Genomic DNA, 49,843 nt, shown 5'->3' with positions numbered 1-49,843 from the left:
GGCATTTAAACGGAACAAAAACAGTTGGTTATGTTTCGTGCCTCAACAGTATAACCAACTATTTTTGTCCGCTTAATACGGCGTTAAGAGTTAAGATGAATCGTTTACTATATCTACTATTATTTGCTTCCATTAGCGCTACTGCAGGTGACTTTAGCAGCCCGGAAAGTGCAATTAAGTCACTGGAGGCAGCATACGCCAATCAGGATATGCAGAAAGCGATGGAAGCCCGAGATTTTCACGCTGAAGCCTATTTAATGATCGCTGATGTTAACAAGGAATATTTGAGCGACCCGGAAATAATGCTTGAAACAGAGAAAGTGTTAAAGCTCGGCTTTCAAACTGAAATGAAAAATGGCTTGCCTGATTTCTCTGGCGTTGAATGTGTTCTTAAAGACAAAGAAACACTAAAGAATAACGTCGTTCGCTTTGTTGAGATATGTAAATTTCCCGGTGGTGGTCAATCTAAGCAGTATGTGCATGCTTATAAAGGAAAAAATGGCTGGAGGTTTGTAGCATATGTTGGCAATAACCCTTAACAATTCCAGGCAGCAACGTTCGCTGCGCTCACTGGACCTCGCAAGCTCGGCCGCTGCTGGCGGGCGTTAGAAGGTAGTCGCATGGATGAAGTTTTACTCAAGGGGGAGAAAGGAATTTCAGTGTCTTTTCACTCGCCTGAGGTAAATTTGCAAGGCTGGCTTGAGAAGTATTCTGTTACTATTTCTGCTAGATCAATGACTGCGACCGTACAGGTGGAAAATGCACTATATGGTACTAATCCTGATGATTTCTTTGAGCGTGTTTCAAATGAGTGGCAGGGTTGGAATGGAAAGAAGGATTGGGCTTCAATAGAGGGTGAGTTTAGCCTCGCTGCAAAATCAGACTCTACCGGCCATATTGAGGTAACAACACGTTTAGAGCCCAGCTTTTATGTACCGTGCTGGTCTTCTGAAGTAACACTAATAGTTGAAGCTGGGCAACTAGAGCCGCTGTATCGTAAATTTAAGGCGTTCTTTTATCCCTCTTCTAACAAGGGGAGTCACGCAGACTAGTTTTAAGCTGCTTTCGCTACTCGCTCAATCAACTTAAAACTAGCTGGTGCTACCGGCGTTAGCATTCAGGTGAACTTATGAGTATTCGAGTCGCAAATGAAAATGATGTTCCCAAAATATGCACTCTAGTAAAGTCACTTTCATATTTTTATTTGGAAAGTGATAAAGCAGAGTTGCCGAATTGGTTTGCTGAGACACTCACCACCGAAGCTTTTCAAAATAGAGTTCAGAGTAATGAATATCATAATTTTGTTTACGAAGCGGATGATGAAATTGTGGGTTATTTAGCGTTAAAAAATAATAGCCATTTGTATCACCTATTTGTTTCTGAGTCATATCAAGGCAAAGGGATTTCTAGGTGTTTGTGGAGTCATGCGTTAGAAAAGTGTGTATCTGATATTTATACTCTTAGATCTTCGTTGTTTGCCGTTCCAATCTATAAAAAGTTTGGTTTTAAGGTAATCGGTGACGCTGGTGAAAAAGATGGAATTGGGTATCAAACCATGGAACTACGGCTGTAAAATGCTAGTTAGGAGTCTAAATCTAGCAAAAACAGTTTGTTACGTTTCGATTCGCTACACATTATAACCCACGATTTTTGTCCGATTAACGCGGCGTTAGTGCGTCAAGCGAAGCTTGATGCATCTTGCAGGGTGCAAGTCCCTGTCGGGTAAGGTTTAACTCAGAATACTACGGGACAACCACCACTTTTTGCACTAATTTGCGTCCCCCTGTTTCAAGCACGAAGCGCACCAGTATCTAATTTAAGACAGTAAAAGAGGTGATGGTCTGGAAGCTTGGTTCAAAATGAAAGTTCAGTTTGTGCTGCAAGGGAAAAGTTGTTCGAGGAATAAAAAAAATCCTTTCCCGGTGAATGGGCCTACACCGGGAAAGGGCTCCTGGGATCAATAAGGGAGCAAAGTATAGCGGTGAGGCTAGTGCCTCACAGAAAGCTATTTGGTTTTGTGGCCTAGGCCTTTGTTCATGGCGCGCAGTAGGGTGCCGTCGTCTTGAGTGATTTCCCAAGAGAAGATGCCGCCGTAGCCTTGGTCAACAACGAATTTACCTTTGGCTTCGATTGAGCGTGGGTCATCAAAGCTGATAAATGCGCCGGTATTCTTGTTATAAACGTAAGCCGCTTCCGCTTCTTCGTCATAACCGTATTGGTAACCGTTTTGGTCAACAAATTTGTTCATGATATCTTTGTAAGAGAAGTAACCCGCTTCACCTGTGTCACTGGCGTGAGCCTTACCTTCGGTACCACTTTCTGGGAATTTGGCTGGGTCTTCCCATTTAGCGCCTTCCCAACCACGGCCGTAGAAGGCTGCGCCCACGACTAGTTTGTTCTTCGGTACGCCCGCGTTTTCTAGGGTTTTCAGCATGGTATCCACACCCATACCCCAGAGAGTGTCTTTCGTGGTGTGCAGGTTAGTTAAATGACCTACCTGAGGGCCCCAGCCGCCAAAGAAGTCATAAGTCATGGCATAGATGTGATCCATGTATTTTTGCGCTTCAGCAAAGTCGATATTCGCTACTTTGCTTGGGGTGCCGTTTACTGCGGCAGAAAGCTCGTATTTGCGGCCAGTTTTTTCGCTTAGCTTATCTAGCTCGGCGCGTAGTTCTTTCATCAATAGGGTAAATACTTCACGCTCGTGGGCTTTCTCTTCCTCAGTAAGTGAGTTGCCACGCCAGCTAACGTGAGAGTTATCTTCACCGCCTGGGTATTCCCAGTCGATGTCGATACCGCCAAAGAAATCGTACTTAGCAATCAGTTCTACGGCCGTTTTTACAAACGTTTTGCGACCTTCTTCTGATTTGGCCATGGCGCGAAATGGTTCAGACATGGTCCAGCCACCAAATGAAGGCAAGATGACAAGGTCTGGGTTTTGCGCATGGATTTTTTTCAGCTCACCAAAGTGGCCATAGTATTCTTGTGGCTCAGGATTTTTATCAAAGCGTACATCTAATGCGGCTTCGGTATCGACCACGGTCGCTGTGAAAGGCTCTTTACCTTTACAGTTTTCCTCGAGCATTTTCTTGAGGCCGTCATTCACATAATTGTGCGGGGCACACATAGAAAGGAAAGCGTAAATAACGTGAGTAAGGTTTTTAACTGGGATATTACGAACGGTGTAAACATCACCTTGTAAACGCCAATCTGGGAAATAGCTGGCAACTACTTTACCTGAGGTATTTGGGGTTACTTTATAAGGCTTAGCTTTTGGTGCTTGTACGTAGCGATGGTTTTCTGAACTTTCAGCTAGTGCCGGAGTGGCGGTTGCTGCTACCAGTAAGCTGGTTAATAACGAAAGTTTAAATTTGTTCATTATTCGCTTCCCTTCTAATCCTAGTCCGTTGTCTTGGTAGATGCATGTTGTCAGAGATAGCCGTTGAAAAATAGTGGAGTTAGGTTAGGTTTTCACGAAAATAATAACAATCACATAAAAAACAAACTCTTATGGTTTTTAGAGGGCTGATTGTCATCACGCATGGATCGTGACTAGCAGCGTTTTGTGAGCAGGGTAGTTTTTTGTCTTGTAAAGTTTTTAGCAGCGAATGAAATGCAATTTGTTGCAAAGCTTACTTTTCAATGAATTAGTTTTTTTGTACCATGAAATGATCGCATTACAATATGAAGTGAAATATCTTTATATTTTAAATCAGTTAGTTAGTGTTTTTCTTTCCAGCTTTTTTGTCCTTGGTTTGGTTCATCAAATTTCACGAAAATGGCGATAACCAGATCAAGTTAGCTGAAATTTTCGAGTCGATTGAGTAAATAACCGTAAGAAACTTATTCCGTATATGTGCATTTATTCAACTATTTTGCATATTGAGTGAACCCTGGTTAGCTATTGGTTACTGGTTACTGGTTACTGGTTACTGGTTACTGGTTACTGGTTACTGGTTGCTGGTTACTGGTTGCTGGTTGTTGAGTGTTGGCTATAGGTTGCTGGCTGTTTGCTGTTGAGATTAACAAAGCATGTTAGACGATTTCAGTAGACAAAAAAAACGGAAGCTATCAGCTTCCGTTTCGATAGGAGGTAACTAAACCGTTATAGGGCTTTCCAAGGTCCCCATTGTGCCACACCTGGCTCTTCACCTTGCGTCCACCACTTAGCTTCGTATGTTGTGCCATTATGGCTGACCTTATCACCAGATAAGTAGATACTGGTGGCTATCCAAGCATCTTGAGGCGCTTGGCTTGGCACGATAGTTGGCTCTGCTGTAGGTTCTAAAGTAGGTTCCACAGTGGGTTCAACCGTTGGCTCTGCCGTTGGTAGAGGTGGCTCAGCAGTGGGGAAAGGTGTTGGCTCCTCCGTTGGCTCAACTGTTGGTGTGACTACGCCATCTAAGGCTTCCCAAGGCCCCCATTGCGTGCTGCCAGGCTCAGTGCCCTGTGTCCACCATTTGGCTTTGTAGGTTTTTCCTTGGTAAGTGACGATATCACCAGAAAGGTAAACAGATGATGCATTCCATTCGCCACTCGGTTCGGTTGTTGGGATTGGAGTCGGCTCTGTCGTTGGCTCGTTTGTAGGCGTTACGGTTGGCTCAATCGTTGGCTCTTGTGTTGGAATGATGCCACCGGTGCCACATTCGCCTGTGCCTGTGTTGTTAATAACTTCATGCATCGCCGTGAGCAATGAATATTGGTTAGGGGCATCTTGGGTTAGTTCCCAGTTCATGATACCACCTGCTTGCTCTAGAGCTAGCTTGGTCTTTTCTTTGATCAGTGGAATACCATTGTAGTAACCACCGCCTGATTGATCACGACAGGCTGCTGTTGGGTCGGCGGTAACGATGTCACGGTATTTTTGCCAAGTTGGGCGAGCATAGAAAGGCACACCTAGCACAATTTTCTCTTTGGCTAGGCCGCGACCACTCCAGTAATTAATCGATTCAACGGCCACTTGGTAGGTTGAATGATCGCTATTGTTGGCGTCGTATGCCATTAAGTTTAAAAAATCGATGTCTTCAAATACCGCATTCTCAACACCTGCACCTGTGTAACCATAGGCAACAACGGCAGCCGTTAAGAATTTACCCTTAGGCTTAAGCGCCTTGCTTAGCTCATCCATCAATAGTGTATAGCGCTGTGCACTGGCACCTGGATCTGGGTATTCCCAATCCATGTCTACGCCATCAAGATTGTATTGCTCAACAAAGGCCATGACGTTATTGACGAAATTAGCACGGCTGACAGGGTTGGCGGCTAGGGTTTCAAAAGCGGAATCATTACCGCCATTCCAACCACCAATGGCAATACCGACTTTGACGTTTTCGGCATGTGCGCGGCTTACGAGATCAATGAGTGTTTGCGGCGCATCGATAGGCTTAAGTGAACCGTCGGCGTTTGGCAGTAAAAAAGAGTAGTTGATGTGGGTAAGTTTGTCGTACTGAACTTCAGCGGTAGAGCCCTGCCACGAAGGGTAGTAGCCCACGACTTTAAAATCTGCCGCACTCGCAGCCACTTGTGCAGAAGTACCCAATAGAGAAGCAAACGCAATGGCTTGCGCTAACTGTTTTAATTTCATAATAACCATCCTTGTTATGTTGTGTTCTTAGCTATCCTTGCCAAGCTCGAACATGATTACAGATGGCGACCAAATTGTGAACAGATAGTATTAACTAGGGTCAGGATTTGTGCGTAAGTTCGAATTTTTATGCAGCTTAGCAGGCCCTTCAGACGTCGACTAAGCCGCATGGTATTCACTTATCGCGAGTTAAACCAGTGTGGGAAGTGTTGCTTGAGCACCGGCACATAAGGTCGTGCAATGGGCAGGCGTTTGTCATCAATTTCCACTTCATATTTAAGTTTGGTTAACTGATGTACCTTAACCACTTTTTTCGGGTTGATTAACCAAGAGCGATGGATCTGCAATAACACCTCGTCATCAAAGTAAAGTTTGATGGTTTTGAGGCGCAAGGTCAGATAGATAGGATCTTTCTTATTGGGTAAATAGATGCCGCTGTAACCCTTTTCGGCTTTGATATATAGCAGCTTATCTTTGCGTGAAGCTATGTCGTATAACTCGGACAAGAGCTGAGGCTCTTTAGTTATTTCATGCAGTTGGCGGCGCACCATTTGTATTTGGGTGACTAAGCTGTGGAAGTAGTAAACGTCATCTTCGGTGAGAGGCTCTTTACTATAGAGTTCAAAGCTAAATTCACCTAAATCCGGATGAGCTATGGTGATATTGTCTTGATGATCTTCGTCGTCAGCTTCGTTACTGTGAATAACGCTTTCGCCTTGGTAGACCTTTACCGTAGGTTTGCTAGGGTCATTAATGAATACCTCGAAGGCTTCTTTGATTAGCTCATTAATGTCTTTTAGCTTGCAAGCTTGAGATGAAAAGGCTTGTAGACTCTGTAGACGCTCATTCGCCGTTTCAAGCTGAGTTTGCGGTGACGCTTTATGATGAGGATCGGCCGGCAGCACTTTGACTTTCGGTGTTGGTAGCAACGGCGGCTCTGCTTGTTGTAATAGCAAATGGCAGCTATGTTGTTTCGCTTGTGCGTCAAATTTTATTTCCGCGCAAAGTGAGCTAACACATTGCTTTATTAAGGATATGTTTGGCATTTGAGCTAAGCTCACCACCGGCGGAGCGCCTTCGGTTAACATGCTAAGACAAACTTTTCCCCCTTGTGGGATGGAGCTAAAGTAAATCTTCTTACCGTTATCGCAGTTATCGCTCGCCCAAGAAATGAGGGTAATCAACAGCTTTTGCAAATACACAGGATCGGCTATGACGGTGGTGTTTTCGTCTAACTGTGTGCTATCTATTTGTACGCCCTTGTTGTCAATATAGGGCAGTAAAATGTTGGTGCTAACATTTAGAATTTCTTTAAAGTTTACTGGGCCTAGCTCAGCATTTCTTGGGCTGTGAGCTAATGTTGTGTCATGCAGTAAGCTATGAACTAAATGGTTAACCTCCAAGCCTGTTTGACCAATATGATGCAAACGTTGCTGGCTTTCTTCGGCTAATAGACTTTGATGGTCTTTAATTCGTTGCGATAACGCGGCTATCCCCTGCAGTGGGGTGTTAAGTTGTTGTAATTGAGACTTTAATTTAAGGTACTGATCTCTGTCTTTGACATCCGCTTCTTCCTCTTTGTATTGAATATACTTCACTCGTATCAATAGCAATATCATCAACAAGGTAAAGGCGATGGTCAGTAAAATGCGTGTTTTGTAATTGGTGTAAAATAACTCAGCTTGAAACAAGATGGCTTGCCACGGGTAAATCGCCGCATAGGTTTGACGGATTAAGGAATCTTGCCCTTTTAGATCGTTATGCACTTGGCGAATGGCTATGCCTGCGAGGCCTAGTTGTTCCATATAAGCAATTTTTTCAGCCAGAGAGTCTTCACTCTCATAGCTGACAAAGTGGCCGTCATTTTTGTCTGGATTGAACAACCACGAGGCCTTAGCGTTATGATCCCAATGCTTTTGATAAGCAGGGTTATCCAAAAAGCCGACTAAATGGCCGCGATTATAAAGGCCTGTTCTACCCGAGCTTGTGGTATCCCAACTGCCCCAGCTAATGTCGCCTGCTAATTGGTATAAGCCATTATCTTGGCGAGGAACTTGGTCCCAAGCGGTGGCAAAACTCGCGATATTAACCACAATTTTTTCGGCTGGAGCCCCTTGCTCGATAATACTGCGCACGGCTATATCAACGGAGTTCGCTTCGGTGTTGGTTTCGCTGAAGCGTTTTTTAACGTTAGCAGTGAGGTAGAGTGGGGTAATATGGTTGGCGAGCTTGGTATCTTCCCAATAGCCATGCATGTAAGCAGTTGAAAGGCTAATTAAATCAAGATATTGGCTTGCTTCTCTGACTTGCCAGTTTTGCTCATACCCGACGGCGGCAGGTATGGTGCTAATTAATAAGTACTTCTTGCGATCTTTTTGCCCTTCAAGGTAAAGCTGTTCATCTAACTCAGCCAATAACAGGGTGAAGTTTTGTTTATCAGTCTCTAGGCCGTGTTGTTTAGCGCGTTGCGTAGCAACAGGAAAATTCCAATCTATTTCAATACCATCAAATTGGTAGCGCTTCATAAATTCAATGGCTGATTTAGCAAAGTCTTCGCGTAGCTCAGGGTCTGCCGCAATGTTGGAGTAGTGCTCGGATCGCCCCCAACCGCCAATCGAAATAATGGTTTTTATCTGTGGATAGAGCTGTTTTAGGCTGACCATTTGGCCAAAGTTACCACTGAAAGGTAAGTTTTCATCGGCATCAGGGTATTGCAAGTTGAGGTCGGCGTATTCATCGCCTACCTCGACCGTGCCATCAGAATCAAATTTAGCGCTTTGGTAAACAAGGTGCGTTATTTGAGTGCCAGGGATATCTTTGATGTGATAATTCGGACTGTAAATTCCCCATTGCTTGTAGTACGCCATGATTGCTGTGCTTTCGGCAGCAGCAACTAAGCCTACGTACAACAAATTGCACATTAAGGCTAAAATGATCCACAAAGAACGCATAATGACTTGCTTCTTCCTTATTAATAGCTTGTAGAATAACAGTTTTATTATTTTTATATGCGCATTAAAAACTAGCCAGCAGGCATAAGCAATTACAGAATCGGCCTGCTGTGATCTTCCTATCGAAATGTGGCCATTTATTGTGCATTGTTATTGTATCTCACTGTAATCAGGCTGCGGCAGTTGTTGCAAGAGCTGCTTAGGTCTAGTCTTAGCAAACGCTGAGCTAAGGTTTAGTTAAGGTTTAGCTAAGGTTTATTAAAGCGAGTTGCGTTCTGCCTAAGATCTCCTAAGATCGGCGAGATATTAAAGGTTAAGAGAAAATTATGACGTTTGAACACCCTATAGCAGCACTACAATATTGGCAGCAAAATGAGCCGGAGCGGATCTACCTAAGACAGCCTCAGGGTGATGAGTTTATTGAATACACTTGGCAGCAGGTGGCTCAACAGGCGAGATGCATTGCCAGTGCGCTTAAAGCTATGGGGTTTGATCCGGGTGAGCGGGTTGCGATTTTAGCGAAAAATAGCGCGCAATGGTTTATTGCTGATTTAGCCATTATGCTGGCGGGCTATGTCAGTGTGCCAATTTATCCGAGTGCGAGCAGTGAAACCATTCACTATATTCTCAAGCACAGCGAAGTGCGGGCCATTTTTATTGGCGCATTAGATAATTGGGCAGACCAAGAAAAAGGCATAGAAAGTGATGTCGTGCGTATTGCTATGACCGCCGATACTATGCCTGCTGCATTGCATTGGCATAAGTTAGTGCAAAACAATGCCCCCATAGATTATCCAGTGGAGCTAAAGCCGGATAATAAAATGAGCATAGTTTATACCTCAGGAAGCACAGGTGAGCCTAAGGGCGTGGTGATGAGCTTTGCCAGTTATGCTAAAGCGGCCTATCACCTAATTGATGTTTTGCAAATCGAGTCCCCCGAGCGGGCTGTTTCTTACTTACCTTTAGCCCATATTACCGAGCGCGTTTATGTGCAAGGCTCATCTTTGTTTTCTGGCCTAGTGACAGTGTCCTTTGTTGAATCCTTGGCAAGATTTAATGATAACTTACGTGCCATCAAACCTACGCTGTTTCTTTCTGTGCCACGGTTATGGCTGAAGTTTCAGCAAGGTATTTGGCAAAACCTCCCGGCGAAAAAGCTCAATCTGCTGCTCAAGTTACCGTTTATCAATACCATGGTGAAACGTAAAATTAAACAGGCCCTGGGTTTGGAGCACGCGCGGTTACTTGGCTGTGGTTCGGCGGCCGTGTCGCCTGAATTACTGCGCTGGTACGCTAAGTTGGACATTAATATTTGCCAAGCTTGGGGCATGTCTGAAACCTTAGCTTATGGCCCCCTTAATGTGCCCTTTAATCCCGATAAAATAGATTCCGTGGGTAGAGTTGGCCCGGGTGCAGAGATTAAAGTATCGGAACAAGGAGAGTTGCTGTTTAAAAGTGACGCCTTAATGGATAAATATTTTTTACAGCCTGAACTAACGCGGCAGTTTTTCACTAAGGATGGCTACATTCATACCGGGGATAAGGCTGAAATTGACGCAGAGGGTTATGTGCGTATCACAGGCCGGATCAAAGATATCTTTAAAACGGCGAAAGGCAAATATGTGATGCCCGTGCCGATAGAAGCAAAATTTGAAGACTCGCCCCTAATTGAACAAGTTTGTGTGGCCGGTGAAGGATTAGCTCAGCCCATCGCTTTACTGATTTTATCCGATGGAGCCAAGTCACTGACCAAAACAGATGCCGAAGCAAAACTTCACGAGTTGTTGGTTCATATTAACGAGCGCTTGGAATCTCATGAACGCTTGGCGCACTTGTTGGTATTGAGCGATGCATGGACACCTGAAAATGGGCTGTTAACGCCGACCTTGAAAATCCGCCGACATAAACTTGAAGCCAAGTATCAGGCGCTGTTTGGTGATTTGGCAGGGGAAATTATTTGGCACTAATCAGGTGCAGGTGCAAAGACTGAGCCTTCGCCAAGCCTTCGCCTGAGGCGAAGGCTGGTTAACATTATTGGTTCCCGTTGAGTGCTTTCCGTTAGTGCTTAGGCTACTTCGGCGGCTTCAACTCTAAAGTCGCTAGAAAGTTGTTCTAACTCGGCGACTAACATATCTTTGCCCATATCCACGGGTACCATCAGGGTCATTTCGGCAATGAATACGGTACTGCCTAAACCTATGACGCCAAAACGATGGTTTTCCATGTGTTCAATGGCTACGCCCTTACTATCAAGAAAATGTGTAATATCGCTGATAATACCTGGGCGATCGTTGGCTTCAATTTTCAGCTCTAGTTCCTCACATTCTGTCACTGTCACTAGTTTGATTTCTGAGGTACTGACATGAAAATTAGGGATACTGTTAAAATCCGCTTTGAGTGCGGAGAGGTTCTCGCCTGGAATATCAATTTTGATGATCCCGGCTATTTGTCCTTCTAAGCGGCTGATTTTACTGTCAAGCCAGCGTCCTTCTAGCGCATGAGTTTTGCCTGCTAACAGTTTTAGTAAGTCGGGGCGGTCCTCGCCAGCAATCGTTGCTATAAATTGTGTGTTCATCTTTTTCCCCTTAGGCTAGAAGATTAGCTTAGTTATTTAACTACTACTTTTTGAGTGGTTAGTAGCCATACAGTAACAACTTTTAACTCAATTATTCGTGATCTTGTTCAATTAACCCGTTGACGGGAAAGAATTATTAAATTCCCTTACTAATTATAGCTGAACTTTAACTAAGCCAAGCTGAATCAAAGCTTAATCGCGAAATCAGATGGCTCGAACGTTAAATATGTCATTTATTCTGTCTTTTTGTTGATCTTGAAGTGATGTTTCTGGTGATAGCGTTAATTCCGTTAAAGGCTATTGGCAACCCAGGTTTTTAAGGCTAGTTGTTTAACATGCGATTAACATGGGAGGGTGAGTCATGGGCCAAGCAATGCATAAAGCACAACATGGTTTTGACAAAACACATATCTTGCATATCTTGCAATTTGTTAAATCAAGCCTAATCACGATGTTCTTACTTTTTTGGCTAGTCAGTAGCTTCATCAGTAAGGCTTATGGCGCGCCAACCGCAGCGGGTAAATTAGAGTTGTTAAGCGTCGTTGCAACGTCATTGGCAGGCAATGGAGTTGCAACAGACGTTAAACAGGAGTTGATGGTTTATTTGCCGCCAAGCTTTCAAGGGCAGCCAAACAAGCGCTATCCGGTGGTTTATTGGTTACTTGATTTTAACCAAGGCATTTACGCCATCAAGGAGCTGAAAGCGCAGCTCGATTTGTGGTTTGCTCGCCCAGAAAACCAAGAGTTTGTCTTAGTTGCAGTGACAGGAACCAATAAGTTGGGTGGCAGCTTTTATCTCAATTCTACTTTGACTGGGGCTTGGCAAGATTATTTGCTTTGGGATCTCCAACCTCAAGTGGCTCAGCAAGTTCGCGTGCGAAGCGATCAATTCGGGGTGGCTTGGATTGGCTTTGGTATGGGCGGCCTTGCTGCTTTAAATCTTGGCTTACAATATCCAAGCCAAGCAAGCATAGTGGCTGCGTTTAGTCCTATGGTGATGGAGAATCGGCTGATGAAGCAATTTCTCCCTCAGATCCCTCGGCCAGTTTTACACGCTTATGCTGCCGTGGTCACGCCGACGGAAGGTGAAGAATACGGCGTGTTACCTCAGTTTGATGATAGCGAGGCGGATCTTGAAATCCAACAAGCTTGGTTTGCAGGAATGGCCAATTGGGAAGAGAAAATGGCGCTATATTTTCGCGAATACCCAAATAGCCGCATCTTACTCGGTTGCAGTAGTGGAAGTGCGCAAGGCTTTAGACAAGGCTGCGAAGCACTACATAAGGCCTTTGAAGTGAGTTATTTAGCACACCATTATATTAGCTATAGCGGTGCTTCAGAGGCGATTTGGCAAGCTCAATTTAAGCAAAGTGCGCTGCCTTGGTTGCAGCAAAACTTGCAGTTTTAGGTTGCCGATATTAAATTGCGGATAAAAATTAGTCATAGTTAATAAATAGAATAAATACAGCTAACATTGATTTATGATTATTGAAAAGCATCAATAGCGAGTGCTGATGAACAACACCTTACTCACTGAGCTGGGTTTTGCTGCAAACGACAGGGTTGTGCTGTTTCACTGTGATGATATCGGCATGAACCATGGCAGTATTCAAGCCTATCAAGATATCAAAGACTTTGGCATAGCGCGCTCTGGCTCTGTGATGGTCAACTGTCCTTGGTTCTTATCGGCGGCTAATCTCGCTAAATCGAATCAGGATGCGGATTTAGGCGTGCACTTGATGTTGACCTCGGAGTGGCAAGAATATCGCTGGCGACCCATATCTGGGTTAAATGCTGATAGCGGCTTGCTTGATCAGGACGGTTTTTTTCATCGCAGTGAATATGATTGTTGGTTACATGCCAAACCTGAAGCCGTAGAACAAGAGGTTGTCGCCCAAATTGAAGCCGCATTGCAACTGGGCATGCCGATTAGCCATCTTGATTCCCATATGTTCGCCATGCTTTCGGCAAAAACCTTGCCGATTTTTAGTCGGATTGCGCAGCAATACCATTTACCCATCATGGCTATGCACTGTGATTATCTTGAACGAGTGCCGCAGTTTATTGAACATACTCAAATGCAACGTACTCAGACCCCGCTTGTTCCTTCGTGGCCTGAAGTAAAAACCACGGCGCAGCAAATGCAGCAACAGGGTATTAAGCTATTTGATAACTGGTGTAGTTTGCCTTTCAATAATGCAAGTGATCGCGTTGCTCAAATTAAACAGCAGTTGGCTGAATTCCCAGCAGGTGTAACCTTTTTTATGCTACATCCTTCCCTCGACACGCCTGAACTGCGCGCGATTTGCCCTGGCGTTGAATGGCAAATTCGGGTGGCGGACTATCAAGCTTTGCTGAGCCAAGAGCTAAAAAGCTATATCCAGCAGCAAGGTATTCAGCTTATCTCATTTCAAGAAATCAAGGCGTTAATGGTTCGCTAATGGCTGGTGTAACTTAACGCTGCATACTCGCTAATAGGCGCTCCATGGCACGATAATTCAGTGCTTCGGCTAAATGTTGGCGGTTGATGTGTTCTACTTGCGCTAAATCGGCAATGCTGCGGGCGACTTTTATCAGGCTGTGCCAAGTGCGCACGGATAGTCCTAGCTTTTCAATCGCGTTTTCTAAAAACTCGGCATCGGCTTGTTGCAGGGGACAAAATTGTTTTATATCGGCCGCTGTTAAATGGGCATTTAACTTGTCTTGGCGCTGTAATTGGATGGCTCTACTGACTTCTACGCGAGCCTTAATGGTGGCACTGGATTCACCTTCTTGGCTGGTTTGACTTAGGCTGCCCTTGGGTAAGAGGGGGATCATCACCGACAGATCAAAACGATCAAGCAAGGGGCCAGATAAACGCTGTAAATAGCGTTGGATTTGATCGGGTGTGCTGCGGCATAAGTCGCCTTGATGATACCCGCAAGGACTGGGGTTCATAGCGGCAATAAGCTGAAATTTAGCGGGGAAATTTAATCGCGCGGTGGCTCTGGAAATGGTGATTTGTTGGCTTTCCATCGGTTCCCGCAAGTTATCTAAAATGACGCGGGAAAATTCCGGTAATTCGTCTAAAAATAAGATGCCATTATGACTTAGGCTTATCTCGCCCGGTTTTGGTTTTCCGCCACCCCCCACCAGCGCGGCGGCTGATGAGCTGTGATGGGGCTGGCGAAAGGGACGTGATTGCCACGCCAAAGAGGGTACATCGCTAATGGAATAAATGGCGGCGGTTTCTAAGGCTTCGGCTTCGGTTAAGCTGGGCATAATGCTCAAAATGCGATTGGCCAGCATGGTTTTGCCCGTGCCAGGCGAGCCGACCAACAACAAATGATGCCCAGCGCTAGCGGCGATCTCCAGTGCCCGTTTGCCTTGATACTGGCCTATGATGTCGGTTAAATCACCATAGTCACCGGCGAAACAAGGAACTTGATGCTCGGGGGCGTTGGCTAAGTCACCTTGGCCGCAAATAAAACGGCAGACCTGCAGTAAATTAGCCGCCACCTTGTGCTCGCCTTCGACGCAACTGACTTGTTCGGCATTAGCCTCGGGCAAGACTAAGGTGCGCCGTGCTGCCCGCGCCGCCATAGCGATGGGGATGATGCCTTTGCAAGCCCTTAATTCCCCCGACAAGGCCAGCTCGCCGTAAAATTCATACTGGGAAAAGTGAGTGGCGGGTATTTGGCCGGACGCAGCCAAGATCCCCAGTGCGATGGCGAGATCGAATTGGCCGCCATGTTTTGGCAAGTCAGCGGGGGCGAGGTTAACGGTTAAGCGTGAGCAGGGAAACTCAAACTGGCTATTTTGGATGGCGCTGCGCACCCGCTCTTTCGCTTCTTTGACGCTGGCTTCGGGCAGACCAACCAGATTAAAAGCGGGCAGCCCTCTTCCTAAATGAATTTCGACTGTCACTTCGGGGGCATCTATCCCTAATAAACTGCGGCAATTAACAATTGCAAGTGACATGATTTGCTCCGTGGCTGGCTTAACATCCTCTCATTCAGTATTGGTCAGATATTGATCTGAGCAAAATTAATGGGGAATTTTTTGGATAATTTTAATCAAAGGGGGGATCGGGCTAATTGAGAAAATGCCTTGCCGATCTTTTGTGTATTTTAAAATAATTAGATTTATCCACTGCTAAATCTAGATTTACTTATATTTCATGGTTGACAAAGTGGCTTAACCCTGAGGGAAATGAGGTTTTCCTGCTGCTTGCCTGTGTTGATGCTTATCTCGGTTTATGGTAGTTATGTAGTCAGTTTCTAGACAATTTCGTGACTGAGTACTCAATGTTTAAAAAAATTAGCCTAATTATTCTGGTCCTAGTGGTGGTCATTCAGCCATCGCTCGGGGGAATGTTGGCTAAGAAAAAATAACTCAGACAAACATTTTAAACCCCCGACCCGCCAAGGCTCGGGGGTTTTTTTTTGACTTAGGATGTGTGGTTATGAACGGTGCCCATTTTGTTGTTAAGGCATTACAGCAGCAAGGCGTAAAACAGGTATTTGGCTATCCCGGTGGTGCCATCATGCCGGTTTATGATGCCTTGTATGATTGTGGTGTAGATCATTTATTGTGTCGTCATGAGCAAGGCGCAGCGATGGCTGCGATTGGTTATGCTCGCTCTACTGGCGGTGTGGGGGTCTGTATTGCCACCTCTGGCCCCGGCGCCACAAACCTGATTACCGGGCTTGCTGATGCCTTATTAGATTCGGTGCCGATTGTTGCCATTACTGGCCAAGTGGCATCGCCATTAATTGGCACCGATGCCTTCCAAGAAGTAGATGTGTTAGGCATGTCGCTATCTTGTACCAAGCACAGCTTTATGGTGCAAAGAGCCGAAGACTTAGGCTCGGTTATTGCGCAAGCCTTTGAAGTCGCTCGCTCGGGTCGTCCAGGCCCAGTTTTAGTGGATATTCCTAAAGACATTCAACTAGCCGCCATTGAACATGCCTGTATTAGTCACGAAGTGACCGAGCCGGATGCGCCTGCCGCGACAGATATTGCGGCCGCACGTGAGCTTATCAGCCAAGCGAAGAAGCCACTGTTGTACGTCGGCGGTGGGGTTACTTTGGCTCATGCCGAAGCCGAGCTACGTGATTTCTTGGCGAAAACAAAAATGCCGAGCATGACCACCTTAAAAGGCATAGGCACTATCGCGCCCGAGCAGTATGGCTTTTTAGGCATGGTGGGTATGCATGGCACTAAGGCTGCGAACTACGCGGTACAAGAAGCGGATTTATTGGTCGTTGCGGGCGCACGCTTTGATGATCGAGTTACCGGTAAGCTAGATGAATTTGCGGTCCATGCGAAAGTCATTCACCTTGATATCGATGCCGCTGAATTAGGCAAATTACGCCACCCCGATGTGGCTATCGCGGCGGATTTAAAACAAGTGCTGCCGCAATTGACAATGCCTTTGGATATCGCCCCATGGCAACAGCACACCTTAGCCATGAAACAAGAATACCAATGGCGTTACGACCATCCGGGTGAGGCGATTTATGCGCCATTATTATTAAAACAGCTGTCAGACATGGCACCAAAAAATACCGTGGTGACTTGTGATGTTGGCCAACACCAAATGTGGGTGGCTCAGCATGTTGAGTTTGATAGTCCACGCGATCACCTTTCTAGCTCAGGTCTTGGCACCATGGGCTTTGGTGTTCCTGCCGCGGTAGGAGCTCAAGTCGCACGCCCTCACGATACCGTGATTGCGGTGTCGGGTGATGGCTCTTTTATGATGAATGTGCAAGAGCTGGGCACCATTAAGCGCCGTAAATTGCCGGTCAAAATTTTACTGATCGACAACCAGCGTTTAGGCATGGTGCGTCAATGGCAAAAGCTATTCTTTGAAGGTCGCTACAGCGAAACAATTTTGACCGATAACCCCAATTTTGTTGCCCTCGCGGCAGCGTTTGATATTCCGGGTGAAACCATCGTCGTGAAAGAACAGGTGAAACCCGCGCTAGAGCGCCTGCTAAACAGCGAAGGCGCGTACATCTTGCACGTGGCAATCAGCGAAGAAGAAAACGTGTGGCCATTGGTTCCCCCAGGTGCGGCCAACGATAAAATGATGGAGGAATGTGAATAATGTTACATCATCTTAGTGTGACGGCTGAGCACAGCCCTGAGTTATTAGAGCGTGTATTACGCGTGATGCGCCACCGTGGTTTTAGCGTGCAAAATATGCAAATGGAGCTAGATCCAGAATTGCAGCAAGTCCAGCTACAGGTAGCGGTAGCCAGTGAGCGCGCTATTGTGCTGCTGACCAACCAGTTAGCCAAATTGATTGGGGTAACAGACGTTGCGCTATTAGAGCAAGCGGCTAGCGTTAAAACGGAAGCTAAGCTGGTGGCTATTTAATTATCTGGTTGCTGCTTTTAGCAGTGGGAAAAACAAGACAACCAAGCCCTATTCGATTATGTTAGGGCATATTTATTCAGTGCTAATGCGCTAAATACGCAAATTTAATATGAATGTGAGAGAGTATTGTTATGCCTAAGTATCGTAGTGCAACGTCAACTCATGGACGTAATATGGCTGGCGCAAGAGCCCTTTGGCGCGCCACGGGAGTTAAAGATGATGATTTCGGTAAACCTATCATTGCCATTGCTAACTCTTTCACCCAGTTTGTTCCAGGCCACGTTCATTTAAAGGACATGGGTCAATTGGTGGCGCGCGCCGTTGAAGAAGCGGGCGGTATCGCCAAAGAATTTAACACCATCGCGGTGGACGATGGTATCGCCATGGGCCATGATGGCATGCTTTACAGCTTGCCTTCACGCGAATTGATTGCTGATTCGGTTGAATACATGGTCAACGCGCACTGCGCCGATGCCATTGTGTGTATTTCTAACTGTGACAAAATCACCCCAGGCATGTTAATGGCGTCAATGCGCTTAAATATCCCCGTGATTTTTGTTTCTGGTGGCCCAATGGAAGCGGGTAAAACCAAGCTTTCCGATCAAATCATCAAGCTAGACCTAGTTGATGCCATGATCAAGGGCGCTGATCCAACGGTTTCTGACGCAGAAAGTGAGCAAGTGGAGCGCAGCGCTTGTCCAACTTGTGGTTCATGTTCTGGTATGTTTACCGCTAACTCAATGAACTGTTTAACCGAAGCATTAGGTTTAGCGCAGCCGGGTAATGGCTCTATGCTAGCGACTCACGCCGATCGCGAAGGGCTGTTTATCAATGCGGGTAAACGTATTGTTGAGCTAACTAAGCGTTACTACGAGCAAGATGACGAGTCGGTATTACCGCGTAACATCGCTTGTCGTGCTTCGTTTGAAAACGCGATGGCACTGGATATCGCCATGGGCGGTTCAACCAACACCATTTTGCACTTGTTGGCTGCGGTTCAAGAAGGCGGTATCGACTTTGACATGGCCGATATGGACGAAATGTCTCGTCGCATTCCCCAGCTTTGTAAAGTGGCGCCATCCACTGCGCTTTATCATATGGAAGACGTACACCGCGCAGGTGGCGTTATGGCGATTCTTGGCGAACTCGATCGCGCAGGCTTGCTTAACACCCAAGTGCACACCGTATTAGGTATGACCATGGCAGAGCAGCTAGCGAAATATGACATCATGGTAACCCAAGACGAAGACGTGAAGAAATTCTACCGTGCGGGCCCTGCGGGCATACGCACTACTAAGGCCTTTAGCCAAGATTGTCGCTGGGATACGCTGGACGATGATCGCGCTGGCGGCTGTATTCGCTCGATTGAAAACGCTTTTAGCTTAGAAGGTGGCCTAGCGGTATTAACGGGTAACCTAGCGGTGGACGGCTGTGTGGTGAAAACCGCCGGTGTTACCGATGACAACTTTACCTTCCGCGGTCCTGCGCGCGTATTCGAAAGCCAAGACAGCGCAGTAAGCGGCATTCTAGGTGGTGAAGTGTTAGCGGGTGAAGTGGTTGTGATCCGCTACGAAGGGCCAAAAGGCGGTCCGGGCATGCAAGAAATGCTTTACCCGACTACTTACCTTAAATCCATGGGCTTGGGCGCGAAATGTGCTCTGATCACCGATGGACGTTTCTCGGGCGGTACTTCAGGTCTATCTATCGGCCACGTGTCACCAGAAGCGGCATCGGGCGGTGAGATTGGCTTAGTACAAAATGGCGATATCATCGACATTAACATCCCAACGCGTTCGATCAAGCTAGACGTGCCTGCGGGTGAGCTAGCGGCGCGTCGTGTAGCAATGGAAGCCAAAGGTAAGCTGGCTTGGAGACCTGAGAGCCGTGAGCGTAATGTTCCGTTATCACTAAAAATTTACGCTTCCAATGCCTTGTCTGCCGACAAAGGTGCGGTGCGTGATAAATCCAAGTACGAGTAAGCAGTTTAGGCTTGGTTGAAAGCGCTTTTCATCGCGTACAGCCTACAATAAGATGTAAACAACTGATGTAATCAACTTAGGGTCGGCAACGGCCCTTTTTTGTCTACGCGGATTGTTATCTTTTGCCAATTTAGCGCGAGCTTCGCAACACGCCGTTAACCCATTCATGGGGGCTTGAGACAAAGCATCCTTGCTTTGTACACTTGCGGATCCCGCGCCAAATTGTCTATAGGTGATATTCAATCGCAGAAAATGCGTTCCAATGAGTAACAATGGCTAACAGCTAACGAGGTAAAAATGGCAGAGCAAGTAAATAACGCAGCAGAATACTTAAAGAAAATTCTCTTGGCGCCGGTTTATGAAGCCGCTGTTGAGACCTCACTGCAGCCGTTAAAAAAGCTCAGCCAGCGAATTAATAACCAAGTGTTGCTTAAACGCGAAGATCAGCAGCCTGTGCATTCATTTAAATTACGCGGCGCTTATAACAAATTGGCCTCGTTATCCGATGCGCAAAAAGCCCAAGGTGTGGTGGCGGCTTCGGCCGGCAATCATGCGCAAGGGGTGGCGATGTCTGCCTCTAAAATGGGCATTAAAGCCATTATTGTGATGCCGCAAACTACGCCAGAAATCAAGGTTTCATCGGTACGTGAGCTAGGTGCTCAGGTCGAGCTGATCGGCAATAGCTTTGATGAAGCTAGCCAACATGCCAAACAATTGGCTGCCAACCAAGGTTATACCTTGATCCCGCCGTTTGACGATGCCGAAGTGATTGCCGGACAAGGCACGGTAGGTAAAGAGTTACTTCAGCAAGATACCCACTTAACCCATATTTTTGTGCCCGTGGGCGGCGGCGGACTCGCTGCTGGCGTGGCGGTGTTTGTTAAGCAGTTAATGCCAAATGTCAAAGTGATTGGGGTTGAATCACAAGATTCTGCTTGCCTAAAAGTGGCGCTAGAAACCGGTCAGCCTACCGAGCTGGAAAAAGTCGGCCTCTTTGCCGATGGCGTGGCGGTGAAAACCATCGGCACCGAAACCTTTCGTTTGTGTCAGCAATATTTAGATGAAGTGATCACCGTCAGCACTGATGAAATCTGCGCCGCGGTAAAAGATGTGTTTGAAGATACGCGCGCCATCTCCGAGCCTTCTGGCGCGCTGTCATTAGCCGGTTTAAAGCGTTACGCGCAAATGCATCAGCTAACGGGGCAGCGCATGGCGGCCATTTTAAGTGGCGCTAACATGAATTTTCATAGCCTGCGTTACGTATCCGAGCGTTGTGAACTGGGTGAGCAAAAAGAAGGCGTATTGGCGGTGACCATTCCCGAGCGTACTGGGGCGTTTTTAGAATTTATCAATATGCTTGGCGGTCGCGCCATCACCGAGTTTAACTACCGCTATGCCAGCGACCAACAGGCCAATGTGTTTGTCGGCGTGCGCATCCCGGGTGGTTTTGATGAATTGCATCAGCTATCCGAAAACTTGGTGCAAGCGGGCTATCCAGTGGTGGATTTATCCAACGACGAAATGGCCAAATTGCATGTGCGCTACATGGTGGGCGGACGCCCAGATCGCGCCATTGAAGAGCGTCTATTCAGCTTTGAATTTCCCGAACAGCCGGGCGCGTTAATGAAGTTTTTACAAACCTTAGGTACCCGATGGAATATCACTTTATTCCATTATCGCAACCACGGCGCCGCCTATGGCCGCGTACTCGCTGGCTTTAGTTTACCAGCGCAGGATAACGATGAGTTTAATAGCTACCTAGATAAACTGGGCTATGAAGTAAAAGAAGAGACGCAAAACCCAGCGTATAAGTTGTTCTTATCTCGTTGATTTATTATTGGTATTTCTTGGTGAGAGTTATAGTCTAACTGGCAATAATTTAGTCAGTTAGACAAAATCACCATCAACAAGGAGTGTCAGATGAAATATTGGATAGTGTTACTGCTAATCAGTGTAGTCAGCTTTGTTTCTGCTTGTCTTTATCGTGCTTTGAGTTCGGAAGTTGCCCCTTATCACGACATCATGCCTTTGCTCGCTATCATTTCGATGTTGGTTTTTATTATTTGCTGTATTGCCTTAGGCGGTGGCAACTATGGTGGCCGCAAAATAGAAGAATGCAAAGGGTTCGACGACGCATTTTAGGGGCTCTATATACTCAATCAACTTATAAAATTCTTTCTGAAATCAAACATCTCCAGATTGATTGGGTATAAAAGTAATTAAAAACATTCATGCCTGAATTTGACTTTTTTGGTACTTTTTTATTATTTATCAGGTTTTTTATTTTATTTCTTGCTAGAATCCGCCGCGAAATTATTGGAGTTTTTTTGAGGGATTTATGAATAAGACGATTTTGGTTGTTGCACTGTCATCTGCTTTGGTTGCTTGTGGTGGTTCGGGTGGTTCTGGAAGTAAAGATGGTGCCATTGTACTTCCTCCCGTTGAGGCGAAAGTGGCAAAGTTAGATCAAGAGACGTCCTACCAGTTTGCAGAAGCTGTCTTATTTGATCACGATTTACGCAAGGAAATCAGAAGTGTATTTAATATGTACCAAACTGCGCGTAATGTAGCAACAGAAGACTGTAGCCAGGGTGGTAGTGTAAAAATCTCTGCGGATGGCAATGACACTAAGGGTACAGTGACGATGCAGTTTAATGACTGTAAAGAAGGAAGCCCTGTGGTGATTACTTCTGGCGTTATTAAAATAGTGGCTGAAGATAAGAATAGTGATGGCACCATTGATTATGCTTCGTCTAGTTATAATGATTTTCGCGTCAGATCGGAAGAGTCCTCATATGGCCTTGATGTCACGACGAAAGGCTCTTTGGTTTACAGTCGTCAATCTGGGATGCGATATCAAGAAACGGCTAACACTCAATTCATAGATAACGTACTCAATGAAACGATTGCCTTAGAAAATGTGAAGCTAACCTTTGATTCAACCTTTAGTAATGTCGTGCCTGTCTCTGCCTCGGGTAAGGCTGTGAGTACTGTGGATGGTTCAGTGACCATAGGCTTCGATAGCGATAATCAGGGTGTTACCTTTACAGGTGATAACAGTAAGCTGCTCGTGAAAAAAGATGATAGTAGCTATTTCTCGACTGTTTCGTTAGAGCTTGATAGCGACAATGATGGCTTGATAGATCATCAAGGCGAATCAGATAACTTTAACGAAGATGCCGCAACTTGGTTGTATTAATCAACTAAGTTAAACAAGGGTCATCACAGGTCGATTGACTGCGATGGCCATATTGCTAAAGGCCGCAGTACTTTTTGCGGCCAGATTTTACCGCTAAATTCCCCCCTAAATAGCAAACCCAAGCGTCTTTTTTCTCGATAAATTTTTTGCGCGGCAATAATTTGCTTGTTGGTATAGCAAATTGAGGTACGTTTTCCCAGTTATGATGGTGTTAATGAAAATGCTATAAATCAATTTGTTTCGTGATTGGCCGATGCTTTTCACCCATCTGATTAAGCCTGTTGGAAAAGTCTCGGTGTACTTGGCAACACCGACTCGCTTTAGCGATAGTGCCAGCTATAGTTAACAGATAGATATCAGAAGAGTTCAACTATGCCTGCTAAAAGTGTATCAAATCAAAATCCTAGAAAGTTTAAATGGCTTATGCTGGGGTTCTTGTCGGTTATCGTTTTGCTCTGTATCGCTGGTGCGACGACTTGGAATCAGGTTAACCAACTGTTGATAGACATTGACGGTTACAATGATACTGGCCAGTTGTTGAATGAACTTGATCGCGCGAGATTATATGAACTGTCGTTTTCTCGAGATAACAAGATTGAGCAAGCAAATACGGCAAAAAGGCATATCGATGAAGTATTAAGCCAAGCTCATGCCTTACAAAAGGAGATGACAGATTTTACTGCCGACCTTTCCAACATCCTTATTGCTCTTAAGAAGTATCGAGATAACTTTCATCAATACGTCGAGCTAATGAATGATAAATCATTGTTTCATGAGCAGAATCAATATCATATTCAAAATATTGCCAGCGCGACAGACAGTTTACAGGCTTTATTGTTGAAGCAGCTATTTGAATATAACAACGAGAGTCTGTCGGCAACCCAAGCACTTTCGTTAATCGCTGAGATGCGCGCTCACCTGAGCCAATTAGAAATGCAGGTGACGCCTAAAAAGCTTGACGAGTTAGCGCGTTTGGTTAAGCGCTATGAAATGAATCATAATGGTTTACCAAGTGCTTTTTTACCCTATCTAAAGTCAATATTAGCTGCAACTCAAGGGCCTTTAGGTGAGCTGCAACTAGAAGTGATGGATTCAGCAAAGGCGTCATTGGCTGAAGCCGAAAAATCAATACTGCGGCAATTACAACTTGTAACGAGCCAATCTCAGCGCATGCTAGATTTAGGCAAGGATGTGATTTTGTTTGAGGATGAGATTGATTTGGCGAAGCAAATCATTATCGCTTATCTGAACTCTTCAGATAATCACGACAAAAAAGCAATCTATGAGCAGCGCTTGTTAAAGCATTTAGCTAATGCAATGGCAATCAGTCAGGTTGACGCGAAGAAACTCAATAGCGACGAGCTAGCCTATTTTAATGCTGCACGAGACGCTCTCGTGCGTTACTCGGATGGGGTTATAAAGCAAGCGAATTTAAATAGGAAGATTGCCGTCGTTTCGTATCAAATGATATCTGCGGCAACAATGGCAGATGAGCTAGCGAGAAAGGTAAAAGAGCTGAGCGCTAAAGAAGTCAGACAGGTGAGAACATTTACTAACGACATCACTTATGTGGCTTTGCTGTTCGCTTTATGTATGATTTTGCTTATCTTTCTGATTTTTAAATCCCAGCGTACGCTATTGAGAATTTCTCAGTCTTTGGCCAATAGTATGGATGCTGAAATTCATGCGAATCAAGCTAAGTCGGACTTTTTGGCCAATATGAGCCATGAAATTAGAACGCCTATGAATGCTATTTCTGGGTTTAGCAAGCTCGTTATGACGACAGATCTAACCTCAAAACAACAAGGTTACCTGACAAAACTAAATCGTTCTGTTGAGCATTTGTTGCTGATTATTAACGATATATTGGACCTTTCTAAAGTTGAGTCAGGCCACTTAGAGTTAGAAGAAATAGAGTTTACTCTGGATGATTTAATCGAAGAATTCAAAGACATTACTTTGATTCAAAGTCAGCAAAAGGGGCTTGAGTTATTACTCGATATCGATTTTTCTATTCCCAATGGCTTAATTGGCGATAAGTTGCGGCTAAAACAAGTGCTATTAAACCTAGGCTCAAATGCTGTCAAATTTACCGAGCAAGGTAAAATTATGTTAACGGTGAAGCGCTTACCGTGCGAAAACGATAAGGTTAAAATAAATTTTGCGCTTTCAGATCAAGGTATTGGCATTGAAGAAGGAAAATTAAATGAGCTATTTAGCGCATTTTCTCAAGCCGATGTTTCAACCACTCGAAAATATGGCGGTACAGGGCTAGGCTTAAGTATTAGCAAGCAATTAATTGAATTAATGGGCGGTGAAATATCGGTACAGAGTCAACCGGGTCAAGGTTCGATTTTTAGTTTTACCTTAGAGCTGAAGACTAGCGAATCACAGCCCGCACGCATGACGCTACCGCAACATTACCAAAATGATAATGTGATCGTGTTGGACGGTGATTTAGTAAGTGGTCATATTCTTACCCATAGTCTTAACTATCTTGGTTTAAATGCGCAATACATTAGTGAGATTGAGGCGCTCAAGGGGAGCAATAGCTCAGCTTCTTCGACCGCATTTCAAGTGATATTTTTTGACTGGGCACTGCCCCACAGTGTGAGCCTTGAAGCCTACAACTATTTACTCAATCGCCACTATGACGCGTGGAATATCGTGATCATGTCGAACCTGCCTTTACAACAAGTTAAAGATACCTTGCGGGAGTACAGTTTACCGTTTGGCCATCTTGTATCAAAACCTTTGAGTCTTCGTGATTTGTTATTCACTTACTTAGCGTTACACAACGATGAGGATTTACTTGCCCCTGTACCTACAGGGCAAACAACGCCATCAACTATGCAGCTGGCTGGCTTAGAGGTGTTGTTGGTTGAAGATAATGAGATTAACCAAGAATTAACCATTGAGTTGTTAGAAGCTCAAGGGATCATCGTTGATCTTGCTATAAATGGTGCAGAGGCCATTAAAAAGGTTCAACAAAAAAAATACCAAGGTGTCCTAATGGATTGCCAAATGCCTGTAATGGATGGCTTTGAGGCCACACGTTACATACGTCAGGAGTTACAAATGATGGATTTACCTATCATTGCACTGACTGCAAATGTATTAACGCCAGAGCGTGAGAAAATGCTGCGTTGTGGTATGAATGATGTGCTATCTAAGCCGATAGAGTTGGAGTCGTTATTTAGCAAAATGCAGCAATGGTTTGTAACAAATAGTGGCACACAACAGCCGCTTGCAGACCAATTAGCAATGGAAACAGCGCCTCCATCTCAGGATTTTGCCGATGAGGGCATTCGCGATATCAGTTTGGAGTCACCGGCGTTAGTTGAATTGTCTACCAGCAAGGAGCTGGATGTGGTTGAAGGTGTGGCTACATTACAGGGTAATGAACAACTTTATCTTAAGTTGCTAAAACGCTTTTGCTCTTCATATCAAGATGTTGAGCTACCCCTTTGTGATGAAGGTATCGATCTGGTCAAAGCTTCCGTGCATGGGCTAAAGGGGTTAGCAGGCAATCTTAGAATCAATTATTTATATTCTTTGTGTGTTGATATTGAATCGGATATCAGTAGTGAGCAATATCCCCAGGTGGATCAGAAAATAACCCAATTAAATCGCCATTTGCAGAAAATGGTAGCGGTTATCAGTTCGGTCATCGCCCCCACAAACATTGCAAGTCCAATGATGAGCACTCGCTCAGCATTACCACAAGAGATAGACCAAAATAAGCTGAAACAACTTAAAACCATGTTACATGATAACGATACTGACGCTTTACGTTTACTTGAATCACTATCCAGTTCAACCCAAATTGGACTTAGCCCTGAGCAACTAAATCAATTGAAAGACATGGTTGAAGAATTCAACTTTAGTGAGGCGAGTGAGTTGGTTGGGTTGTTGATAGACAATAAAAGAGATGAAATATGATTAGCTCAGCAAAAAGGGTTCCTGTTTTAGTTGTTGAAAGTATAGACAATATGCGTACGACACTGGTGAGCATGCTAACGAATATAGGCTTTACGCAAATTAGGCAGGCTAAAGGGGTTAACGATGCGCTGGATTATTTAAGCGGCAGGCCCGTGGGGCTGATTATTGCTGATTTAAACCTACCGGGCGCGGGTGGCCTAGGTTTTTTGCGCGAAGTACGCAAATCAGAAGCCTTATGTGAAATTCCATTCTTGCTCATCTCTAGTGAAATCTCGAAAGCCCAGCTGACTGAAGCCGTAAAGCTTGGGGTGTCACAGTTTGTTTTGAAGCCTTTTTCGCAAAAAATTCTCGAATCTAGGATCATTAAATCACTTAATCACACAGGTAAATGGAAGCTTGAGGTTGAAGAGCAGGACCAAGAGCAAGAATCGCTAGAAGTAGAAGATAAGCGCCTAAGTGTGCTGGTGGTGGACGATGTGGTCGAAAATATCCACATCGTGGTTAATATTCTTAAGCATGATTATAAGGTGCTAGCGGCCAAGAGTGGTCGCCAAGCGATAGAGATTTGCCGTTCAAACAATGCGCCCGATCTTGTGTTGCTGGATATTATGATGCCTGAGGTGAATGGCATTGAGGTTATGCGTTTTCTCGCTAAGTCAGAGTTAACGCAACAGATAAAGGTGATTTTTCTGACCTCTATTTCGGAAAACGATAAGGTAGTAAAAGGATTGGAAATGGGGGCGGTCGATTTCATCAGTAAACCCATTTCGGCGGAAGTGCTCAAAGCCAGAGTGAAAACTCACGCCAGTATCATCAGGTCACAACAAGCGGCTTATGAGCAAATTGATACCATGATCGAAAATAATCGGTTACGCGATGAATTTGAATCCTCGTTACGCTATACCCTAAAAAAACAGCTAGATGTAACCCGAAACTCAATTGACCAAATTAGAAAATCTAAAAAGAACACTCAGTACATCGATAACTTACTTGTTTCAATTGAAAATAGCGCACTAATGATGACGCAATTGATTGATAACATGATGTCAATCTACAAAATAAAAAATGGTCAATACAGTCTTAGTATGCAAGCTGTTAACTTGGTTGATGAATTAAAAGCCGTATTGGCTATGAACGAAGCCGTGGTGAAATCTAAGCACCTAGAAGTCAACTTGTCTAATCAAGCTTCTGAGGAGATGGTGTATGCGGATGAAGTACTAATAAAATCCATTTGCATGAATGTGCTGCAATACTCAATCGCTTCCGCACCTAAGGGAGCGGCGATTCATATTGATACATCCATGGTTAATCATCATTTTAAGCTGTGCATTACCTATGCGGGTCAACTAAGCCAAGCTATGCTGCAAGCACTAAAGCCAAATGCGCATTTCGCAACCACGGATCCTTTACTGGCAATTTACGCGGCTAGTTTGATGATGGGGGCGATGGAGCAGGCAATTCAGCTGCGCTCCGTTAATGGTAAAGAGATAGTGATAGAGTTAACCTTGCCGCGACCCTAAGCTTTCCAGCTTAGATTGGCGGTGAAGGATCCGCTATTGTTTCCACATCAATTTTCGCTGGAGCAAGTCCAGTTCACTCACTCGTTCTTGATGACTAACGTCGGCTTAAGTTTTACCGAGCGTTGGACACTATTCCATTTTTTCTCTATGGATAGGGTTCGCAAAAGTCATGCTAGACTAATGCAAAAACTTACTGGAGTAACTAAACATGATGGATCAATTTGGCCATATTTCGGTGCCGGAAACCGCAGAAAAGATCAAACAAGGGCAAGTCGTGATTGCCGATATTCGAGATCCTGAGTCCTTTAAAGCAGGGCATATTGAAGGGGCTTTTCACTTAACCAATGAGCGTCTGGGTGCGTTTATTGAACAGGTGGACTTTGAAACTCCTGTGATAGTGGTGTGTTATCACGGCAACTCAAGTCAAGGTGCGGCGCAGTTTTTGTTGAATCAAGGCTACGATGAGGTCTACAGTATGGACGGTGGCATGGACATTTGGCGTCGTAGCTTTGAAGTCGTCGCAGCTGAGTAACTCAGCTTTGGGGTGAAATTGATTGAATTGATCGTATTAGATAATGCGCGTTTGGCACAGGCCTTTGTTGACTATATGCAAACGCAAGGGGTGGTGTGCCAAATTCGCCGAGATGAAACCTCGGTGGCGATTGATGTGCCGGAACAAGATTACGATGCTGCGCTTGCTGAGCTGCGCGTGTTTGTGCAAAACCCGAATGCGGAAAAATACCGCAAAGCCAGCTGGGATGTGGGGCAAGCTAAGGATGATTTAGGTTATCAGGGGGGCGGCGCCTTATTGCTGCGTGATTTCTTGTTTCATGCAGGGCCTTTTACATTATTAATCTTCGCCGCTAGTTTAGTGATTTATTTACTTAGCGTGACGGGTTTCTTTCGCCCCATTTATCAAGCGTTGCAGTTCTTTCCCCATGCCAGTAGTTTTCATTCGATGGAAATCTGGCGATTCTTTAGCCCCAGCCTACTGCATTTCAGTGTATTGCACATAGTGTTCAATCTACTATGGTGGTGGCATTTGGGCGGACTAATCGAAAAGCATAAGGGCTCAGCTAAATTATTGTCGCTGTTTCTGATTGCTTCTATTATTCCTAATACCATTCAATTTTATTTAGATGGGCCGAACTTTGGCGGCTTATCGGGGGTGGTTTACGCGCTGGCCGGGTATGTCTGGTTAACGGGCGTGCGTAACCCCGCGGGAGATTTAGGGTTACCCAACCCTTTGATGATCTTTATGGCCGCTTGGTTAGTGTTCGGCTTCTTTGATTTAGTTGGGCCATCGGTAGCCAATATGGTGCATTTATTTGGTTTATTAATAGGTTTAGGCCAAGCTTATTGGGAAACGCGAAAAGTAAATGACTCCGCTTAGTGGTATATTTTGCTAAAGATCAAATAAATAACAGAGAAATGTGGCGATCTATCTTTAATCAACCTAAATATTAATCTATTCGACTTTTCTATTGTCATAAAATGGTACTATCTTTGGTCAAGAGCTTTTATTTTGGAGTTGTTTATGGCCCATGTGATTACCTTTGGTGAATTGTTGATTGATTGGATCCCACTCGAAAACCGCCTATTTGGTGAATTAAGTATTCCGGTTAAAGGTCAGTTTCCGGGAGGTGCGCCTGCCAATGTAGCGGTTGCCTTAGCAAAACTTGGAGTAGAGGCACACTTTGTTGGTGCTGTAGGTCAGGATGATGCGGGTGAGTTTTTACGTCAGTCTTTGCTGCAAATGGGCGTTAATACTGAGCATTTAAGTCGCGATCCCAAACATGCCACGCCGATGGCTTTTGTCTCTTTAGATGAGTCAGGTGAGCGCTCATTTACTTTCGCCCGAGAAAATACCGCTGATTTACACTTTGACCCTGACTACTTTGATCAGGGGATCTTTCATGGTGAGGGGATTTTTCACATTTGCTCTAACACGCTCACCCATGAAACCTTGTTTGATACTACGCTGCGAGGCTTGCAACAGGCGCAACAAGCGGGCTATTTAACGAGTTTTGATGTTAACTTACGCTTACCTTTGTGGCGTGATCAAAGCCGGATCCGCTCGCGAGTGTTAGATTGTATTTGTTATTGTGACATGGTCAAACTCAGCCTAGATGAACTTGAGTTTTTGGCTGAGGATGAGCCGAGTGAAGCCTTTGCTAAGTATTTATTAACCTTAGGGCCAAGCCTGATCTTGGTGACGGATGGGCCAAATCCAGTACAGTTATATTTACCTGAACGTCAGTTGAGTCAAGTGACACCCGAAGTCAAGGTGGTTGACACCACGGGCGGCGGGGATGCTTTTATCGGTGCTTGGTTATACGCCATGGTCGCCAATCATATTACTAACAAGGCTGCGCTTAATCAGGCGCTAGCCAGTAATGATGATGCAATTTGGTCGTTTGCAATGAAAACGGCCGTGATGGGCGGGGCTTTTGCCGTGACTCATCAAGGAGCATGGAGTGCTTTACCTAAGCTAAGCGATATTCAGTAATCTTAACGAATGACACCGAATATCGAGACAGAATTCCATACTGGGGAGAAATGCATGACAGGTCAGTTTCGTGATCCAAGCTTTATCCAAACGCACATAGAGCAGCTAACGCAGTTTTACCAACAACACGCCATCGATCCGCAAGGGGGTTTTTATCAAACCTTGTTGCCAACCGGTGAGCATCAACAGCCAGAGGTGAAGCAGCTGGTGAGTTCAACTCGCCTCACCTGGGTGTTTGCAACCTGCGCTAAGCAGTTTGGCCAAGCACCTTGGCTTGAGAGTGCTCAGCATGGCTTTGATTATGTTAAGCAGCATCACTTTGATCCCCAGCGCAATGCTTACAACTGGGTGATGCACGGTGAACAAGCTCACGAACAAGACAACTATTGTTATGGCCTCGCGTTTGTTTTACTCATGCATGCTGGCGCGTTAAATGCGGGTTTAGCTGATGCTAAACAAGGCTTAGAGGCCACCTTTGAGCTTATGGAGCAACGTTTTTGGCAACCCGAGTTTGGTCTGTATGCCGACCAAGCCAGTGCTGATTGGCAAGACTACAGTGATTATCGTGGCCAAAATGCCAATATGCATGCTTGTGAAGCGATGATCGCGGCCTATGAGGCGACGCAGGAGCAGCGTTATTTAGATCGTGCCTTGTTGATTGCTGAAAACATCTGTATTCGCCAAACCCAAACCACCAATGGCCTGATTTGGGAGCATTACAGCAAGAACTGGCAAGTGGATTGGGAATATAACAAAGACGATCCAAAGAACTTATATCGTCCTTGGGGGTTCCAGCCAGGCCACTTAACAGAATGGACAAAATTACTTCTGCTTATCTATCGTCATAGCCCACAACCTTGGCTACTAATTAGTGCAGAGAATCTGTTTAATGCGGCATGGACCACGGCTTGGGATAAAGAGCGTGGTGGCTTGTATTACGGTTTTGGCCCCGATGGCAACATTTGCGATGACGACAAGTACTTTTGGGTGCAAGCCGAATCCATGGCGGCGGCAGCGTTATTAGCAAAAGCGACCAATAAAGAAGTTTATTGGCAATGTTACGATCAGCTTTGGGAATATAGCTGGCAACACTTTTGTGAGCAAAAGCATCAGCCTTGGTGGCGTTTGTTGGATGCGAATAACCAAGTACTCGATCCCACTATCGCCAGTCCGGGTGCTAAAATTGATTATCACACCATAGGTGCATGCTTAGAAGTGTTGCGGGTGTTAACAACCGATTAATCTTGATTTTGCTTGTCTTTGGTAGGAGCGGTTTTTAAACCGCGAATAAGTGTGTTTTAGCATTTTATTCGCGGAATAAATTCTGCTCCCGAAGGGGCTTGGGTATACAACAAGCAACCCGAGTAGCTTTATTGGTATAGATACTTAGTAAATATAATATTACTCACGCCCTTAATCCCAGCCTCTTGTACCAACAGCTTATTTACTTCTTGTAAGCAGGCATCGCGGATTTCTTCACGTCCGGTCATCGACTTAATCTTCTGCTCATCTTGGCGACCAAATATCTCTATCATGGCGTCGCGCAGTAACGGATCATGATGTTCGATAACGGCTAAATCGCTGGCATTGGCCAGTTGAAACTCTACAGCAACGCGAACGTAACCTATGCGTTTACCGGGCTTGATATAGTTGGTGATGATATCTGGCTCAAACGCATAGTAGGCAATGCCCGGCGCTTTTTCTTCCTCGGCTAAGCTGGGCGCACTGATGAACAAGAGTAAAAGTAAGGAAAGCAGCCCTTTTTTCATGATTCAATTCCAGTTGGTATTTATAAAACAAATAGATGTCAGCAGTTTAGGGTAAAGTATGGCTGCTGTTAAGTATTAGCATAGAAGATTTTGGGTTCACGGGTTACAATTTGCGGTCGAAATAAAGCTAAATAGCCTTTGGCCCTTTTGTTAAGTTACAAGGACGTCTTTTGTCGCCACTTTCATTAACCTCGATTATTCAAAGCGCGTTTCCACTGGGCGCAGATGCGCACTGGTTAACGCTAACGCAGCGGCCTGATTTGCCAGCGGGATTAATGGATTGGTTAACAGACTCAGGCTCTTTAACGGCGCGTTTACAGGCAAATTGCAGTGAATTTCAGGTGTGTGTGATTGGTCAAAACTTTAGTACGGCCAGCGAACAAGAGCAGCAAGCACTGGCCTTATCGCCGCATTATTCAATGACTGCAGAGCATCTGATCCGTGAAGTGCTGTTGTGCTGTGATGGTGAGCCTTGGGTTTATGCGCGAACGGTGATCCCAGCCAGCACCTTAACGGGTGAAGAGCAAAAATTAGCGCAGTTGGGTGAGCAGCCGCTGGGCGCCACCTTGTTTAACTCACCCAATATGACCCGTGAAGACTTAGTGATTGCCGCTTTACCCGAGTCAGCCAAAATCGTTGAGGCGGTGAAAAGCGTTGTTTCACTACCCGAAGTGGGTCTGTGGGGGCGTCGCTCTTTGTTTCATTTAGCAAATAAACCCTTACTCGTGCATGAGATTTTTTTACCGTCTGCCATGGCGTATCGACCTAATCATCAAGATAAAAAACCAACAGGTGAATGATGGCTCTCTCTTTTTTATCGGCATCCAAGCGCCAAGCTTATATTCAATTAACCCGTTTTGATCGTCCCATCGGCAGCTTATTATTATTGTGGCCAACCTGTTGGGCGCTCTGGTCGGCGGCGCAGGGATTGCCCGATTTATGGGTGTTAGTGGTGTTTGTGCTGGGGGTGTTTTTGATGCGCTCGGCGGGCTGTGTGATTAATGACTTTGCTGATCGCAAGGTTGATGGTCATGTTTCTCGAACTAAGCATCGTCCCATGCCGTCTGGCACCGTAAATAGTAAGGAAGCACTTACTTTATTTGGTGTGCTATGTTTAGCGGCGTTTGCCTTGGTGTTAACCCTTAACACCAAAACTATTTTGCTGTCTTTTGCGGCGCTGGCGTTGGCCTTTTGTTATCCCTTTATGAAGCGCTACACCCACTTACCTCAGCTGGTGCTAGGGCTAGCATTTAGCTGGGCGATCCCCATGGCTTATGCCGCACAAACCAATGCGCTACCGGCCAGTCTTTGGTTGCTGTTTATTGCCAATGTCACTTGGACCATCGCCTACGACACCATGTATGCCATGGTGGATCGGGATGATGATTTAAAAATCGGCATTAAGTCGACCGCCATTTTGTTTGGCCGTTTCGATAAGTTAATCACCGGCTTACTGCAAGCATTAACTTTAGTTTGCTTATTGGCATTTGCTTGGCTAACCCAAGCCGGCGCTAGTTTTTATTGGGGATTATTGGTGGCAGCTGGGCTGTTTGTTTATCAGCAAAACTTAATTAGCGCCCGCCAAGGGCCGGATTGTTTTCGTGCTTTTTTAAACAACAATTATGTTGGACTGGCTATTTTCGTTGGTATTGCCCTTGATTGGATGCTGCGCGCTTAATTTAAGCAACGCAGTACACTTTGTTTAACTTAACTTAGCTTAGCTACTGGGCTTAGCTACTGGGCTTAGCTACTGGCTTGGCGATATTGATTATCTATGGTGTGCTCTATGGTCCAGAGCACTTCATCTGACAGTAACTGGCGGGTCAGTTGATGTAACTCTCCCAGTGAAGCCGGGTTGATATTGCCTGCCTCATCGATATAAGCCTGCTGTTGCAGCTGCTCAATAAACACTTGCAGTACTTTTTGATCAAAAAACTCAGGCGCCCGAATACCGTGAATTTGCCCAAGACGCTCAGCCACTTGGGTGCTTTGTTTGGCCAGCGAGGCTAGCTCAATTTGGGTTGGGCTTTGCAGTAAGCTCAGAACGATGTGATAGCGCTGAATGGTCTCATCAATAATATTGGCCAGTAAATAGGCTTGAGTACGCAGGTTAGGGTTGATGCGATAGCTTGATGAATCTGGGTTAGTGGCATCGTCTTGCTGATTTATCCAACCCAGTTGCACTAGTTGCTGCAAGTAAGCTCGGCCTTGTTGCCACATTTCCTCTGCGTTCCAAGGTAAAAACAGTTCAGCTTGGATCAGCGGGTAGACTTGGTTCAATTTGGCTTGGAGCTGATCTAGGGTAATTCCATCATAGTGCTGAACTAGGCTGGTCATTAGCGCCGGTAGCGCAAATAAGTGAATGATATTGTTACGATAGAAGGTGAGCAGCATACTTTGATCGGCGGCAATGCTGATGATGTCGCCCAAGCTGTCTTGGTAAATATGGAACTTGTTTAGACTTAGCGCTGAATCAAGTAATGCTTGGGCTCCGCCAATGGCTCCGCCAGCGTTGTCGTTATTAGCTTCGCCGCTGGGTAAGCTGACCTGTTGGCTGTAGGGCACTTGCTTTAACAGCACTAAGTAAGCACTTACCTGAGTCAGCAATTGTTCCTTGCTTAAGGTGTGACGTTTGCTGGCCAGTAATACTAGGCTGCATAGCGGCAAGGCATTCACGGCGGCGGCATTGTTGATACCTGTCATCACGCTGCGGCCAAGTTGATTGATGGTGTGGCTAAACTCTGGACTTAAGGTTAAATCGCCTTGCTCACGCCATTGCGGCTGGACTTGATCTAAAAACTGATTCAGCAGAATGGGCTCGCCAAAGTTAACAAAGCCTTGGCCAAAGTTGCCCAGTTTTTTGGTGATGGAAAGTACCTGTAAAAACGATTCTTTTTGTTTCTTCTGCCCTTGCAGCTCCTTAACATAAGTCGCCACTTCCATTACGTGGTCATAACCTAAACATACGGGAATTAACGCGATAGGGCGGTTAGGGCTTTGCTGCATGGCTTCAATGGTCATGCCTAACATGCCGGTTTTAGCTGGCAGTAAGCGACCGGTACGGCTGCGACCCCCTTCGGTAAAAAACTCCAGGGAGTAGCCCTTGCTAAACAAATAACTTAAATAGGCTTTAAACACGCTGGCATATAGGGGATTGCCCTTGAAAGTGCGGCGAATAAAAAACGCGCCGCCGCGACGAAAGATAGGCCCAGCGGGGAAGAAATTCAGGTTGACGCCTGCAGCAATGTGCGGTGGTGTCATGCCTTGTTGATAAATCACCGACGAGAGTAGCAAGTAATCCATGTGGCTGCGGTGGCAAGGCAAAAACACAATTTCGTGGCATTTTTGCGCCAAATTTCGCACCGTCTCGGCGTTGTTTACCACTATGCCTTGATAGATTCGATGCCAGATCCAAGTTAATACCTTGTCACCAAAACGCACCATAGGGTAAGAAAAGTCTGACGCGATTTCATTAAGATAGTGGGTGGCTTTTTGTTCTGCCTGCGCCAGTGAAATACCTTGTTCTTGGCTGGCTTTAACTATGGCTTGATGAATTTCATTGGATGCCAATAGAGCGCGGCGCATTTTGTTGCGATCGGGCAATTTTGGCCCTTTGGCCGCCAGTTTCTGCCGTGCAAAATGGGTATAGGCAATTTTTTCTAACTTAGTGGCAAGATTAGGATCATCACCATAATCACGATTTAACCGCTGCAGCGAAATCGGCTTGCTAAAACGGATCAAGTTGTCGCGGCCGCGAAACAAAATAGTGAAGGCCTTATTAATCCAATTGGGTGAGCTGGCTTTCAGAATTGAAAACCACGGCTTATGGCCTTCGTAACCGGGCGCGCGACCCCAAAATAAGGTGACGGGCACCAGTTGTACGTCTATCTCACTGTCACCTTGGTGCAAATTAAGCAGGGTTTTAAATTGGTCTTGGTAAGCTTTGCGCGGGGTGCTTGAAAACAGCTGTTTGGGCATATTCAAACAGACATAGCGGGTAATGGTTTGGCCATTAATGGTCATCGGGGTGAGTGGGTCGGGCAGGCCCAAATCACGACACGCTCGCTGCAGTGTGAGCAAATCACTGGACGATAAAGTTTTTAATGCATAAACAATAGGTTTGTCCAAGTCTAAATGCAGATCCGCTTGGGGGCTCGCTGGCACGGTTTTACTGCTAACGAGATGGTTTAAGAAAAAACCTTGCAAAAAATTCATTATTTCCTATAACCTCTTGTTTTGCTTATCATCAATTATATCCTTCCTAATTGAAGTTGCAGCTGTGTTGGCTCGGTTTGCTCACTGGAACACCAGTCCTACCCCATCACATCGTTCATCTATACTTATGGGGATTTTCTCTCATGCCTCCTACCTGCCTTTCAAGTAGTTAAGGTATAGATTGCACCATGCTGTCGTCAGCTTGTCATATCACCGCTTCAAGCTACTGCATTCAATGGCGCTAAAATACACTAAAAATAGTGGGAATTTGTGAATAAAAGGACATAAAAATGGAAAAAAACACAGGGATAAAGCGGATTGTGATGGCGGCCATGTATTCCATGCAGGGCTTTCGTCATGCTTTCACCCATGAAGCCGCGTTTCGTCAAGAGCTGTTGCTGGCCGCTATTTTTATTCCACTGGCTTGCTGGCTTGATGTCGAGCAAGTTGAACGGATCTTAATGATCGCCTGTCTGCTTATTGTGATTATTGTTGAGCTGCTGAACTCGGCCGTGGAAGCCGTGGTTGACCGAGTCGGCTTAGAAAAACATGAACTAGCAGGGCGCGCCAAGGATTTAGGGTCTGCGGCTGTATTTGTTGCCTTAACCTTAACGGTTTATGTCTGGGCTGATATTTTACTGTTTTAAGTAACTCACTTGATTGGTGATTAGCCTTTGGATTTTGCTTATTTTATCAAGGTAATCCCTTGCTTAGCTTAGGCTCACTGTATATACTCACAGTTAACTGTATATAAAAACAGGCAAAAACCATGAAGCCATTAACACCGCGCCAAGCAGAAATTCTTGAACTGATAAAAGAAAACATCGCCGCCACGGGCCTTCCGCCAACGCGAGCCGAAATCGCCAAACAACTTGGCTTTAAAAGTGCTAACTCAGCCGAAGAGCATTTAAAGGCGCTGGCCAAAAAAGGCGCCATTGAAATGATGCCGGGCACTTCCCGAGGTATCCGTCTTGTTGAAGTTGAAGAAGCCGCTAACGAAGAAGAAGGTCTACCTCTAATTGGTCGTGTGGCCGCTGGTGAGCCCATTCTTGCGCAAGAGCACGTCGAGTGTAATTACAAGGTTGACCCGAATTTGTTTCACCCTAGTGCCGACTTTTTACTACGAGTTAGCGGCATGAGCATGAAAGATATCGGTATTATGGACGGCGATTTACTGGCGGTGCATAAAACCAAAGATGTTCACAATGGCCAAGTGATCGTGGCCCGAGTGGAAGATGAAGTAACCGTTAAACGCTTCCAACGTGATGGCCGCCAAGTGTTACTGCACCCAGAGAATGAAGAATTCAATACCATTAAAGTAGACTTAGCCAACGAGCACTTCGATGTTGAAGGCATCGCGGTAGGCGTTATTCGCAACGCCGATTGGATGTAATTGCCAAGTCGCGCTAACTAAATCTCAGAAAGACCGCCGAAGTTGGCGGTTTTTTGTTTTAGGACTGAGTTTGCTCTGAGAATGGGCCATGTTCGAGCAGAGAACCGTGCACCTACGATTGCAGAGGCTTTAAGACCGGAGCTCGCTCCGGAAATAAATGGCGCATACATGCCCAAGGATTAAATTGTATTTTGCTAGAGAGCTTAACCCTCTGGCGGCACATATTGCGCGATGTAATGAGGCAGTGACTTTTCTGGCCCGGTGCTAAAGTGATCCGGTAGCAGTGATAGGTGCTGGATCCTATCAATGCGAAAATGCCGATAGGCGTTTCTTAGCTCGCACCAAGCAATTAAGGTCCATACCTTACCCCAAAATATTTGCCCAAGCGGCTGTAACACGCGTGAGGTTAATGCGCCGTCTTCGGCTGTGTAGTCAATGCAGATTTTCTGCATGGCATCGGTGGCGTGGCGCAATTGCTGGCTATGAGCCGCGGTTTTAGACTGGATGTGATAATCCGGCACTAAAATCGGAAAGCTTTCCAATTGCCGCTTTAAGTGATCGGGCAACACAGACAAGATCTTATGTGAGGCGGTATTGGTGGCGCTGGCTAATTCGGGGTCGGACCAAGCCCTGACCATTCTCATGCCTAACTCTAGGGCAACCATTTCTTGCTCGTTAAACATCAAGGGGGGTAAGTGTGAGCCTGCTTGTAACAAATAACCGACACCCGCTTCACCCGCAATCGGTACGCCGGATAAGATCAACGACTGAATATCACGATAAATGGTGCGCTCGCTGACTTCCATGGCCTGGGCTAGCTGCGCGGCGGTGACGGCATATCGCTTACTGCGTAGCAATGTTAACAGGGCAAACAAGCGCTCTGATTTACTCACTGATTATCCTTATCACGGGCCAAATCAAGGTTGACCAAGCCCGTGCTTGATTGAGTTAATTACGCCGCATCGCAGGATGAAAAATGCACTTCTTGGTGCTGCATCACCACTGATTCTTTATCTATCAGGGCAATTAAGGCTTGGCAATCGGCACAGCCCATAAAGGCGTCGCTAGCGGCTTTTGCTGTCTCCATCGATTGCCAATAAACAATATCCGTCCATGTTTGCGACGCTTCATTATAACTAAGGGAGCGGTATTGAAAACCGTCCAAGCCAGCTATAAAAGCATGACTTTGTTTGGTGGCGGCAAGTAAATCTTGCTCGGTGACGCCTGCTGCCAATTTAAAGTTGACCATTTCAATAACTGTGTTCATCTTGTTTCCTTTAGGTTTGTGTTATCAACGAGATAAGCATAGGAGCTGCGAGTGTCAGACTGTGTCAGTAGGGTTTTATTTGGCGGGTAAATTTTATCATGTCGGAAATATTCAATACCGGATTCAAGCCGCTTGTTATTGTGCCTTAGAATCATAAAGGAAGGAGATAAAGCATGACATCACGAGCCAATTATATGAGCCTAGCGGCACCTGCGATGGACATTTTGATGGCGCAAGAGCGGTATTTACGCGAGCAATTTAGTGGCTCTGATACTCTAAGCCTGACAGTATGGGAGTTAGTTAAACTGTGTGTTTCGCAACTCAACCAATGTGCTTTTTGCATTGATATGCACAGTAAGGAAGCGTTGGCGCAAGGTGAAACGGTTGAGCGTATTTTAGGTTTAAATGCGTGGCGAGATATGCCATGGTACAGTGAAGTAGAAACAACCGCATTGGCACTTGCCGAGCATTTAAGTCTAGGTAAGGTTGTAGATCAGCAAACATACGACCAGACCCGTGACGTGTTAGGTGAGCAAGGCTTGGTTGACTTAACCATTGCCATTAATGCGATTAATAGCTGGAATCGCATCGTCAAAACCTTTAAACCTGAGGTAGGTAGCTATAAACCATAACAATACACCAGGCCCCGCGCTTAATTTTTTGCTGTCCCAGCCTAAAGGGCAGCTAGCGCCGCTGCTGCAAGGCATATGGTCAGCCAGTGTTTGCTCAGCGCAAGCAGAGCCAGTCTCGCGTGCGCTTTATTCGGATGCGGGCAGCGGTGTGTTATTTCATTTGACGGGAGAGGTCAGTATTGGCGACCATAAACTGCCTCATGGCGTGATTGCATTGCCCATTAGCAAGGTATCACAGCGCGTCACCTTGATGCCGGGTGCACAACTGGCTGGCTTGCGTTTTCATCCTGCTATTAGCTACGGCGTATTTGGCCAGCATGTTCATGCGCCTAGCCTGTTAACAGGCAGCATGGGGCGATTAGATAATCTCGACGGCCTATTTCAAGCAGTTAAAAAACAGTCAAGTCATCAGGACCGAATTAATGAAATAACCCATTGGGCAGAGCAAATGCTGCAACACAGCCAAATCTTGCCCCATTCGTTATCGCAAGCGTTAGCAGAAGTTGATTTACACGCTTCGCAGGCCGAGCTTAATGAGCACATACCATTAAGTCAGCGCCAAATTGAGCGTTTGTTTAAGCGCTGGCTGCAAATATCACCGAAGCAATATCAGCGAATTAGGCGAGTAAAGCAGGCCATCGAATATTTACGCGCCCATCGCGAAGTGTGCCTAGCCGATGTATCCCAACAATTTGGCTTTAGTGATCAGGCCCATATGACGCGCGAGTTTCGCGCTATTGCAGCGACCACGCCAGCCAAAGTCTAATTCAACAGCAAATCAATCAAGGGATAAGCGGATTCTCATCCCTCGCGGGCAAACGCACTAACGTGAGCGGTTGGGGCGTACCATGGGGCGCTGTGGGAAATGAACTGGGCGCACCGCGGGCCTTGTGGTCGGTTTAGTCACAGGCCGTGTCTTGGGTAATTCAAGCTTATTCGCTTGCTGATCCGGGCTCATTTGTTGCCAGCGTTGCTAAACGCTTTGATTGCACAGAAGTATGCGGGTGGCTTGTTCGTTTTTTGGCCAGTGCCGAGTAGTAGCCTATACTTAATAAGCTTGTTCTATGCATTTAGAGGAACAACTTATGCGACCAATAACTAGGATCATCCTTTACGCTTTCGCCCTTTCTGCTTGCTTATCTGTTTTCTCCTATGCACAGTCGCCACCTGACTTACAACGCTACATAGTGGTTGTGCACGATAGTGCCGTACCGCAAGAGGTGGCTGCCGAGGTAGCGCAACAAGCAAACGGGCGAGTAGGGTTTGTTTTTGAGCATGTCCTTAAGGGATTCTCAATTGCCGTACCTGCTCAAGCCATTAATGGCATTTTACACAATCCAAAAGTGTCGTATGTCGAAGGCGATATTCCCATTACAGCCTTTTTTCAGCAGTTGCCGACCGGTATTGAGCGTATTAATGCCGATCTTACTGCCTTAAATATTGATGGAAGCGACAATTACCGCGTTGATGTTGATGTCGCAGTACTCGATACCGGCATAGATATGCAACATGCTGATTTAAATGTAGTGGGCGGGGCTAATTGTCTTTATCACGCTGGTGGTCCACCACATAGGCGGTCGTATTTTTGTGATGAATCCCTAGGTGGGGATGATGATCATTACCATGGCACTCATGTGGCAGGCACTATCGCTGCACTTGATAATAATATAGGCGTGGTGGGCGTTGCCCCGGGGGCGCGGCTGTGGGCTATAAAAGTGCTGGATGCACAAGGTTCAGGGTCACTTTCAGGTATTATTGCGGGGATTGATTGGGTGGTGGCGCAAGGTGATATTGAAGTGATCAATATGAGCCTAGGTGGCTCTGGCTCGAGCAGTGCGATGAATGAAGCAATCGATGCGGCATTTTCCAGCGGGGTGACGGTTGTGGTCGCAGCAGGTAATAATAATGCAGATAGCGCAAATTATACGCCTGCCAATGCGCCCAAAGCGATTACAGTATCAGCTCTTGCTGATTTTGATGGGCTTGCTGGTCAGCTAGGTTCACCAACTTGTCGCAACGATCAAGACGACACCTTAGCTGATTTTAGTAACTGGGGAGCTAAGGTGGATATTACTGCCCCCGGCGTTTGTATTTTGTCGACCTACCCAATAGAAAGAGGTAGCTATGGCACCATTAGTGGAACCTCCATGGCATCACCTCATGTTGCGGGAGCCGCAGCATTATTGGCCAGTAACGGCCTTTCTCCGCAAATGATATGGGACACCTTAGTCAATAGTGGCAACTTTAATTGGATTGATGATTCGGGTGACGGTGTATTAGAGCCGTTGTTGGATATAGGCGTATCGACTTTTGCACCTAAGTTAATGGTTACAGGTAGTGTTGCGAATAATCCGCCAAATGCTTTGTTCAGTTTCTCCTGTTCGTTATTGGTGTGTAGCTTTGATGCAACGACATCATCCGACAGTGATGGCTCAATCGTCTCTTACCACTGGGATTTTGGCGACGGTAATACCGATAGCGGGGTCACTGCCATTCACACATATGCAAGTGGCGGGGCCTATAGTGTGGTATTAACGGTGACGGATGATGATTCAGGCACAACCCAAGTTCAAAGCGATGTGAGTGTAAATGACACCAAGGAGACATCAACACTATTAACCTCAAGTATCAACAATGGCTCAACTTGGACCGCCATCGTCTCCTACGCAAGTAATGATGAACTAAATGGCTTTTGGTCTTCAGGGACGGGGAGTTGTTCGGCAAATACTTGTACTCAAAGTGGCATAAGGAAGCAGCAAGCCAGTATTGAGTTTACCAATGATTTAGGGGTGACGGTAACTGTCTATAAACCTTAGTGAGTAAAGAGATATAGTGGCGTGTATTGACTGGCCATGGAAGGCTAACACCTTAGTTTTGCAATCTTTTATTCACCTTCATCACCGTATTCATTTAGTCATTTTTTTCGCTATGCTCTCTAACTTTGTCAGAGGGGAAGCAAGAAGAAAAGCCGCTGTGGGGGCAGCGGCCAAAGGAGCTAACCTAGTCTGTTTTCGGTTAAATCATTTGCGGCGAAAACTGTCTTTGTAACTGTGTCCTGCTAGCAGTAACAAACCAGCGAAAATAGCTAGGTTTTTCACAAAGTTTTGCTGCTCGTGCGCGCCTTCGATGCCGGTGAAGTTCCAAAAATCATGCAGATTAATGTTTATCAGCAGCACCATGGCGGCTAGCGCTAACGCGCAAATGGCGGTGTAGCGATTGGCGATAATCAGCAGCGCTGCGCCAATTTGCACTATGCCTGCCGCGGCGAGTAACACGGGGATCAACATCATTTGATGTTTTTCCATTAATGCGACATGCATATCCCAAGCAACAAATTTCATTATGCCCGGCAATAAAAAATACAGCGCTAACAGAACCCGACCTGTGGTGATGAGGGCTTTATCCATTACAGCGCGACACCGTTCACACTTAGCGCCACATCAATATTGCCTTTCACCGCATTGGAGTAAGGGCAAACCTGATGCGCTATCGCGACTAGCTGCGCCGCCGCATCTTGAGCTAAATCTAAGGTTACGGCTAAGCTAACCGTTAGGGCAAAACCGCCTGCTTGATTGGCGACTAAGCCCACTTGTGCTGTGACAGGCGCTTGGGTCAGCGCTAATTTCTGCTCTCGCGCTACATGTAAAATGGCATTAGAAAAACACGCCGCATAGCCGGCTGCAAACAATTGCTCAGGATTGGTCGCCTCGCCAGTGCCCCCTAGCTCTTTTGGGTAGCTTAGGCTGAGGGAAAGTTTACCGTCATCGGTAGCCACTTGACCGTTACGACCGGATAGTGCAGATGCGCTGGTCGAATATAATGCAGACATAATGATTCCTTAAATTAAGTTAATGCTAAAAGATAGTTGGCAATTAAATTGTGTGCAATCTAATTTATGTCGCAGTATAGGTCGATCTGGATTTATAATGCAAGTATATTGTGCGCAATTTAATTGCATGGCTTTTTTCTTTTGGAGTCTTTTATGGCCAACAAGCAAGACCAAGTAACACCCAAAGCCGATTTGAGTAGCAATGACTCAGGTGAATTACTGCTGGAAAATCAAGTGTGCTTTTCGTTATACAGCGCCGCCAATGCGATTATTCGTGCTTATCGTCCCTTGCTTGAGGCGATTGATTTAACCTATCCGCAATACCTCGCTATGCTGGTGCTTTGGGCCAATGACGGCATCAATGTAAAAGACATGGGCGCAAAATTACATCTTGATTCAGGCACCTTAACACCATTATTAAAGCGCCTAGAAAGCAAAGGGTTACTGGATAGAAAACGCGGAGCAAGCGATGAGCGAGTGCGCGAAATATGGTTAACCGAGGCAGGCAAAGCCCTGAAGGCGCAAGCGAAATCCATCCCCCATACCATGTTTTGTAAAAGTGACTTGCCCCTTGATGAGCTAGCTGCCTTGAAAGCCACTTGCGATAAGCTGTTGAGTAAAATCAATTAGCCTTCAGCGGTGGACCGTTACGCAAAATAGCCGCGTATCTTTTCTCTAAGCCAGCTATTGGCGGGGCTGTTTTTTTCTCGCTTGTGAGCAAGCAGGTGATAGTGAATGGGTTTAGAGGTAAGGGGCGTGGCTAGCACTTGAATATCGAGTTTATCGGCAAACAAGTTGGCGATGCTGGCTGTCATGATGGCAAGGCAATCACTGGTTGCTACCATCGACATTTGCGATACTAGTGACGAACATTCCGCCGCAATGATGCGGTCGTCTAACTTTTCTTCGGTAAAAAAATCGGCCAGATGAGCCTGCTCTCGGCGCAGCTTTAAGGTAATGTGCTTTTCTTGATAAAATTGCTCACGGGTGATCTCCCCCTTGATTCTAGGATGTCCTTTTCTGGCTATCAAACAGATCTGATCGGCAAATAGTGGCTCGGTGAAAAACGAATGCATGGCGTAGTTAGACAGTTCGATCGCCAGATCGGCCTGATGTTGGTTTAACGCTTGAATCAATCCCCCCTCATCATAATGGATCGGCTGCAGCTCTATGGTGACATTGCCTAAGCTGGTATCGGCCTCTATTTTTGGCAATATCATCAACATCACGGGCTCGGTGGTGTAGATCATAAATTTTCTTGGGAACTGGGTTGAGAAGCCATCCAGACTCTCTAGCGCATTACTGATTTGCACTAACGCAGGCTCGACATGGCGAAACAACTCGTGAGCATTTTGGGTAGGGGCAATGCCGCGTCCAGCACGGATAAACAAGGGGCTAGCGACTTGCTGCTGCAAGCGTTTAAGCAATCCACTGACTCCGGGCTGAGTCATTCCCATCTCTTCGGCGGCCAAGGTGATGGATTGATGGCGATAAACCGCCACGAAGACCTTGAGTAAATTCAAATCCATATTCGCTAGCATGAAATCTTAAACATAATAATTTGTGATGTGTTGAATATAGTTTCATGCATGTATTGATATGTGTCAATCCGCTACATTAAGGCCATACCCAATACCAAATCGCAAAGAGGTACCCTATGAAAACTCGTTTTACTCCTTCAGTTGTTGCGCTTGCTGTGATGGTTTCGTTTGGCTCATTCGCTAATGACTATGCTTCTATTGATACCTACGAAGGTAAACCCGCATCTAAACACACTGAGAGTGCGAATGCGGCTCTGGCTAAATTACTCCCATGGCAAGACACATCTGCATTTGAGCGAACCACTCGGGGGCTGATTGCTGAATTTGGCAGCCATGAAGCGGGTGAACTAAAAAACCGCTTTGAATACATGGCTGAAATGTCACCGCAAGACCTACCATCAACGGTCAACCCATCGATTTGGCGCCAAGGCATGTTGAACTATGCTGCGGGTGGCTTGTATCAAGTGGCCGATGGCGTTTATCAAATTCGCGGTGCGGATCTTTCTAACATGACCATCTACCGTTCAGACAATGGTTACGTGATCCACGATCCTCTGCTCTCTCGCCAGGCATCGGCCGCGTCTTGGGCATTTGCAAAACAGCATCTACCTACCATTAACGGTGAGCATAAAATTACCGGCATGATTTATTCGCACATGCATGCCGACCATTTTGGCGGCTCGCGTGGGGTTTATGAATCGGGAGACTTTGCCAAAGATGCGCCTATCTACGCGCCCAAAGATTTTATCAAAGAGTTAGCCGATGAAAACGTGATTGCGGGTGCGGCCATGGGCCGTCGTGCTAACTACCAATACGGTACAACCTTAGATAATAATACTAAGGGCATAGTGGATAACGCCTTGGGCCTTGGCACCTCTCGTGGTGAGGTGACGCTAGTCGCACCGACGGTCGAGATCCAAGAGCGTGAGAAAGTGATCAACATTGACGGTTTAGACTTCCATGCCATCAATATGCCAGGCGCCGAAGCGCCCGCTGAGATTGTCTTGTATGTGCCAAAATACCGCTCACTTAACACCGCGGAGCTGACTTACGATGGCATGCACAACATCTATACCTTCCGCGGTGCTAAGGTGCGTGATGCCTTGGTGTGGACTAAATACCTCACCGAGCTGAAAATGCGCTTTGTTGATAGCGGTTTGGTGGACAATATTCACGCTGCCCATTCGGCACCGGTATGGAATAAACCCAACACTGAAGTAAATGAAATTGCCCAATACATGACATTGCAACGTGACAATTATGGCTTTATTCATAACCAAGCAATGCGTTTGGCAAACCATGGTGTCACCATTCACGATGTGGGCCGTGAAATTGAGAAAATCATTCCTCAATCGCAACTAGATACATGGCACACTAATGGCTATCACGGCTCGTACAGCCATAATGCGCGTGCGGTAGTGAACTTATATCTTGGCTATCATGATATGAACCCGGTTAACACTAACCCACTGAAAACTAAAGATAAGTCATGTGTGTACGTGGACGCAGCGGGCGCAGATGTGCTGTTTAAAGCAGGTCAAGCACACTTTAACGCCGGTGAATATCAACAGGCATCGCAGCTATTTAACGATTTAGTGCAATGCGAGCCGAACAATATCACATATCGTTTTGCCTTAGCGGACAGCTTTGAGCAACAAGGTTATCAATCAGAAACCATGGCGTGGCGTAACAGTTACTTACAAGGTGCGGTTGAGCTTCGTACCGGCGAAATCAAAGAGTCGATCAAGTTGGCGTCTGCTGACGTGATAGCTAATACGCCAACGGGCATGTTCTTGGATTATATTGCCGTCAGCCTAAACGCGCCAAAAGCAGAAGCGGCAGGGCTAGACTTTAACTTTGGTGTTTACCACCCCGACCTTGACGAGCGTTACTATGGTGAAGTGTCTAATGCCAATATGGCCAACATTCAGGTGGATAAGCTACCTAAGGTAGACTTTGAACTGAGCATAGCGAAAACGGACTTCACGCAAGTTGTGTTAGGCCAAACCACGCTAGACGCGTTACTTAAATCAGGTAAAGCGAGCGTGAAAGGGGATGCGGATTTACTGGGTAAACTGAGCGCTACCTTAGACAAATTTGACGGCATGTTTGAAATCTTGCCTATGCCAACCAAGTAAACAGGCTTACGGCCGACATTAGGCAGTAATTACTGATATCCGTAACTGAAACCCGAAGTGCATTCGCCTTCGGGTTTTTTGTTGCTTGATGACGGGAAAAATACAACGTTAGTACGGGTTGCTTAATTCATTGAAAATAGTGAATAAAGGTAAATATTTTTGTTTTTATTGATAAATTAGATTTACTTGCTGTTGTATCAAGGATGGGGGCGAGTTAAAGCTGTCTCAAGCCTATGAATCATGTGAGTAAGCGACATTAATAATCTTTAGATAGAGAAGACACATGAGATCGCAGTGGATCCCGCTTACCCTTGCTAGCCTTGTCTTGGCTGGCTGTTTATCAGAGCCAAAGCAATCTACCGAAGCGGTTGCTGAGCCGATTAAGGTCACCGCCGCCGATACAATTTACTTTGGTGGTGACATTCTAACCATGGCGGGAGAGCGCCCAGAATATGCGCAAGCCATTGCCACCCTTGGCGAAAAAATCATCTTTGTCGGCAGCAAAGAAGAAGCCATGCAGCACAAATTTGGTAAAACCCAATTAGTCGATTTGCAGGGTAAAACCTTGTTGCCGGGCTTTATTGATCCCCACAGCCATGTTTACGGCGTTGGGCTGCAAGCCATGGTGGCCAATGTCTTGCCATCTCCCGATGGCGATGCCGATTCGGTCGACCAAATTGTGCAAATCCTAAAAGCCGCCGATCAAGATCCTACCCAGCGTCAATTTATCGAAAAAACCGGCTGGATCTTAGGCTTTGGTTATGATGATGCCCAGCTAGACCGTTACCCAACCAAAGCCGATCTAGATAAGGTGAGCAGCGAAAAACCTGTGCTGATCATTCATACCTCTGGCCATTTAAGTGTGGCAAACAGTAAGGCGTTGGAGCTGGCAGGGATCACGGCAGAATCAACCAACCCACAAGGCGGCGTTATTCGCCGTATGGAAGGCAGCCAAGAGCCTAATGGCGTACTAGAAGAAAACGCACATTTTGCCATGGTATTTGCTCTTACCAAGGTTATCGACGTTGAGCTGCAAGACCTAATGCTAGAGGCCGCACAAAAGATGTATGCCGAGTTTGGTTACACCACGGCACAAGAAGGCCGTGCTACTACCGAAGGCTACGAAGCCATGAAGCGTGCATCGCAGCAGGGTAAGCTGATGATAGACCTTGTTGCCTATGCCGACATGGTGTCTAGCAGCGAATTTATGAGCTCGCCATATCACTCGCCCACTTATACCAATCATTTTCGTATTGGTGGGGTAAAGCTTAACTTTGATGGCTCGCCTCAGGGAAAAACAGCTTGGTTAAGTCAGCCTTATTTTCACCCACCTCATGGTCAGGCTAAGACATACGCAGGCTATCCGACGTTTAAAGACGAGCAAGCTTACCAGTATGTTGAAACCGCGTTTAAAAATGATTGGCAAGTGTTAACCCATTCTAACGGTGATGCTGCGATTGAGCAGTTTATTGACGCCGTGACCAAAGCGAATGAAAAGCTGGGCAAAAAAGATCGCCGCCCAGTGCTGATCCATGGCCAAACCATACGCCAAGATCAAATCGATCGCTTAGCCGAGCAAGGAATCTTTCCTTCATTGTTCCCTATGCACACCTTCTACTGGGGTGATTGGCATACCCAATCGGTATTGGGTTTACCTCGAGCCAACTTTATTTCGCCGACCAAAGCGGTGCGCGATGCGGGCTTAATGTTTACTTCTCATCATGATGCGCCAGTGGCCTTGCCAAACTCATTGCGGGTATTGGATGCCACCGTTAATCGCACCAGTCGTACCAATAAGGTGATTGGCCCAGATCAGCGAGTCGATGCTTACACTGCATTACAAGCCATGACCATTTGGTCGGCTTATCAGCACTTTGAGGAAGACAGCAAGGGTAGCCTTGAAGTGGGCAAAAATGCCGACCTAATCATCTTGGATAAAAACCCGCTGAAAGTGGAGCCTGCTACCTTAAAAGACCTGCAGGTACTGACCACCATCAGCCGAGGTGAAACGGCTTTTCAGCGTTAATGAACGCTTAATTTGAGCTTATAGGAGGCCATATGAGCCTCCTTTTTTTGGTTAAAAATTTCTAGAGGTTTGGTATGGAAGATAAAGAAGCCCTTAAGTTACTTTCTGAAATCAGGGATGAAATGAGAGAGATGAACGAGCAAATTAAGTGGCTAAAAAATAAAGCGACTGAAGCTATTGAGCGTGAGAGCCGTGTTGGACAGTCACAAACGAACGTTGCCGAGTTAGGGAATAAAAAATCCAAAAAAGACTTACTCACTATATTAGCCATTGTCTTGGGGTTGGGAGCTTTGCTGTTTCTTGAAAAACTGGGTTATTTATAAAACATATCATCAGGTGCTGTTGTGATCACTCATTTCGCTCAAAAGGGGATTGAAAGCTGGTGTTATTATGGTATCAGCACTCCAGTAG

At 45.9% G+C, this 49,843-nt stretch carries 41 protein-coding genes; 29 read left to right on the top strand and 12 right to left on the bottom strand.

The genetic code is table 11. The features are described from left to right. From ACK8OT_RS17540 to ACK8OT_RS17530, 3 genes are all read left to right on the top strand, one after another. The coding region (locus tag ACK8OT_RS17540; RefSeq protein WP_410197803.1) for a hypothetical protein at positions 1 to 539 on the top strand (539 nt) is incomplete at its 5' end. A gap of 81 nt (positions 540 to 620) precedes the next feature. Then, complete coding sequence (locus ACK8OT_RS17535; RefSeq protein ID WP_410197802.1) at positions 621 to 1,052, top strand: DUF6228 family protein; 432 nt, start codon at positions 621 to 623, stop codon at positions 1,050 to 1,052. A 77-nt stretch (positions 1,053 to 1,129) separates the two neighbouring features. Then, a complete protein-coding gene (locus tag ACK8OT_RS17530; protein WP_410197801.1) occupies positions 1,130 to 1,573 on the top strand; it encodes a GNAT family N-acetyltransferase in 444 nt (147 codons plus the stop codon). Positions 1,574 to 2,005: 432 nt separating this feature from the next. Here ACK8OT_RS17530 and ACK8OT_RS17525 read toward each other — a convergent pair whose 3' ends face one another. From ACK8OT_RS17525 to ACK8OT_RS17515, 3 genes are all read right to left on the bottom strand, one after another. Next, the gene (locus ACK8OT_RS17525; protein WP_410197800.1) at positions 2,006 to 3,379 is read right to left on the bottom strand and encodes a glycoside hydrolase family 18 protein; all 1,374 of its coding nucleotides are present in this window, start codon (positions 3,377 to 3,379) and stop codon (positions 2,006 to 2,008) included. 726 nt (positions 3,380 to 4,105) lie between these two features. Next, positions 4,106 to 5,584: a glycosyl hydrolase family 18 protein gene (locus ACK8OT_RS17520; protein WP_410197799.1), complete on the bottom strand. Its 1,479-nt coding sequence runs from the start codon at positions 5,582 to 5,584 to the stop codon at positions 4,106 to 4,108. Positions 5,585 to 5,763: 179 nt separating this feature from the next. Continuing rightward, the gene (locus tag ACK8OT_RS17515; RefSeq protein WP_410197798.1) at positions 5,764 to 8,535 is read right to left on the bottom strand and encodes a glycosyl hydrolase family 18 protein; all 2,772 of its coding nucleotides are present in this window, start codon (positions 8,533 to 8,535) and stop codon (positions 5,764 to 5,766) included. A 326-nt stretch (positions 8,536 to 8,861) separates the two neighbouring features. Between ACK8OT_RS17515 and ACK8OT_RS17510 the strand changes: the two genes are divergently transcribed. After that, a complete protein-coding gene (locus ACK8OT_RS17510; RefSeq protein ID WP_410197797.1) occupies positions 8,862 to 10,502 on the top strand; it encodes an AMP-binding protein in 1,641 nt (546 codons plus the stop codon). A 98-nt stretch (positions 10,503 to 10,600) separates the two neighbouring features. On the opposite strand, the gene ACK8OT_RS17505 is transcribed toward ACK8OT_RS17510, so the two are convergent. After that, positions 10,601 to 11,110, bottom strand: coding sequence for a glycine cleavage system transcriptional repressor (locus ACK8OT_RS17505; protein WP_410197796.1), 510 nt, complete (start codon positions 11,108 to 11,110; stop codon positions 10,601 to 10,603). 361 nt (positions 11,111 to 11,471) lie between these two features. Between ACK8OT_RS17505 and ACK8OT_RS17500 the strand changes: the two genes are divergently transcribed. Beyond that, on the top strand, positions 11,472 to 12,518 hold the full coding sequence (locus ACK8OT_RS17500) for an alpha/beta hydrolase-fold protein (protein ID WP_410197795.1): 1,047 nt from the start codon (positions 11,472 to 11,474) through the stop codon (positions 12,516 to 12,518). Positions 12,519 to 12,624: 106 nt separating this feature from the next. After that, positions 12,625 to 13,551, top strand: coding sequence for a polysaccharide deacetylase family protein (locus ACK8OT_RS17495; protein ID WP_410197794.1), 927 nt, complete (start codon positions 12,625 to 12,627; stop codon positions 13,549 to 13,551). Between the two features lie 13 nt (positions 13,552 to 13,564). Here ACK8OT_RS17495 and ACK8OT_RS17490 read toward each other — a convergent pair whose 3' ends face one another. Beyond that, complete coding sequence (locus tag ACK8OT_RS17490) at positions 13,565 to 15,070, bottom strand: YifB family Mg chelatase-like AAA ATPase (protein WP_410197793.1); 1,506 nt, start codon at positions 15,068 to 15,070, stop codon at positions 13,565 to 13,567. Between the two features lie 484 nt (positions 15,071 to 15,554). Here ACK8OT_RS17490 and ilvG point away from each other — a divergent pair, with 484 nt between their 5' ends. The 12 genes from ilvG (at position 15,555) to ACK8OT_RS17430 (ending at position 31,864) form a co-directional block, all read left to right on the top strand. Continuing rightward, positions 15,555 to 17,201: an acetolactate synthase 2 catalytic subunit gene (gene ilvG / locus ACK8OT_RS17485; protein WP_410197792.1), complete on the top strand. Its 1,647-nt coding sequence runs from the start codon at positions 15,555 to 15,557 to the stop codon at positions 17,199 to 17,201. Then, on the top strand, positions 17,201 to 17,473 hold the full coding sequence (ilvM, locus tag ACK8OT_RS17480) for an acetolactate synthase 2 small subunit (RefSeq protein WP_410197791.1): 273 nt from the start codon (positions 17,201 to 17,203) through the stop codon (positions 17,471 to 17,473). Before ilvG ends, ilvM begins: the two co-directional genes overlap by 1 nt. Before the next feature lie 131 nt (positions 17,474 to 17,604). Then, positions 17,605 to 19,452, top strand: coding sequence for a dihydroxy-acid dehydratase (gene ilvD, locus ACK8OT_RS17475; RefSeq protein ID WP_410197790.1), 1,848 nt, complete (start codon positions 17,605 to 17,607; stop codon positions 19,450 to 19,452). A gap of 297 nt (positions 19,453 to 19,749) precedes the next feature. Continuing rightward, the gene (gene ilvA / locus ACK8OT_RS17470; RefSeq protein ID WP_410197789.1) at positions 19,750 to 21,282 is read left to right on the top strand and encodes a threonine ammonia-lyase, biosynthetic; all 1,533 of its coding nucleotides are present in this window, start codon (positions 19,750 to 19,752) and stop codon (positions 21,280 to 21,282) included. A 90-nt stretch (positions 21,283 to 21,372) separates the two neighbouring features. After that, complete coding sequence (locus ACK8OT_RS17465) at positions 21,373 to 21,594, top strand: hypothetical protein (protein ID WP_410197788.1); 222 nt, start codon at positions 21,373 to 21,375, stop codon at positions 21,592 to 21,594. Positions 21,595 to 21,790: 196 nt separating this feature from the next. Continuing rightward, complete coding sequence (locus tag ACK8OT_RS17460; RefSeq protein ID WP_410197787.1) at positions 21,791 to 22,651, top strand: hypothetical protein; 861 nt, start codon at positions 21,791 to 21,793, stop codon at positions 22,649 to 22,651. A 372-nt stretch (positions 22,652 to 23,023) separates the two neighbouring features. Beyond that, entirely contained in the window at positions 23,024 to 26,593 is a 3,570-nt protein-coding gene (locus ACK8OT_RS17455; protein ID WP_410197786.1) for a hybrid sensor histidine kinase/response regulator, read from the top strand. Then, entirely contained in the window at positions 26,590 to 28,113 is a 1,524-nt protein-coding gene (locus ACK8OT_RS17450) for a hybrid sensor histidine kinase/response regulator (protein ID WP_410197785.1), read from the top strand. Before ACK8OT_RS17455 ends, ACK8OT_RS17450 begins: the two co-directional genes overlap by 4 nt. A gap of 211 nt (positions 28,114 to 28,324) precedes the next feature. After that, the gene (gene glpE / locus ACK8OT_RS17445) at positions 28,325 to 28,645 is read left to right on the top strand and encodes a thiosulfate sulfurtransferase GlpE (RefSeq protein ID WP_410197805.1); all 321 of its coding nucleotides are present in this window, start codon (positions 28,325 to 28,327) and stop codon (positions 28,643 to 28,645) included. Positions 28,646 to 28,663: 18 nt separating this feature from the next. Continuing rightward, entirely contained in the window at positions 28,664 to 29,506 is an 843-nt protein-coding gene (glpG, locus tag ACK8OT_RS17440) for a rhomboid family intramembrane serine protease GlpG (protein ID WP_410197784.1), read from the top strand. Positions 29,507 to 29,650: 144 nt separating this feature from the next. Beyond that, positions 29,651 to 30,622, top strand: a complete 972-nt coding sequence (locus tag ACK8OT_RS17435) for a carbohydrate kinase family protein (protein WP_410197783.1) — start codon at positions 29,651 to 29,653, stop codon at positions 30,620 to 30,622. 54 nt (positions 30,623 to 30,676) lie between these two features. Further along, entirely contained in the window at positions 30,677 to 31,864 is a 1,188-nt protein-coding gene (locus tag ACK8OT_RS17430; RefSeq protein ID WP_410197782.1) for an AGE family epimerase/isomerase, read from the top strand. A gap of 128 nt (positions 31,865 to 31,992) precedes the next feature. Here the strand turns inward: ACK8OT_RS17430 and ACK8OT_RS17425 are convergent, their stop codons facing one another. Next, positions 31,993 to 32,391, bottom strand: a complete 399-nt coding sequence (locus ACK8OT_RS17425) for a flagellar basal body-associated protein FliL (protein ID WP_410197781.1) — start codon at positions 32,389 to 32,391, stop codon at positions 31,993 to 31,995. A gap of 170 nt (positions 32,392 to 32,561) precedes the next feature. On the opposite strand from ACK8OT_RS17425, the gene ACK8OT_RS17420 reads away from it, so the two are divergent. Together ACK8OT_RS17420 and ubiA are read left to right on the top strand one after the other, a co-directional pair. Further along, complete coding sequence (locus tag ACK8OT_RS17420) at positions 32,562 to 33,191, top strand: chorismate--pyruvate lyase family protein (protein ID WP_410197780.1); 630 nt, start codon at positions 32,562 to 32,564, stop codon at positions 33,189 to 33,191. Further along, positions 33,191 to 34,069: a 4-hydroxybenzoate octaprenyltransferase gene (ubiA, locus tag ACK8OT_RS17415; protein WP_410197804.1), complete on the top strand. Its 879-nt coding sequence runs from the start codon at positions 33,191 to 33,193 to the stop codon at positions 34,067 to 34,069. Before ACK8OT_RS17420 ends, ubiA begins: the two co-directional genes overlap by 1 nt. 65 nt (positions 34,070 to 34,134) lie before the next feature. On the opposite strand, the gene plsB is transcribed toward ubiA, so the two are convergent. Then, positions 34,135 to 36,606 (bottom strand): glycerol-3-phosphate 1-O-acyltransferase PlsB, encoded by a 2,472-nt coding sequence (gene plsB / locus ACK8OT_RS17410; RefSeq protein WP_410197779.1) that lies wholly within the window; start codon positions 36,604 to 36,606, stop codon positions 34,135 to 34,137. A 290-nt stretch (positions 36,607 to 36,896) separates the two neighbouring features. Here plsB and ACK8OT_RS17405 point away from each other — a divergent pair, with 290 nt between their 5' ends. Both ACK8OT_RS17405 and lexA read left to right on the top strand, forming a co-directional pair. After that, positions 36,897 to 37,253 carry a diacylglycerol kinase gene (locus ACK8OT_RS17405; protein WP_410197778.1) on the top strand — a complete coding sequence of 119 codons (357 nt, stop codon included), beginning with the start codon at positions 36,897 to 36,899 and terminating at the stop codon, positions 37,251 to 37,253. Positions 37,254 to 37,375: 122 nt separating this feature from the next. Then, positions 37,376 to 37,999 carry a transcriptional repressor LexA gene (gene lexA / locus ACK8OT_RS17400; protein ID WP_410197777.1) on the top strand — a complete coding sequence of 208 codons (624 nt, stop codon included), beginning with the start codon at positions 37,376 to 37,378 and terminating at the stop codon, positions 37,997 to 37,999. Between the two features lie 203 nt (positions 38,000 to 38,202). On the opposite strand, the gene ACK8OT_RS17395 is transcribed toward lexA, so the two are convergent. Continuing rightward, entirely contained in the window at positions 38,203 to 38,892 is a 690-nt protein-coding gene (locus ACK8OT_RS17395) for a helix-turn-helix transcriptional regulator (protein ID WP_410197776.1), read from the bottom strand. Positions 38,893 to 38,951: 59 nt separating this feature from the next. Then, on the bottom strand, positions 38,952 to 39,266 hold the full coding sequence (locus ACK8OT_RS17390; RefSeq protein ID WP_410197775.1) for a hypothetical protein: 315 nt from the start codon (positions 39,264 to 39,266) through the stop codon (positions 38,952 to 38,954). Between the two features lie 173 nt (positions 39,267 to 39,439). Here ACK8OT_RS17390 and ACK8OT_RS17385 point away from each other — a divergent pair, with 173 nt between their 5' ends. The 3 genes from ACK8OT_RS17385 to ACK8OT_RS17375 all read left to right on the top strand — a co-directional run bounded on the left by ACK8OT_RS17385 (position 39,440) and on the right by ACK8OT_RS17375 (position 42,714). Beyond that, a complete protein-coding gene (locus tag ACK8OT_RS17385; RefSeq protein WP_410197774.1) occupies positions 39,440 to 39,898 on the top strand; it encodes a carboxymuconolactone decarboxylase family protein in 459 nt (152 codons plus the stop codon). A 28-nt stretch (positions 39,899 to 39,926) separates the two neighbouring features. Continuing rightward, positions 39,927 to 40,664 carry an AraC family transcriptional regulator gene (locus tag ACK8OT_RS17380; RefSeq protein ID WP_410197773.1) on the top strand — a complete coding sequence of 246 codons (738 nt, stop codon included), beginning with the start codon at positions 39,927 to 39,929 and terminating at the stop codon, positions 40,662 to 40,664. A 319-nt stretch (positions 40,665 to 40,983) separates the two neighbouring features. Further along, on the top strand, positions 40,984 to 42,714 hold the full coding sequence (locus ACK8OT_RS17375) for a S8 family serine peptidase (protein ID WP_410197772.1): 1,731 nt from the start codon (positions 40,984 to 40,986) through the stop codon (positions 42,712 to 42,714). A gap of 204 nt (positions 42,715 to 42,918) precedes the next feature. Here the strand turns inward: ACK8OT_RS17375 and ACK8OT_RS17370 are convergent, their stop codons facing one another. Both ACK8OT_RS17370 and ohr read right to left on the bottom strand, forming a co-directional pair. Further along, complete coding sequence (locus tag ACK8OT_RS17370) at positions 42,919 to 43,305, bottom strand: DoxX family protein (RefSeq protein WP_410197771.1); 387 nt, start codon at positions 43,303 to 43,305, stop codon at positions 42,919 to 42,921. Further along, positions 43,305 to 43,727, bottom strand: coding sequence for an organic hydroperoxide reductase Ohr (gene ohr, locus ACK8OT_RS17365; protein ID WP_410197770.1), 423 nt, complete (start codon positions 43,725 to 43,727; stop codon positions 43,305 to 43,307). Before ohr ends, ACK8OT_RS17370 begins: the two co-directional genes overlap by 1 nt. Positions 43,728 to 43,880: 153 nt before the next feature. On the opposite strand from ohr, the gene ohrR reads away from it, so the two are divergent. Then, complete coding sequence (ohrR, locus tag ACK8OT_RS17360) at positions 43,881 to 44,357, top strand: transcriptional regulator OhrR (RefSeq protein ID WP_410197769.1); 477 nt, start codon at positions 43,881 to 43,883, stop codon at positions 44,355 to 44,357. 17 nt (positions 44,358 to 44,374) lie between these two features. Here ohrR and ACK8OT_RS17355 read toward each other — a convergent pair whose 3' ends face one another. Beyond that, complete coding sequence (locus tag ACK8OT_RS17355; RefSeq protein ID WP_410197768.1) at positions 44,375 to 45,256, bottom strand: LysR family transcriptional regulator; 882 nt, start codon at positions 45,254 to 45,256, stop codon at positions 44,375 to 44,377. 128 nt (positions 45,257 to 45,384) lie between these two features. Between ACK8OT_RS17355 and ACK8OT_RS17350 the strand changes: the two genes are divergently transcribed. The 3 genes from ACK8OT_RS17350 (at position 45,385) to ACK8OT_RS17340 (ending at position 49,755) form a co-directional block, all read left to right on the top strand. Continuing rightward, positions 45,385 to 47,406, top strand: a complete 2,022-nt coding sequence (locus tag ACK8OT_RS17350) for an alkyl/aryl-sulfatase (protein WP_410197767.1) — start codon at positions 45,385 to 45,387, stop codon at positions 47,404 to 47,406. Between the two features lie 283 nt (positions 47,407 to 47,689). Next, positions 47,690 to 49,432 carry an amidohydrolase gene (locus ACK8OT_RS17345; protein WP_410197766.1) on the top strand — a complete coding sequence of 581 codons (1,743 nt, stop codon included), beginning with the start codon at positions 47,690 to 47,692 and terminating at the stop codon, positions 49,430 to 49,432. A 74-nt stretch (positions 49,433 to 49,506) separates the two neighbouring features. Then, a complete protein-coding gene (locus ACK8OT_RS17340; RefSeq protein WP_410197765.1) occupies positions 49,507 to 49,755 on the top strand; it encodes a hypothetical protein in 249 nt (82 codons plus the stop codon). Positions 49,756 to 49,843 lie beyond the last annotated feature (88 nt).

This window comes from Motilimonas thetidivivens (assembly GCF_046452435.1).
In the GTDB taxonomy this organism is placed as follows: domain Bacteria; phylum Pseudomonadota; class Gammaproteobacteria; order Enterobacterales; family CBDFNC01; genus Motilimonas.
The sequence above is the reverse complement of the archived record's forward strand: the minus strand, read 5'-3'. Positions and strand labels throughout refer to the sequence as shown.

What these genes read in the sequence shown, in the direction of transcription:
- ACK8OT_RS17535 (WP_410197802.1), top strand. Translation starts at nt 621, where the DNA reads ATGGATGAAGTTTTACTCAAGGGGGAGAAAGGAATTTCAGTGTCTTTT.
- ACK8OT_RS17530 (WP_410197801.1), top strand. Translation starts at nt 1,130, where the DNA reads ATGAGTATTCGAGTCGCAAATGAAAATGATGTTCCCAAAATATGCACT.
- ACK8OT_RS17525 (WP_410197800.1), bottom strand. Translation starts at nt 3,379, where the DNA reads ATGAACAAATTTAAACTTTCGTTATTAACCAGCTTACTGGTAGCAGCA.
- ACK8OT_RS17520 (WP_410197799.1), bottom strand. Translation starts at nt 5,584, where the DNA reads ATGAAATTAAAACAGTTAGCGCAAGCCATTGCGTTTGCTTCTCTATTG.
- ACK8OT_RS17515 (WP_410197798.1), bottom strand. Translation starts at nt 8,535, where the DNA reads ATGCGTTCTTTGTGGATCATTTTAGCCTTAATGTGCAATTTGTTGTAC.
- ACK8OT_RS17510 (WP_410197797.1), top strand. Translation starts at nt 8,862, where the DNA reads ATGACGTTTGAACACCCTATAGCAGCACTACAATATTGGCAGCAAAAT.
- ACK8OT_RS17505 (WP_410197796.1), bottom strand. Translation starts at nt 11,110, where the DNA reads ATGAACACACAATTTATAGCAACGATTGCTGGCGAGGACCGCCCCGAC.
- ACK8OT_RS17500 (WP_410197795.1), top strand. Translation starts at nt 11,472, where the DNA reads ATGGGCCAAGCAATGCATAAAGCACAACATGGTTTTGACAAAACACAT.
- ACK8OT_RS17495 (WP_410197794.1), top strand. Translation starts at nt 12,625, where the DNA reads ATGAACAACACCTTACTCACTGAGCTGGGTTTTGCTGCAAACGACAGG.
- ACK8OT_RS17490 (WP_410197793.1), bottom strand. Translation starts at nt 15,070, where the DNA reads ATGTCACTTGCAATTGTTAATTGCCGCAGTTTATTAGGGATAGATGCC.
- ilvG (WP_410197792.1), top strand. Translation starts at nt 15,555, where the DNA reads ATGAACGGTGCCCATTTTGTTGTTAAGGCATTACAGCAGCAAGGCGTA.
- ilvM (WP_410197791.1), top strand. Translation starts at nt 17,201, where the DNA reads ATGTTACATCATCTTAGTGTGACGGCTGAGCACAGCCCTGAGTTATTA.
- ilvD (WP_410197790.1), top strand. Translation starts at nt 17,605, where the DNA reads ATGCCTAAGTATCGTAGTGCAACGTCAACTCATGGACGTAATATGGCT.
- ilvA (WP_410197789.1), top strand. Translation starts at nt 19,750, where the DNA reads ATGGCAGAGCAAGTAAATAACGCAGCAGAATACTTAAAGAAAATTCTC.
- ACK8OT_RS17465 (WP_410197788.1), top strand. Translation starts at nt 21,373, where the DNA reads ATGAAATATTGGATAGTGTTACTGCTAATCAGTGTAGTCAGCTTTGTT.
- ACK8OT_RS17460 (WP_410197787.1), top strand. Translation starts at nt 21,791, where the DNA reads ATGAATAAGACGATTTTGGTTGTTGCACTGTCATCTGCTTTGGTTGCT.
- ACK8OT_RS17455 (WP_410197786.1), top strand. Translation starts at nt 23,024, where the DNA reads ATGCCTGCTAAAAGTGTATCAAATCAAAATCCTAGAAAGTTTAAATGG.
- ACK8OT_RS17450 (WP_410197785.1), top strand. Translation starts at nt 26,590, where the DNA reads ATGATTAGCTCAGCAAAAAGGGTTCCTGTTTTAGTTGTTGAAAGTATA.
- glpE (WP_410197805.1), top strand. Translation starts at nt 28,325, where the DNA reads ATGGATCAATTTGGCCATATTTCGGTGCCGGAAACCGCAGAAAAGATC.
- ACK8OT_RS17435 (WP_410197783.1), top strand. Translation starts at nt 29,651, where the DNA reads ATGGCCCATGTGATTACCTTTGGTGAATTGTTGATTGATTGGATCCCA.
- ACK8OT_RS17430 (WP_410197782.1), top strand. Translation starts at nt 30,677, where the DNA reads ATGACAGGTCAGTTTCGTGATCCAAGCTTTATCCAAACGCACATAGAG.
- ACK8OT_RS17425 (WP_410197781.1), bottom strand. Translation starts at nt 32,391, where the DNA reads ATGAAAAAAGGGCTGCTTTCCTTACTTTTACTCTTGTTCATCAGTGCG.
- ubiA (WP_410197804.1), top strand. Translation starts at nt 33,191, where the DNA reads ATGGCTCTCTCTTTTTTATCGGCATCCAAGCGCCAAGCTTATATTCAA.
- plsB (WP_410197779.1), bottom strand. Translation starts at nt 36,606, where the DNA reads ATGAATTTTTTGCAAGGTTTTTTCTTAAACCATCTCGTTAGCAGTAAA.
- ACK8OT_RS17405 (WP_410197778.1), top strand. Translation starts at nt 36,897, where the DNA reads ATGGAAAAAAACACAGGGATAAAGCGGATTGTGATGGCGGCCATGTAT.
- lexA (WP_410197777.1), top strand. Translation starts at nt 37,376, where the DNA reads ATGAAGCCATTAACACCGCGCCAAGCAGAAATTCTTGAACTGATAAAA.
- ACK8OT_RS17390 (WP_410197775.1), bottom strand. Translation starts at nt 39,266, where the DNA reads ATGAACACAGTTATTGAAATGGTCAACTTTAAATTGGCAGCAGGCGTC.
- ACK8OT_RS17385 (WP_410197774.1), top strand. Translation starts at nt 39,440, where the DNA reads ATGACATCACGAGCCAATTATATGAGCCTAGCGGCACCTGCGATGGAC.
- ACK8OT_RS17375 (WP_410197772.1), top strand. Translation starts at nt 40,984, where the DNA reads ATGCGACCAATAACTAGGATCATCCTTTACGCTTTCGCCCTTTCTGCT.
- ACK8OT_RS17370 (WP_410197771.1), bottom strand. Translation starts at nt 43,305, where the DNA reads ATGGATAAAGCCCTCATCACCACAGGTCGGGTTCTGTTAGCGCTGTAT.
- ohr (WP_410197770.1), bottom strand. Translation starts at nt 43,727, where the DNA reads ATGTCTGCATTATATTCGACCAGCGCATCTGCACTATCCGGTCGTAAC.
- ohrR (WP_410197769.1), top strand. Translation starts at nt 43,881, where the DNA reads ATGGCCAACAAGCAAGACCAAGTAACACCCAAAGCCGATTTGAGTAGC.
- ACK8OT_RS17355 (WP_410197768.1), bottom strand. Translation starts at nt 45,256, where the DNA reads ATGGATTTGAATTTACTCAAGGTCTTCGTGGCGGTTTATCGCCATCAA.
- ACK8OT_RS17350 (WP_410197767.1), top strand. Translation starts at nt 45,385, where the DNA reads ATGAAAACTCGTTTTACTCCTTCAGTTGTTGCGCTTGCTGTGATGGTT.
- ACK8OT_RS17345 (WP_410197766.1), top strand. Translation starts at nt 47,690, where the DNA reads ATGAGATCGCAGTGGATCCCGCTTACCCTTGCTAGCCTTGTCTTGGCT.
- ACK8OT_RS17340 (WP_410197765.1), top strand. Translation starts at nt 49,507, where the DNA reads ATGGAAGATAAAGAAGCCCTTAAGTTACTTTCTGAAATCAGGGATGAA.